This is a genomic window from Pseudomonas taiwanensis, from assembly GCF_013393345.1.
Classification (GTDB): Bacteria; Pseudomonadota; Gammaproteobacteria; order Pseudomonadales; family Pseudomonadaceae; genus Metapseudomonas; species Metapseudomonas resinovorans_C.
In genome coordinates, this window is record NZ_QJRF01000060.1 from 57250 (window position 1) to 112455 (window position 55206).

56 protein-coding genes (2 of these 56 cut by a window edge) are annotated in these 55206 nt (G+C 63.3%); 12 read left to right on the forward strand and 44 right to left on the reverse strand.

The window, feature by feature from the left end; genetic code table 11:
* The 6 genes from DM872_RS13415 to DM872_RS13440 all read right to left on the reverse strand — a co-directional run.
* Nucleotides 1–603, reverse strand: partial view of an alpha/beta fold hydrolase gene (locus DM872_RS13415; RefSeq protein ID WP_179059956.1) — the 5' portion only. Its footprint begins 201 nt before the window's first position; only the first 603 of its 804 coding nucleotides appear in the window; the start codon lies at nucleotides 601–603; its stop codon lies off the left edge, out of view.
* Nucleotides 604–816: 213 nt separating this feature from the next.
* Nucleotides 817–1263: a hotdog fold thioesterase gene (locus tag DM872_RS13420; protein ID WP_179059957.1), complete on the reverse strand. Its 447-nt coding sequence runs from the start codon at nucleotides 1261–1263 to the stop codon at nucleotides 817–819.
* A 49-nt stretch (nucleotides 1264–1312) separates the two neighbouring features.
* Nucleotides 1313–2980, reverse strand: coding sequence for an AMP-binding protein (locus tag DM872_RS13425; RefSeq protein ID WP_179059958.1), 1668 nt, complete (start codon nucleotides 2978–2980; stop codon nucleotides 1313–1315).
* Nucleotides 2981–3084: 104 nt separating this feature from the next.
* Nucleotides 3085–3549 (reverse strand): phosphohistidine phosphatase SixA, encoded by a 465-nt coding sequence (sixA, locus tag DM872_RS13430; protein WP_179059959.1) that lies wholly within the window; start codon nucleotides 3547–3549, stop codon nucleotides 3085–3087.
* The gene (locus tag DM872_RS13435) at nucleotides 3546–3893 is read right to left on the reverse strand and encodes a DUF4389 domain-containing protein (protein WP_179059960.1); all 348 of its coding nucleotides are present in this window, start codon (nucleotides 3891–3893) and stop codon (nucleotides 3546–3548) included. Before DM872_RS13435 ends, sixA begins: the two co-directional genes overlap by 4 nt.
* 37 nt (nucleotides 3894–3930) lie before the next feature.
* Nucleotides 3931–4953, reverse strand: a complete 1023-nt coding sequence (locus DM872_RS13440; RefSeq protein WP_179059961.1) for an NAD(P)H-dependent glycerol-3-phosphate dehydrogenase — start codon at nucleotides 4951–4953, stop codon at nucleotides 3931–3933.
* A 324-nt stretch (nucleotides 4954–5277) separates the two neighbouring features.
* On the opposite strand from DM872_RS13440, the gene DM872_RS13445 reads away from it, so the two are divergent.
* The 3 genes from DM872_RS13445 to fabB all read left to right on the forward strand — a co-directional run bounded on the left by DM872_RS13445 (nucleotide 5278) and on the right by fabB (nucleotide 9190).
* Complete coding sequence (locus tag DM872_RS13445) at nucleotides 5278–7185, forward strand: ATP-binding protein (protein WP_179059962.1); 1908 nt, start codon at nucleotides 5278–5280, stop codon at nucleotides 7183–7185.
* A gap of 260 nt (nucleotides 7186–7445) precedes the next feature.
* The gene (gene fabA / locus DM872_RS13450; RefSeq protein ID WP_077526340.1) at nucleotides 7446–7961 is read left to right on the forward strand and encodes a 3-hydroxyacyl-[acyl-carrier-protein] dehydratase FabA; all 516 of its coding nucleotides are present in this window, start codon (nucleotides 7446–7448) and stop codon (nucleotides 7959–7961) included.
* An 11-nt stretch (nucleotides 7962–7972) separates the two neighbouring features.
* A complete protein-coding gene (fabB, locus tag DM872_RS13455; protein WP_077526339.1) occupies nucleotides 7973–9190 on the forward strand; it encodes a beta-ketoacyl-ACP synthase I in 1218 nt (405 codons plus the stop codon).
* Between the two features lie 173 nt (nucleotides 9191–9363).
* Here fabB and mddA read toward each other — a convergent pair whose 3' ends face one another.
* From mddA to DM872_RS13480, 5 genes are all read right to left on the reverse strand, one after another.
* Complete coding sequence (gene mddA / locus DM872_RS13460) at nucleotides 9364–10137, reverse strand: methanethiol S-methyltransferase (RefSeq protein WP_179059963.1); 774 nt, start codon at nucleotides 10135–10137, stop codon at nucleotides 9364–9366.
* Between the two features lie 94 nt (nucleotides 10138–10231).
* Nucleotides 10232–13054, reverse strand: coding sequence for a PAS domain-containing hybrid sensor histidine kinase/response regulator (locus DM872_RS13465; RefSeq protein ID WP_179059964.1), 2823 nt, complete (start codon nucleotides 13052–13054; stop codon nucleotides 10232–10234).
* A 313-nt stretch (nucleotides 13055–13367) separates the two neighbouring features.
* Nucleotides 13368–14087: a response regulator gene (locus DM872_RS13470; RefSeq protein ID WP_077527869.1), complete on the reverse strand. Its 720-nt coding sequence runs from the start codon at nucleotides 14085–14087 to the stop codon at nucleotides 13368–13370.
* A 65-nt stretch (nucleotides 14088–14152) separates the two neighbouring features.
* Nucleotides 14153–14617, reverse strand: a complete 465-nt coding sequence (locus DM872_RS13475; protein WP_179059965.1) for a DUF3859 domain-containing protein — start codon at nucleotides 14615–14617, stop codon at nucleotides 14153–14155.
* A 63-nt stretch (nucleotides 14618–14680) separates the two neighbouring features.
* The gene (locus tag DM872_RS13480; protein WP_179059966.1) at nucleotides 14681–15703 is read right to left on the reverse strand and encodes an amidohydrolase family protein; all 1023 of its coding nucleotides are present in this window, start codon (nucleotides 15701–15703) and stop codon (nucleotides 14681–14683) included.
* A 140-nt stretch (nucleotides 15704–15843) separates the two neighbouring features.
* Between DM872_RS13480 and DM872_RS13485 the strand changes: the two genes are divergently transcribed.
* A complete protein-coding gene (locus DM872_RS13485; protein WP_179059967.1) occupies nucleotides 15844–16263 on the forward strand; it encodes an OsmC family protein in 420 nt (139 codons plus the stop codon).
* Nucleotides 16264–16283: 20 nt separating this feature from the next.
* On the forward strand, nucleotides 16284–17144 hold the full coding sequence (locus tag DM872_RS13490; RefSeq protein WP_179059968.1) for a pirin family protein: 861 nt from the start codon (nucleotides 16284–16286) through the stop codon (nucleotides 17142–17144).
* Nucleotides 17145–17380: 236 nt separating this feature from the next.
* Here DM872_RS13490 and DM872_RS13495 read toward each other — a convergent pair whose 3' ends face one another.
* From DM872_RS13495 to DM872_RS13520, 6 genes are all read right to left on the reverse strand, one after another.
* Nucleotides 17381–18106 (reverse strand): dienelactone hydrolase family protein, encoded by a 726-nt coding sequence (locus tag DM872_RS13495; RefSeq protein WP_179059969.1) that lies wholly within the window; start codon nucleotides 18104–18106, stop codon nucleotides 17381–17383.
* A gap of 3 nt (nucleotides 18107–18109) precedes the next feature.
* On the reverse strand, nucleotides 18110–18898 hold the full coding sequence (locus tag DM872_RS13500; RefSeq protein WP_179059970.1) for a dienelactone hydrolase family protein: 789 nt from the start codon (nucleotides 18896–18898) through the stop codon (nucleotides 18110–18112).
* Between the two features lie 284 nt (nucleotides 18899–19182).
* Nucleotides 19183–21081: a molecular chaperone HtpG gene (gene htpG, locus DM872_RS13505; protein WP_179059971.1), complete on the reverse strand. Its 1899-nt coding sequence runs from the start codon at nucleotides 21079–21081 to the stop codon at nucleotides 19183–19185.
* Between the two features lie 132 nt (nucleotides 21082–21213).
* Nucleotides 21214–22458, reverse strand: a complete 1245-nt coding sequence (locus DM872_RS13510) for an MFS transporter (protein ID WP_179059972.1) — start codon at nucleotides 22456–22458, stop codon at nucleotides 21214–21216.
* A 40-nt stretch (nucleotides 22459–22498) separates the two neighbouring features.
* The gene (locus DM872_RS13515) at nucleotides 22499–22942 is read right to left on the reverse strand and encodes a PaaI family thioesterase (protein WP_077525496.1); all 444 of its coding nucleotides are present in this window, start codon (nucleotides 22940–22942) and stop codon (nucleotides 22499–22501) included.
* A complete protein-coding gene (locus DM872_RS13520; protein ID WP_179059973.1) occupies nucleotides 22939–23394 on the reverse strand; it encodes a PaaI family thioesterase in 456 nt (151 codons plus the stop codon). Before DM872_RS13520 ends, DM872_RS13515 begins: the two co-directional genes overlap by 4 nt.
* 171 nt (nucleotides 23395–23565) lie before the next feature.
* On the opposite strand from DM872_RS13520, the gene DM872_RS13525 reads away from it, so the two are divergent.
* Nucleotides 23566–23787, forward strand: coding sequence for a hypothetical protein (locus DM872_RS13525; protein WP_179060131.1), 222 nt, complete (start codon nucleotides 23566–23568; stop codon nucleotides 23785–23787).
* 61 nt (nucleotides 23788–23848) lie between these two features.
* Here the strand turns inward: DM872_RS13525 and DM872_RS13530 are convergent, their stop codons facing one another.
* The 12 genes from DM872_RS13530 to sdhC all read right to left on the reverse strand — a co-directional run bounded on the left by DM872_RS13530 (nucleotide 23849) and on the right by sdhC (nucleotide 38123).
* Nucleotides 23849–24238 (reverse strand): MAPEG family protein, encoded by a 390-nt coding sequence (locus DM872_RS13530; RefSeq protein ID WP_179059974.1) that lies wholly within the window; start codon nucleotides 24236–24238, stop codon nucleotides 23849–23851.
* Nucleotides 24235–24969: a DUF599 domain-containing protein gene (locus tag DM872_RS13535; RefSeq protein ID WP_179059975.1), complete on the reverse strand. Its 735-nt coding sequence runs from the start codon at nucleotides 24967–24969 to the stop codon at nucleotides 24235–24237. Before DM872_RS13535 ends, DM872_RS13530 begins: the two co-directional genes overlap by 4 nt.
* Nucleotides 24970–25195: 226 nt before the next feature.
* On the reverse strand, nucleotides 25196–26509 hold the full coding sequence (brnQ, locus tag DM872_RS13540) for a branched-chain amino acid transport system II carrier protein (RefSeq protein ID WP_179059976.1): 1314 nt from the start codon (nucleotides 26507–26509) through the stop codon (nucleotides 25196–25198).
* Between the two features lie 308 nt (nucleotides 26510–26817).
* Nucleotides 26818–27705 (reverse strand): succinate--CoA ligase subunit alpha, encoded by an 888-nt coding sequence (gene sucD / locus DM872_RS13545; RefSeq protein ID WP_179059977.1) that lies wholly within the window; start codon nucleotides 27703–27705, stop codon nucleotides 26818–26820.
* Nucleotides 27705–28871, reverse strand: coding sequence for an ADP-forming succinate--CoA ligase subunit beta (sucC, locus tag DM872_RS13550; protein WP_077525308.1), 1167 nt, complete (start codon nucleotides 28869–28871; stop codon nucleotides 27705–27707). Before sucC ends, sucD begins: the two co-directional genes overlap by 1 nt.
* 157 nt (nucleotides 28872–29028) lie before the next feature.
* Entirely contained in the window at nucleotides 29029–30465 is a 1437-nt protein-coding gene (gene lpdA, locus DM872_RS13555) for a dihydrolipoyl dehydrogenase (RefSeq protein WP_077525309.1), read from the reverse strand.
* Nucleotides 30466–30534: 69 nt separating this feature from the next.
* The gene (odhB, locus tag DM872_RS13560) at nucleotides 30535–31761 is read right to left on the reverse strand and encodes a 2-oxoglutarate dehydrogenase complex dihydrolipoyllysine-residue succinyltransferase (RefSeq protein WP_179059978.1); all 1227 of its coding nucleotides are present in this window, start codon (nucleotides 31759–31761) and stop codon (nucleotides 30535–30537) included.
* A gap of 44 nt (nucleotides 31762–31805) precedes the next feature.
* Nucleotides 31806–34637, reverse strand: coding sequence for a 2-oxoglutarate dehydrogenase E1 component (locus DM872_RS13565; RefSeq protein ID WP_179059979.1), 2832 nt, complete (start codon nucleotides 34635–34637; stop codon nucleotides 31806–31808).
* A 245-nt stretch (nucleotides 34638–34882) separates the two neighbouring features.
* A complete protein-coding gene (locus DM872_RS13570; protein ID WP_179059980.1) occupies nucleotides 34883–35599 on the reverse strand; it encodes a succinate dehydrogenase iron-sulfur subunit in 717 nt (238 codons plus the stop codon).
* An 11-nt stretch (nucleotides 35600–35610) separates the two neighbouring features.
* Nucleotides 35611–37383, reverse strand: coding sequence for a succinate dehydrogenase flavoprotein subunit (gene sdhA, locus DM872_RS13575; RefSeq protein WP_179059981.1), 1773 nt, complete (start codon nucleotides 37381–37383; stop codon nucleotides 35611–35613).
* Between the two features lie 3 nt (nucleotides 37384–37386).
* The gene (sdhD, locus tag DM872_RS13580; protein ID WP_077525314.1) at nucleotides 37387–37755 is read right to left on the reverse strand and encodes a succinate dehydrogenase, hydrophobic membrane anchor protein; all 369 of its coding nucleotides are present in this window, start codon (nucleotides 37753–37755) and stop codon (nucleotides 37387–37389) included.
* The gene (gene sdhC / locus DM872_RS13585; protein WP_179059982.1) at nucleotides 37749–38123 is read right to left on the reverse strand and encodes a succinate dehydrogenase, cytochrome b556 subunit; all 375 of its coding nucleotides are present in this window, start codon (nucleotides 38121–38123) and stop codon (nucleotides 37749–37751) included. The genes sdhD and sdhC overlap by 7 nt, the downstream gene beginning before the upstream one ends.
* Nucleotides 38124–38486: 363 nt before the next feature.
* On the opposite strand from sdhC, the gene gltA reads away from it, so the two are divergent.
* Complete coding sequence (gltA, locus tag DM872_RS13590) at nucleotides 38487–39773, forward strand: citrate synthase (RefSeq protein ID WP_077525316.1); 1287 nt, start codon at nucleotides 38487–38489, stop codon at nucleotides 39771–39773.
* Nucleotides 39774–39839: 66 nt separating this feature from the next.
* Here the strand turns inward: gltA and DM872_RS13595 are convergent, their stop codons facing one another.
* Genes DM872_RS13595 through DM872_RS13605 form a run of 3 tightly spaced genes read right to left on the reverse strand, consistent with a single transcriptional unit; the run spans nucleotide 39840 to nucleotide 41626 of the window.
* Nucleotides 39840–40442, reverse strand: a complete 603-nt coding sequence (locus DM872_RS13595; RefSeq protein ID WP_179059983.1) for an START domain-containing protein — start codon at nucleotides 40440–40442, stop codon at nucleotides 39840–39842.
* 41 nt (nucleotides 40443–40483) lie between these two features.
* Entirely contained in the window at nucleotides 40484–40741 is a 258-nt protein-coding gene (locus DM872_RS13600) for a YkgJ family cysteine cluster protein (RefSeq protein WP_179059984.1), read from the reverse strand.
* Between the two features lie 45 nt (nucleotides 40742–40786).
* Nucleotides 40787–41626 carry a hypothetical protein gene (locus DM872_RS13605; protein WP_179059985.1) on the reverse strand — a complete coding sequence of 280 codons (840 nt, stop codon included), beginning with the start codon at nucleotides 41624–41626 and terminating at the stop codon, nucleotides 40787–40789.
* A gap of 71 nt (nucleotides 41627–41697) precedes the next feature.
* Here DM872_RS13605 and DM872_RS13610 point away from each other — a divergent pair, with 71 nt between their 5' ends.
* Nucleotides 41698–42039 (forward strand): DMT family protein, encoded by a 342-nt coding sequence (locus DM872_RS13610; protein WP_179059986.1) that lies wholly within the window; start codon nucleotides 41698–41700, stop codon nucleotides 42037–42039.
* Between the two features lie 125 nt (nucleotides 42040–42164).
* On the opposite strand, the gene DM872_RS13615 is transcribed toward DM872_RS13610, so the two are convergent.
* Nucleotides 42165–43037: an NAD(P)-dependent oxidoreductase gene (locus DM872_RS13615; RefSeq protein WP_179059987.1), complete on the reverse strand. Its 873-nt coding sequence runs from the start codon at nucleotides 43035–43037 to the stop codon at nucleotides 42165–42167.
* Between the two features lie 116 nt (nucleotides 43038–43153).
* On the opposite strand from DM872_RS13615, the gene DM872_RS13620 reads away from it, so the two are divergent.
* Both DM872_RS13620 and ppnP read left to right on the forward strand, forming a co-directional pair.
* On the forward strand, nucleotides 43154–43696 hold the full coding sequence (locus tag DM872_RS13620; protein ID WP_179059988.1) for an exonuclease domain-containing protein: 543 nt from the start codon (nucleotides 43154–43156) through the stop codon (nucleotides 43694–43696).
* A 78-nt stretch (nucleotides 43697–43774) separates the two neighbouring features.
* Nucleotides 43775–44056 carry a pyrimidine/purine nucleoside phosphorylase gene (gene ppnP, locus DM872_RS13625; RefSeq protein WP_077525323.1) on the forward strand — a complete coding sequence of 94 codons (282 nt, stop codon included), beginning with the start codon at nucleotides 43775–43777 and terminating at the stop codon, nucleotides 44054–44056.
* 76 nt (nucleotides 44057–44132) lie between these two features.
* Here the strand turns inward: ppnP and murB are convergent, their stop codons facing one another.
* The 8 genes from murB to DM872_RS13665 form a co-directional block, all read right to left on the reverse strand.
* Nucleotides 44133–45152, reverse strand: coding sequence for a UDP-N-acetylmuramate dehydrogenase (murB, locus tag DM872_RS13630; protein ID WP_179059989.1), 1020 nt, complete (start codon nucleotides 45150–45152; stop codon nucleotides 44133–44135).
* Nucleotides 45149–45613, reverse strand: a complete 465-nt coding sequence (locus DM872_RS13635) for a low molecular weight protein-tyrosine-phosphatase (RefSeq protein WP_179059990.1) — start codon at nucleotides 45611–45613, stop codon at nucleotides 45149–45151. The genes murB and DM872_RS13635 overlap by 4 nt, the downstream gene beginning before the upstream one ends.
* The gene (gene kdsB, locus DM872_RS13640; RefSeq protein WP_179059991.1) at nucleotides 45613–46377 is read right to left on the reverse strand and encodes a 3-deoxy-manno-octulosonate cytidylyltransferase; all 765 of its coding nucleotides are present in this window, start codon (nucleotides 46375–46377) and stop codon (nucleotides 45613–45615) included. Before kdsB ends, DM872_RS13635 begins: the two co-directional genes overlap by 1 nt.
* A complete protein-coding gene (locus tag DM872_RS13645; RefSeq protein ID WP_077525327.1) occupies nucleotides 46374–46559 on the reverse strand; it encodes a Trm112 family protein in 186 nt (61 codons plus the stop codon). Before DM872_RS13645 ends, kdsB begins: the two co-directional genes overlap by 4 nt.
* 39 nt (nucleotides 46560–46598) lie before the next feature.
* Complete coding sequence (lpxK, locus tag DM872_RS13650) at nucleotides 46599–47603, reverse strand: tetraacyldisaccharide 4'-kinase (protein WP_179059992.1); 1005 nt, start codon at nucleotides 47601–47603, stop codon at nucleotides 46599–46601.
* Entirely contained in the window at nucleotides 47603–48049 is a 447-nt protein-coding gene (locus DM872_RS13655) for an ExbD/TolR family protein (protein ID WP_077525329.1), read from the reverse strand. Before DM872_RS13655 ends, lpxK begins: the two co-directional genes overlap by 1 nt.
* Complete coding sequence (locus DM872_RS13660) at nucleotides 48046–48681, reverse strand: MotA/TolQ/ExbB proton channel family protein (RefSeq protein ID WP_179059993.1); 636 nt, start codon at nucleotides 48679–48681, stop codon at nucleotides 48046–48048. Before DM872_RS13660 ends, DM872_RS13655 begins: the two co-directional genes overlap by 4 nt.
* Before the next feature lie 72 nt (nucleotides 48682–48753).
* Nucleotides 48754–50979 (reverse strand): DNA internalization-related competence protein ComEC/Rec2, encoded by a 2226-nt coding sequence (locus DM872_RS13665; RefSeq protein WP_179059994.1) that lies wholly within the window; start codon nucleotides 50977–50979, stop codon nucleotides 48754–48756.
* A 173-nt stretch (nucleotides 50980–51152) separates the two neighbouring features.
* Here DM872_RS13665 and DM872_RS13670 point away from each other — a divergent pair, with 173 nt between their 5' ends.
* Nucleotides 51153–51680: a DUF2062 domain-containing protein gene (locus tag DM872_RS13670; protein WP_179059995.1), complete on the forward strand. Its 528-nt coding sequence runs from the start codon at nucleotides 51153–51155 to the stop codon at nucleotides 51678–51680.
* Between the two features lie 49 nt (nucleotides 51681–51729).
* Here the strand turns inward: DM872_RS13670 and DM872_RS13675 are convergent, their stop codons facing one another.
* From DM872_RS13675 to DM872_RS13685, 3 genes are read right to left on the reverse strand one after another with little or no spacing between them, the layout of a single operon-like run.
* On the reverse strand, nucleotides 51730–52974 hold the full coding sequence (locus DM872_RS13675) for a lipoprotein-releasing ABC transporter permease subunit (RefSeq protein ID WP_179059996.1): 1245 nt from the start codon (nucleotides 52972–52974) through the stop codon (nucleotides 51730–51732).
* Nucleotide 52975: 1 nt separating this feature from the next.
* On the reverse strand, nucleotides 52976–53659 hold the full coding sequence (gene lolD, locus DM872_RS13680; protein WP_179059997.1) for a lipoprotein-releasing ABC transporter ATP-binding protein LolD: 684 nt from the start codon (nucleotides 53657–53659) through the stop codon (nucleotides 52976–52978).
* Nucleotides 53652–54902, reverse strand: coding sequence for a lipoprotein-releasing ABC transporter permease subunit (locus DM872_RS13685; protein WP_179059998.1), 1251 nt, complete (start codon nucleotides 54900–54902; stop codon nucleotides 53652–53654). Before DM872_RS13685 ends, lolD begins: the two co-directional genes overlap by 8 nt.
* Before the next feature lie 166 nt (nucleotides 54903–55068).
* Here DM872_RS13685 and DM872_RS13690 point away from each other — a divergent pair, with 166 nt between their 5' ends.
* Nucleotides 55069–55206: the 5' portion of a PilZ domain-containing protein gene (locus DM872_RS13690; RefSeq protein ID WP_179060132.1), read on the forward strand. Its footprint extends 447 nt past the window's final position; only the first 138 of its 585 coding nucleotides appear in the window; it begins with the start codon at nucleotides 55069–55071; its stop codon lies off the right edge, out of view.

Consider the following 55206-nt stretch of genomic DNA (forward strand, 5'->3'; position numbering starts at 1 on the left):
CACCTGGAGCTGTTGCGGGCGACCGGGAGTGCGGTGGGGCACGCTGCGGTAGATGCTGATCTCGGTGGCGGCGTCGAACTTCAGCCGCAGCGACTCGCCCTGCCGCGCCAGACCGTGCTGGACGTAGGCATCCAGGCAATCCGGATCGAAGCGGCGGAACAGGGTCTTGCCGGCGAAGTAGTCGCGGGCCTCGCTGAAGTCACCGAACTCCTCGCGGCGACCGAGGGTGCGGCCCGCCGGCGTAATGCGGTCGATGAAGCCAAAGCGCTTGGCCGCGCGGATGACGATACGGTCGGCCAGGGTCAGCACGGGCGAGTCGAGCATCACCACGCCGCGATAGAGTTCCGGCCGGCGCAGGGCCGCGTGAAAGTGCAGCACACCGCCCAGGGAATGACCCAGGCCCCAGATCGGCTCGCCGCGCGCTTCCAGGTGGTGGATGAGTTCGTCCACCAGGTTTTCCCAGTTGTCGTTCACCGGGAAACGCGGGTCATGGCCGTGTTGTTCCAGGTGTTCGACCCGGAAATTCGGGGCCAGGGCGGCGAAGAGCTTGCCGTAGGTGGCCGAAGGAAAGCCGTTGGCATGGGCGAAGAAGATGGTCTGCATGGCATCCGGCTCGTCGGAGAATGCCGGGATTTTCCGGCAGCCCCGCTCGCACGGCAATGACTGTAACCGCCAGTGATGATGGCGCTATTGCCAAAGACCGGGTGGCGACAGCTGCCCATCACCGGCCCCGAGTCCGGTGGATCGATGAAGCGTGATCCACCCTACGCGGAGGCTGGGCCCTGTACGAGGAAAGTTCGCGAGCAGAGCTCGCTCCTACACTCGCTCGGGTGGCTCGGCGCCGAGGGGCACGATGGCCATGGTGAGGCGGGAAATGCAGCTGGGCTTGCCATCTTCGCCGGCAAGCCGAATATCCCAGACATGGGTGGTGCGGCCGAGGTGAACCGGCCGGGCGACTGCGGTGACGCGGCCGCTGCGCAGCCCACGCAGGTGGTTGGCGTTGACCTCCAGGCCGACGCAGTAGAAGCGGCTGCTGTCGATGCAGAGGAAGCTGGCCGTGGAGCCAAGGGTTTCCGCCAGCACTACTGACGCTCCGCCATGCAGGAGTCCATAAGGTTGGTGGGTGCGCTGATCGACCACCATGCTGGCGGTCAGGGATTCGTCGTCGAAGGACTCGAAACGGATGTCCAGGCCTTCGCCGATGGTGTTCGTCAGGGATTCGTTGAGGTGTGCAAGATCGGGGATTTGTCGCCACAGGCCCATCGGGTCGCTCCTTGTGGAAGGCCGGGAGGGGAATCCCGGCCAGGTTTGATCATTCGTGCCAGACCACCGCTTCCTGGCGTTCCAGCCATTCGGGGAAGCGCTTGCCATAAGCATCTTCAACGATGTTGCGCTTGATCTTCAGCGTCGGGGTCAGGAAACCGTTGTCCACTGCCCACACGTCCTTGACCAGCACCAACCCCTGCAGGCGCTCATGCTTGTCGAGGTCGCCGTTGACCTGTTCCAGCAGGCTGCGCAGGCTGAGTTCCAAGTCGGAACGGGCGCTGTTGGCCGCCTCCTGCCGTCCGACCTCGGACAGTACGCAAAGCGCCATGGGCTGGGGCAGGCCGTCGCCGACCACGCAGACCTGCTCGATACGCGGATGCACCGCCAGGCGATTCTCGATGGGGGCCGGCGCCACGTACTTGCCCTTGCTGGTCTTGAAGATTTCCTTGATGCGACCGGTCAGGCGCAGGTTGCCGTTGGCGTCTTGCTCGCCCTTGTCACCGGTGCGCAGGTAACCGTCCGCGGTGATGGTTTCGGCGGTTTTCGCCGGGTCCTTGTAATAGCCCTGCATGGTGGCGCCGCTGCGCACCTGCACTTCACCGTCCTCGTTGATGCGCACTTCCACGCCGGGGCTGTTGCGGCCGATCCAGCCAGGCATCACCTCGCCCTTGCGGCACAGGTGGGAGTAGCCGCAGTTCTCGGTCATGCCGTAGACCTCCAGCACTTCCAGGCCGAGGCGCTGGTACCAGTTCAGCAGCGCCCCGGGCACCGGTGCGGCGCCGCACAGGGCATTACGCACAGCATCCAGGCCGAGGCCGGCGAGCACCTTGCGTCCGACCATGCGGCCGATGACGGGCAGCCTGAGCAGGCGATCGAGTTTCTGCGCCGGCATTTTCGAATAGACGCCCATCTGGAACTTGGTCCAGATCCGTGGCACGCCGAAAATGGCGGTCGGCCGCGCGCGGCGCAGGTCCTCGAGGAAGGTTTCCAGGCTTTCGGCGAAGAACACCGTCTGCCCGGCGTAGAGCGAGCCCATCTCGACGAACATGCGCTCCGCCACATGACAGAGCGGCAGGTAGGACAGCAAGCGGTCTTCTTCGCCGGTCTCGAACATGTTCATTCCGTGGTTGGCGGCGAAGGCGAAGTTGCTGAAGTTGTGCATCACCCCCTTGGGCGTACCCGTGGTACCGGAGGTGTAGATGATGGTGGCGAGTTGGTCCGGCGCACCCTTGGGGCTGTCCTGGATCGGGTTGACGGCCTGCAGGTCGGTCCAGCTGAAATCGAAGGTGCCTTCAGGATGGATCGGCAGGGCGATGGTCGGGACACCCTCGGGCACACCGCCGGCCATGGCCGGCCAATCATCGAGCTTGCCAATGAAGGCCAGCGCCGATTCGGAGTGCTCCAGCACCTGGTGGACCGATTCGGCAGTGAGATTGGGGTAGAGGGGAACGGAAACGTGGCCAGCCATCCAGATGGCGTAGTCGGCGACGATCCAGTGGGCACAATTTTTGGAGATGATCGCGATTCGGCTGCCCTGGGGCAGGTCGCGTCCGCGAAGCCAACTGGCGGCCCGACGGGCTTGCTCACCCACTTCGGCCCAGGTCAGCTCTTCTATCTTGCCGCCACCCAGCGGCTGGACCAGATAGCGTTTGTTCGGGTGACGAGCTTCGCGTTCAAAAAACACTTCAAGCGGCAAACGGACTGCTTCAGCCACAGGGCCTCCTCCTTTGTTCTTTTTGTGGGGGACAACCAAGCACTTGCTTGGGCGAATATTCCACGCACCCGGAGGAGGCGCAAGTTAAGAAATGTTGCGAATCGTCAGTGACGGCGAACGTGGTGGATGCTGCGCAGGGACATCAGCCCGGGGATGAGGAGGTCACCTTCCAGCTCGGCCAGGGTGGCGGTTCCCATGGGCAAGGGTTCCTGGCGATGGCCGTGGATCAGGAGGCCCGCCAGGTCGCTGACAAAGGGGTTGTGGGTGACCAGCAGGAGGTCCTGTTCGCTGCGTTCGGCAAGGAAATTCAACGCCTCCCGCGGATCGCTCTCAGGCGTGCTCCAGGGCGCGGTGCCAACGGCACCGCGGAAGCCCAGCGCGTCACGAACCAGCTCCGCGGTTTGCTGGGCCCGCACATAGGGGCTAGCAAGAATCGCGCCCAGCGGCCGCCCGGCAAGCTGGGCGGCGCTGTGCAGCACGTCCTTGCGGCCGTGGCGGGTGAGTTCGCGCTCCGCATCGGTCCGGGCACGGGGCTCGGCCTCGCCGTGACGCAGTAGCCAGAGCCTCATAGCTTGGGCTCTTCGTCACGTACCGGATGGGCTGCAGGCGGTACCGCATGCGGCGCCTCGCCCTCGGGGGCACGGGCCTCGGGCCAGTCACCGAAGGGCCAGGGTTTTTCTTCGGTATTGAAGGTGCCGAAGCGGCCGATTTGCGCCACGTACTGGCTCAGGCTGTCGCCAAAGGACAGCAACCCTGCATTGGGCGCACCGTAGAAGGCACGGTAGCCGAGTTGCAGCAGGACCACGGCGCCCAGCACGATCTCGGCCAGTTGCCAGACGATAACGAAGATCAGCATCCACAGGACGCGCAGCAGGATGTGCTCACGCTGCAGGTCTTCGCGCTCTTCACTCATGGGGAATCTCCTTGTCCGAAAGGGTGATGGGTCCAGGCTAGAAGCCGGTGGTTGGGATGAAATCTACGTCCGTCTTGGGCTCGCCGCGCATCAGCAACTCGATCACCTGAGCCAGCGTACGCCCCTCGAAAAGAATGGCATGCAGGCCAGCGACCAGCGGCATGTAGACCTGCAGCTCTTCGGCACGGGTCTTGAGGACCTTGATCGTGTTGACGCCCTCGGCGACCTCACCCAGGCGTGCGACCGCGTCTTCCAGGGACAGGCCCTCGCCCAGGGCATAACCCACCTGGTAGTTGCGGCTCTTGGGCGATGAGCAGGTGACGATCAGGTCGCCGACGCCGGCAAGGCCGAGGAAGGTCATGGGATTGGCACCGAGCTTGACGGCGAAGCGGGTCATCTCCGCCAGGGCGCGGGTGATCAGCATGCTCTTGGTGTTCTCGCCCATGTCCAGGGCGGCGGCCATTCCAGCAATGATGGCGTAGACGTTCTTCAGGGCGCCGCCCAGCTCGACGCCGAAGCGATCCTGGCTGGCGTAGACGCGGAAGGTGCGGCCATGCAGCGCGGACTGCACGCGCTTGCAGAGTTCGGCGTCTTCACTGGCGACCACGGTGGCGGTGAGGGCATGGTCGGCGATTTCCTTGGCCAGGTTGGGGCCGGAAATCACACCGATGCGCGCGTCCGGGGCCACTTCCTCGAGAATCTGGCTCATCAGCTTGAAGCTCTGCGCTTCGATGCCCTTTGTGGTGCTCACCAGAAGCTTGCCCGAAAGCTGTCCCGCCACCGGCTCCAGCACCTTGCGCAAGGCGCTGGAGGGAAGCGCAACGAAGACCAGTTCGCAGTCGGCGAGGACAGCGGGCAGGTCGGTATCCGGCTCGACGCCGGGCAGGATCTTCACGCCCTTGAGATAGCGCGGGTTTTCGCGCAGGGTGCGGATCGCCTCAGCCTGCTCCGGGTCGCGCATCCAGTGGCGCACGCGCTGGCCATTCTCGGCCAGCAGATTGGCGATGGCGGTGCCGAAGCTGCCGCCGCCTAGCACCGCGACGGGTTGCTGTTCAGTCATAACGGGTCCATGTAGGCCATTGGAATGGCGAATTTGCGCATTATACGGAGGCGCCGCCGCCCAGCCAGCCTCTATCCAGAGCCATTGCGCTGGCAAAGCGACCTTCCTCGGTTAAGATGCCGCAGTTTTTTGGCGTCAAGAGTGCCCCATTCGTTCCCAGGCAATCTTCGGATATCGAAATTTCCCCCAGCATTGGGGCATATCGGGACTAGAGTTCCAGCATAGTTCCGCTTCACGGACGACCCCGCACCGAGGCAAAAGGAAGATGTGCCGACCCTCTCCCAGACTCCCGAACTCTCCTGCCGCCGAAGGAGCGTCGTGCCCATGACCTTGCGGCGACGCTGGGACATCCATACCCGCACCCAGTTGATCAGCCTCGGGCCGGCACTGCTGCTGACCCTGCTGCTCACCGGCTTCTTCACCTTCGCCCGCCTGCAGGACCTGCGCCAGGAGCTGAACCACACCGGCCAGCTGATCGCGAGCCAGCTCGCCCCGGCGGCGGAGTACGGTGTGGTCACCGGCAACCTCGAGGTGCTGGAAGGCCTGCTCCAGGCCAGTCTGAGCACGCCTCACGTGCGCTTCCTCGAAGTGCGCGACCGCGCCGACAACATCCTGGTCTATCTGGAACAGCAAGACAGCCTGGAAAAGACCGGTGCGCAGGTGGAAGTGTTCCACGCGCCCATCCTCCAGCAACAGATGCACCTTCAGGCCCGGCGCACGCTGGCCAGCGCCGACGGCCGCAGCAACGACAACAACTACCTGGGCCGTGTCGTCGTCGGCATGTCCAACGACGCCTTCAGCAGCCGTCAGCAGGAAATCCTCCTCAAGGCGACGGTGCTGGCCCTGATCGCCCTCCTGCTCACCTTCCTCCTCGCCCGTCGCCTGGCCACGCGCCTGTCGCAACCCATCAGCGCCATGGGTGAAGCGGTAAAGGCCATTCAGGAAGGCAACTACGCCGCCAGCCTTCCAGTGGTGGATGACAGCGAGTTGGGCGACCTCAGCCGGCATATCAACAACCTGGCCAGCGGCCTCGAAAAGGCCAGCCAGGAACAGCAACAGGCGATGGGTCAGCTGATCAAGGCCCATGAAGAAGCGGAAATGGCGAACCGTGCCAAGTCCGACTTCCTGGCAATGATGAGCCACGAACTGCGCACGCCCATGAATGGTGTGCTGGGCATGCTGCAGTTGCTGGAAACCACCGAGATGACCGAGGAACAGACCGAGTACGCGGCCTTGGCCACGGAGTCCACGGAGCACCTGCTGAAGGTGATCAACGACATCCTCGATTTCTCCCGCATCGAGCGCGGCGCCCTGGAACTGGAGCGCATCCCGTTCAACCTGCTGGACCTGGTCCTGGGATCGGTGCAGGTGTTCCAGCACAGCGCGCAGCAACGCGGGCTATCCCTTACGCTCGACACCCAGGACGGCCTGGAGCGGGTCGAAGCCCACGGCGACCCGACGCGGCTGCGGCAGATTCTCGTCAACCTGGTGGGTAATGCCCTCAAGTTCACGGAAGAAGGCGGCATCAAGGTGGAAACCCGCTGGCAAGCACTGGACAGCGAGGTGCTCTGGCTCACCTGCGCCGTCCATGACAGCGGTATCGGCATCCCGCCGGATCGCCTGGAACACATGTTCGACGCCTTCCAGCAAGCCGATCATTCGATCTCCCGCCGCTATGGCGGCACCGGGCTTGGCCTGCCCATCGCCCGCACCCTTGCCGAACGGATGGGCGGAACCCTGCGGGCCGAGAGCCACGAGGGTTCGGGGTCGACCTTCACCCTGGAAATACCCCTGCCCTTCCGGCCCCAGGGCGCGGAAGCACTGGTCAACCAGTCGCAGGAGCACGGCGACGGCACTGGCCAGCACGTTCTGCTGGTAGAGGACAACCCGGTGAACCAGACGGTGATCGAGGCCATGCTGCGCAGTCTCGGCTTTCAGGTCAGCCTGGTTGGCGATGGCGCCCAGGCAGTGCACCAGGCTTCGCGTCATCACTATTCGGCGATTCTCATGGACTGCCGCCTGCCGGTGCTCGACGGCTACGAAGCTACACGCCAGATTCGCCAGATGAATGGCGGCGCAACGCTGCCGATTATCGCCCTCACCGCCAACGCCCTGCAGGGCGACCGTGAAGCCTGCCTGGCGGCTGGCATGAACGACTACCTGGCCAAGCCCTTCAAGCGCGCCGATCTGCTGCGCGTGATGCAGCGCTGGCTGAGCAGGCCGTCGGACTGAAACGAATGGTGCCGTTTCCAGACATTCGTCGAGTGTTCCGGGATGTTAAAGTGCTCCACGATTTGCGAGCGGGATGTCCCTGGCACGCCCCCTGAGGCGAGCCTTTGTCACTCAGGTGCACGACTGTGCTCGCCACTCTGTGACTTTCACCGCAACGCAACAGTCTATGACTAGTCTGCCGACTGAGGCCCCGAAAAACGGCCACGGCAGACGGATGAATGCAAAGCCCTGTGCCAGACGGGGACCATTGAGGAGCTCGCATGACCAAACAAAACGCCTATACCCGGGAAGACCTGCTGCGCTGCAGTCGCGGCGAGCTGTTCGGCCCTGGTAATGCGCAACTGCCCGCCCCCAACATGCTGATGATCGATCGCATCGTGCATATCAGCGAAACCGGCGGGAAGTACGGCAAAGGCGAGATCGTCGCCGAGCTCGATATCAATCCTGACCTGTGGTTCTTCGCCTGCCACTTCGAAGGCGACCCGGTCATGCCCGGCTGCCTCGGCCTCGACGCCATGTGGCAGCTGGTCGGCTTCTACCTCGGCTGGCAAGGCAATCCCGGCCGTGGCCGCGCCCTGGGCTCCGGCGAAGTCAAGTTCTTCGGCCAGGTGCTGCCGACCGCGAAAAAGATCACCTACAACATTCACATCAAGCGCACTATTAATCGTTCGCTGATCCTCGGCATCGCCGATGGCACCGTGGCCGTCGACGGCCGCGAGATCTACAGCGCCGAAGGCCTGCGCGTAGGCCTGTTCACCTCTACCGACAGCTTCTGAAGGACATCCGCATGCGTCGCGTCGTGATCACTGGCCTGGGCATCGTCTCCTGCCTGGGCAATGACAAAGCCACCGTTTCCGCCAACCTGCGCGCCGGCAACGCCGGTATCCGCCACAACCCCTCCTATGCGGAGATGGGTCTGCGCAGCCAGGTGTCCGGTTCGGTCAACCTGAACCTGGAAGAGCTGATCGATCGCAAGCTCTTCCGTTTCATGGGCGATGCCGCTGCCTACGCCTACCTGGCGATGCAGCAGGCCATCGAAGACGCCGGCCTGACCGCCGAACAGATCTCCAACCCGCGCGTGGGCCTGATCGCCGGCTCCGGCGGCGCTTCCACCGTCAACCAGATGGAAGCCATCGACACCCTGCGCGAAAAAGGCGTCAAGCGCATTGGCCCATACCGTGTGACCCGCACCATGGGCAGCACCGTTTCCGCCTGCCTGGCCACCCCCTTCCAGATCAAGGGTGTGAACTTCTCCATCTCCTCGGCCTGCGCCACCAGCGCGCACTGCATCGGCCAGGCCATGGAGCAGATCCAGCTGGGCAAGCAGGACATGGTCTTCGCCGGCGGCGGTGAAGAAGAGCATTGGAGCCAGAGCTGCCTGTTCGACGCCATGGGCGCCCTGTCCACCCAGTACAACGAAACCCCTGAGCGCGCCTCCCGCGCGTACGACGCCAAGCGTGACGGTTTCGTCATCGCCGGCGGCGGTGGCATGGTGGTTGTCGAAGAGCTGGAACACGCCCTCAAGCGTGGCGCCAAGATCTACGCGGAAATCGTCGGCTACGGCGCGACCTCCGACGGCTACGACATGGTTGCCCCGAGTGGCGAAGGCGCCATCCGCTGCATGCAGCTGGCACTGTCCACCGTCGACACCCCGATCGACTACCTGAACACCCACGGCACTTCCACTCCAGTGGGCGACGTGGCGGAAATCCGTGGCGTACGCGCCGTGTTTGGCGACAAGGCCCCGGCCATCAGCTCCACCAAGAGCCTCTCCGGCCACTCGCTGGGTGCAGCCGGTGTGCAGGAAGCCATCTACTGCCTGCTGATGATGGAAGGCAAGTTCATGGCCGGCTCCGCCAACATCGACGAGCTCGACCCTGAAGTGGCCGACCTGCCGATCCTGCGCGAGACCCGCGAGAACGCCCAGATCGACACCGTCATGTCCAACAGCTTCGGCTTCGGCGGCACCAACGCCACCCTGGTACTGCGCCGCTTCAACGGCTGACGGTTCCTGTGGTAACGATAAGGCCCGTATCCCTGGATACGGGCCTTGTCGTTTCTGCCTGTCGATCACCTGAGAGAGGCTACTGAAGGGTAGGAGCGAGCTTGCTCGCGAACAGCTTTCCCACGTTCAAACAAAAAAGGGCGCCACAAGGCGCCCTTCTCTTTCCCCGGTGATCAGGCCGCTTCGCGACCGTCGCTCGCTTTGTCGCGGCTACCAACGCGTGGCAGCAACATGGGCACCTTCTGCCGGTAGTCTGCGTACTCGGGATGCTCGCGCAGCAGGTCGCGTTCTTCCAGCTGGATGGCGGCCAGGATGTAGATACTGGTCAGCACCGCGAACAGCAGGTGGGTGGCGGTCATGGTCGGCGTCGCCCAGAAGCACAGGAACCAGCCCAGGTACAGGGGATGCCGCACCAGCTTGTAGGCACCCGGCATCTTGAACTCCAGTGCCGTATAGGGTTTGCCCAGCAGGTTCAGCCACACCTGGCGCAGCCCGAACAGGTCGAAGTGGTTGATCAGCAACGTGGCGTAGAACACCAGCGCCCAGCCGAAACCGAACGTGGCACCCAGCACCAGGCGGCCGGAGCGGTTCTCGATGTTCCAGATCTCACCACCCAGGGGCTGCCAGTAGCTGTACAGCAGGATCAGCGCCAGGCTGGAAAACAGCACGTAGGTGCTGCGCTCGGCTGCAGGCGGGATCCACTGGGTCCACCACGCCTTGAAGGCTGGACGGGCCATCAGGCTGTGCTGGACGGCGAAGATGGCCAGCAGCAGCACGTCGACTCCGAGGGCGGCCCAGAACGGCAGGCGCGGTTCACCATCCAGGGTACGCGGCGCAAATGGCAGGTTGGCGACGAAGCCAATGGAGTAGACGAAGGTGGCGAAGAAGATCAGGTAACTGATCAGGCCGTAGAAGAAGATCGAAACGCGTTTGAAGTAGGTGAACATGATGCGCTCCTGCCTGGGGTTCTGGTCGGCGGCATCTCTCCGCCTTGGACACCAGATTGGCCCCGGCCTGTATCAGCCCTATGGCTGGCAGCGCTCAGTTTGTTTCCGCTTTGTATCCGCTCCGCGGGCCCTCCAGCCAGGCCTGCAACAGTTGATGCAGGCGTTGCTGGTTCAGGGGCTTGGTCAGCAGCGCCTTGACGCCCTGCTGCTGCACTTCACTCTCCAGCAGCGAGTCGCTGAAACCCGTGTAGAGCACAATGGGCAGGTCCGCGCGGGATGCCAGCAGACGCCTGGCGACCTGAAGGCCGGAAAGGCGCGGCATGCTCTGGTCGAGGATGACGAAATCCCAGGCGTAGGGATCGGCGCAGAGCAGCTGGCTGGCCTGCTCGGCGTCGCAGAAGATGCCGGGCTCCAGCCCCCATCCCTCCAGCAGCTCGCCCATGAACTCAGCTACGGTGGCGTCATCGTCCACCACCGCCACGCGTCCACTCAGGGCCGAGCGCAGCAGCGGGCGCTCGGCCGTCGGCGCACTCGTCGCTTCCGCAGCAGCCGCCGGCCCGTGGGCCGGCATCAGTACGCGGAAGGTGGCGCCTTGCCCCGGCGCGCTGTCCAGGTGGATATGGCCGCCGTACTCATGGACGATGCCATGCACCATGGACAAGCCCATGCCACTGCCCTGCCCACTCGCCTTGGTCGAGAAGAACGGCTCGAAAATCTGCGTGCGCAAGGTCGGGTCGATTCCCGGGCCGCTGTCGCTCACGGTCAACGCAACATAGGTGCCCTTGATTCGCTGCTGGCAGGACGCGCATACGCCCTCCAGCTCCTGCTGGCAAAGGCTCACCCGCAACTGGCCGACGCTGCCCATGGCATCGCGGGCGTTGATGCAGAGGTTCATCAGCACCTGCTCCAGTTGCACCGGGTCTGCCAGCACCTGCGGCAAGTCGTGGTCCAGCTGTACCTCCAGTTCGACGGTCGCCGGCAAGGTCGACTCCACCAGGCGGATGAAATCCCCCAGCAGCAGGTCCAGCGCCACCACCTGCGGTTTGCCACGGCTGCCGCGACTGAAGGTGAGCATCTGCTGGATCAGGTCGCGGGCCTTTTCCGCCGAGCGCTGCACCCGCGAGAGGTACTTGCCGAGTCGCTCGTCACCGCCCTGCTCCGCCAGCTCCTGGGCCATCACGGTGTAGCCGAGCATGCTGGTCAGCAAATTGTTGAAGTCGTGGGCAATGCCGCCCGTGAGGTGCCCGATGGCCTCCATGCGCTGGGCCTGGCGCAGCTGCTGTTCCAGGCGGGCGCGCTCTTCTTCGGCCTGAGTGCGCTCGGTGATGTCGCGCAGGTAGCAGATGAAGCGCGGTCCCTCGTCTCCCGGCACCTGGGTCAGGGCCAGTTCCGCGGCGAATTCACGACCATCGGCTCGCTGGGCCACCACTTCCATGCGCTTGCCGAGGAACGCACCGTGCCCGGTCTGTGCGTAGTGCTCCAGCGCGTGTTCGTAGGCGTCACGAAAGCGTGGCGGGATGATCAGTTTCAGCAGCGAGTGGCCCAGCGCCTGTTCGCGACTGATACCGAAGCACTGCTCGGCCGCCGGGTTGAAGGCCAGTACTCGGCCGGATTCGTCCATGCTGATGAAGCAGTCCAGGGCCGTATTGGTAATAGCGCGGTACTGCGTTTCACTGGCACGTAGCGCCTGTTCGGCCTCCTTGCGCTGGGTGATCTCGCGGGTGATACCGAGAATGCGGTCGATACCACCAATCGCCACGCGCTTGAGCAGCACTTCATCCCAGTGCAGGCTGCCGTCGCGATTGCGCCGGTGCCATTCGAAACGCTGCACCTGGCCGGCAGCGGCGCGCGACAGGAAGCCAGCCGCTTCCTTGCCGGTATAGGGCGAGTAGCCGGCACTGAACGCGTCGATCTCCAGCTTGAGCATTTCCTCGTAGCTATAGCCATAGGCAAGGCAGGCCTTGGGATTGACGTCGACCAGGGCCCCACTTTCGATGTCGTGGACGAAGATGGCATCTTCCGAGGTGTTGAAGATCGCCCGGTAACTGGCCTCGGCTTCCAGCCGCTCTATCTCCGCCGCAGCCCGGACCGAGAAGATGCGCAGCACGGACTCCACCTTGTCGCGGTCGCTCATCGGACCCAACCGGCCGGCGGCGATCAACCCCAAGGGCCGACCATCGCTGGCAAAAAGCGGGAAGCCGGCGTAACTGTCGACACCAAAGGACGCCAGGACCTCATCACCGGGGTACGAACTGCGCAGGTCGCGGGGCACGAAATGGAAACTGCGGCCGAACACCTCGGCGCAAGGTGTGCCTTTCAGGTCGTAGGTGGCGTTCTGGTGCAGCTTGCCCTCGTAGTAGAGCGCGAGGGTGGTGAGACGTTGCGGGCCCTCGTCGCTGATACGGCTGACGAAGGCGAAGTCGGCATTCAGCGAGCGCACCATGTAGCGCGCGATGGCTTCGAACACCTCGTTGCCGGTCGCGGCGGACACGCCCAGGGCGACGAAGCGCAGGACTTCTTCCAGGCTCTTGCGCGAACTGATGTCGGTGGAGATGCCGCAGACGGCGCTGACACGCCCTTCGCTATCGAACAACGGAAACTTGTTCGACAGGTAGGTGCGGATACCGCCGCCCATGGGCACCTGCTCCTCGAACTCCAGTTCATGTCCGAGCTGGATCACCCGCAGGTCATTGGCCCGCAGCACGTCGGCGATTTCCCGGGGGAAGAACTCGTGATCGGTATGCCCCAACACCCGCTCGGCGCGTACCTTGAACAGGCGCTCGAAAGCGCGGTTGACCAGCGCCAGGCGGCCGTCCAGGTCCTTCACGTAGATCACCGCACTGCTGTTATCGACGATCTGCCGCAGGCGATGCTCTTCGGCACTGATGGTGAAGTGGCGGGTCAATGGCTGGCTCACCGGCGGGCCCTCCGGGGGTAGCGGACTGCCTGAGTATAGAGACAGCCCGCCCCACTCCGGGAAGCGCCCGGCGCTATTGAAACAATTGAAACAATGACCTGATGTGGGGGGTGATTTAGTTCGGTCTGGACCGTAGGGTGCGCTGTGCGCACCGACTTCAGGTTCAGCTTCGACATCCCGTCAAACCGCCGGTGCGCACGGCGCACCCTACCGGATCCGCTTCATCCTGCTAGCCCGGGGATTCGAACCGTCACAGGCAGTGCCGGTGACTCATGACCGCGTTCAAATGAATGCCCCAGCAGCTTCTTGCGGTTCAGCCCGGCACGAACATGTAGCCGACGCCACGCACGGTGCGAATGATCTGCGGCTTGTCCGGGTCCGCTTCCAGCTTGCGGCGCAGGCGCGCTATGCGGATGTCGATGGAGCGGTCGAAGGGATTCCAGTCACGATGCTGCGTCAGGTTCAGCAACTGGTCGCGGGACAGCGGCCGGTTGGGGCGCTGGGCGAAGGCCTGGAGCAGGTCGAACTCCATGGCTGTCAGCGGGATCTCCTCGCCCGCCGCATCGAACAGCTGGCGACTCTGCAGGTCGAGACGGCAAAGGCCGAGCTGCAGGCAGGGATTGTCGCTTTCCGTGGCGGCCACGGCCGTTGGTGACGGGGCTCGGCGATAACGCCGCAGCACGGTCTTCAGTCGCGCCAGCAGCTCCCTGGGATCGAAGGGCTTGGCAATGTAATCGTCAGCCCCCACCTCCAGGCCGATGATGCGATCCAGCGGCGTGCCGGCGCCAGACACCATGATCACCGGCAAGTCGTGATGCTCGCGCAGGTAGCGCGCCAGGCTGAGGCCGTCCTCGCCCGGTAGCCCGACATCCAGCAGCACCAGGTCGGGCAACGCTTCGGCCAGCCGTGCCCGCATCTGGCGGCTATCGGCCACCGCGTGGACCTGGTAGCCCTGGCCGCCGAGGTAATCCAGCAATAACTCGCGGATCGCCTCGTCGTCGTCCACCACCAGGATGCTGATCTGTTCGGCCATGGGCCCGCGCCTCGCGCCTGCTTCAGACCCAGCGACTATAGCGCGCCATGGCGACGCGCGCGGAATCAGCGGACGGTGAAGTTCTGTTCGGCCAACAGGCGATCGCCCTGGAAGACCATGAAACGCCACTCACCCGGCACCACTTCGTAGTGCTCGGTGAACTCGAAGGCCATCACGTCGGTGGGAGCGCCAGGCGCCATCTTCTGCTCCACCACAAACTTGTCGTGGCGCTTGCCATCCGGGGTGACCACGCCTGGGGTGAGGTAGAGCAAGGTCAACGGCGCGTCTTTTTCCTGCTTGCCGAGCAAGGTGTAGCGCATGCCGAACTTGGTACCGAGCTTGGCTGGAATTTCGTCAGTCTGTTCGATGGTCTGGTTGCTGCGGGTCAGCACACGCTCGCCCGGCTGGTAATCCTGGTACTGGGATTCGAAGATGCCGTACTCCACCGGGCCATCCACTCGCACATCAGCCAGGGCAACGCCGGAAGCCAGGCCGAGGGCCACGAGTGCTGTCATTCGAAAGGGGATCATGTCGCGCTCCTTGTTTGCGGTGGCGCGAGGTTATGACGTGCCCATGACATCCTTGTGACAGAGTTACTGCGCGCCCTCTCGCTGGTGCTTGCGGGGCAGCACGGCAAGGAAGTTGTCCCGCGCCACCTTGCGCGCCACCGACGCTGGCAAGGCGTCGAGGAACGGATCGTAGGCCGTCAGGTAGTCACCCAGCCCGTCAAAGCGCCCCACCACATCCGAGCCCAGCATGAAGCGGTCCGGATACCGTTCCACCAGCTTCAGCCAACGGCGGTCCGGCTTGCCGTCGGCGTCCAGCAGATAGGGTTCGAGCACGCTCCATGACAGGTCGATAAAGAGGTTGGGATAGGCCTCGAGCATTCGCGTCAGCGTCGGCAGAAGGAAATCCATCTTCGTCTGGTGACGGTGGATTTCCATGCTGGCGCCGGCATGGGCCCAAATGAAGCGCACATGGGGATGGTTGCGCAGGGGCTCCTCCACTTCTTGCAAGTAGAGCGGATTGCGCTCGCGCTGGGAGGTGATGTTCGAGTGCAGCAGCACCGGCAGGTCGTACTCGGCCGCCAGGTGATAGACGCGGGTCATGGCCTCGTTGTTGGCCCGTGGTGTGTCGCCATCGATCAGGGCGGTGAGGTTGTCGTGACGGGTGAACACTTCCCCGATGCCCTGCCAGAGGTCGGGGTCCAGCTCGAGCATTCGGCGAATGTGCGCGTCGGAATTCTTGTCGTTGGGGTTGAAGCCGCTCAGGAATGGATGGAAGCGCTTGCGCTGCGCGGGCGGCAATTGCTTCACCGCAGCGGCCACCTGCACGTCGGTGGCGCTGTACCAGTAAGCGGCGGCATCGTCCCCGGCGTAGTAGCGCGGCCGCTTGGGCTCGTCCTCGTGCCATTTCTTGGCCACCGGAATGCCGGAAATCATCACATGGTCGATGTTTCCCTCGTCCATCGCCTTCAGCAGGGCCTTCATTCCATCGCTTTCCTGGAAGAAGTCCACGTAATGCAGATGGGCGTCGCTATAGCGGTACTCACTCGCTTCAGCCGTCAGGGTGGCCGCCAACAGCAGCGCGGCAAGACTGGTCCTCAGTCGATACAAGACAGTTCCTCCGGAAAAGCTGAGCGACTGTAGACCGAAATCCGCCGGCGTGCGTTCAACGCACGCGCCCTGCTGCTGGCCGTCGCCCTTTGCGTTAGCCTAGCCGGGACTCGATCCGCTCATTGGCCAGGAGGCCCTCCATGACAATCCGTCTCACCCGTGATTCCGCCAACGGTACCCGCCAGCGCATCGAACTGGACGGCAAGGCACCGCTGTTCACCGACCTGCCGACAGAGCTGGGTGGCGCAGGTGCAGACCCCGAGCCCCATGATTACTTCGATGCGGCCCTCGGCAGCTGCAAGGCGCTGACCGTCACCTATTACGCGCAGAAGAATGGCATCCCGCTGACGGGGGTGGACGTCGACGTAACCCGCGACGACAGCGAGGAACGCAAGGGGCATTACCGCCTGGACGTGAAGCTGACGCTGCGCGGTGCCCTCACCGATGAGCAGCGCGCCACCCTGCTGCGCATCGCCGACAAGTGTCCGGTACACAAGTTGATGACCCAGGTTGAAGTGAGCATCGAAACCCGCCTTGCCGAAGGCGACTTCAGTCAGTGACCCATGCAGGAATCCAGAGCATGAGCATCCTCACCATCCGGCCCCGCGCCGAAGAAGTCGCCGGGCAGCCGATCCTCCGCCCGCTGCCCTCGGCCCAGTGCCGTAGCGTCGGCCCCTTCGTGTTCTTCGATCACATGCTGGAGGCGGACTATCCGCCAGGAAACGGCATGGACGTGCGGCAGCATCCGCATATCGGCCTGTCCACCCTCACCTACCTGTTCGAAGGCGAGCTGCAACACAAGGACAGCCTGGGCTCGGACCAGTTGGTGAAGCCGGGCGATGTCAGCTGGATGACTGCCGGCCGTGGCGTTGCCCATGTCGAGCGCACGCCGGCGAACCTGCTGGCCAGCGGCTCGCGCGCCCACGGCCTGCAAGTCTGGCTGGCCCTGCCCAAGGCCTTTGAGGACTGCGAACCCAGCTACAGCCATCACCCGGCAGCCAGCCTGCCGGAGCAGGATGCACTCGGCGTACGCATCCGCCTGATCGCCGGAACCGGCTTCTGCCTGGAATCCCCCGTACCGGTGCTCTCCCCTACCCTCTACGCCGACCTGCAACTGGAAGCCGGCGCCACGCTGACCATCCCCTGCGAGCATCCCCAGCGCGCCCTGTACTTGCTGGATGGCGAAGCCTCGCTCGACGACGAGCCGCTGGAACCGCGCAGCCTGGTGGTTTTGCCCGAAGGCGTGGAGTTCGTGCTTTCAGCATGCAGCAGCTGCCAACTGGTGATGATCGGCGGTGCTCCGCTGGACGGCCCGCGACGGATGAACTGGAACTTCGTGTCCAGCAGCCCCGAATTGATCGAAAACGCGCGCAGCCGTTGGGCGGCAGGTGATTGGCCGACCGTGCCAGGCGAGACCAGCCGGATCGAGCTGCCGCGCTGAGTTGATTGCCGCCTCTGGCCCTTGTAGGAGCGAGCTTGCTCGCGAAGGATCGTGCTCCAACTTTTCGCGAGCAAGCTCGCTCCTACAGAAAGGCTGGCTTGATACGCTCCGAGCAGGACTGTGCGGAGGTAGGTCGAGAGTCACCCCTCTCCTCTTCAGGGAGAGGGGCCGGGGGAGAGGGCTGTCATCGACTGACACGGCGCCTTGCCATTTCGCGAATGAATTCGCTCCCACACTCAGGCGAAGACTTCATCCAGCAGGGCGTACATCGCGGCAAAAGCGCGCTTGGAGACCTTGGCGTTGTATTGCGCGGTGCCTGGATTGTTCGCGGCCGGGTCGGTGAACGAATGCACCGCCCCGCCATAGCTCAGCAACTGCCAATCCACGCCTGCCTCGCCCATCTCTTTGGCAAACGCCGGCAATTGTTCGCGGGGCACCAGCGGGTCCAGGGCGCCATCCAGCACCAGCACGGCTCCCTGGATATTGCGGGCGTCAGTGGGGTTGGGTGTATCCAGGGCGCCGTGGAATGAAACGGCAGCCTTGAGCGGGGCTCCGGCCCTGGCCAGCTCCAGCGCACAGGTGCCACCGAAGCAGAAACCGAAAGCCGCCAGGCACGCTGCCTCCATCGGCGCAACGTCCTGATCGCGCAAGGCGTCGAGGGCCACCAGCAGGCGACGGCGCAGCAGCGCGCGATCCTGTTTGAGCGGCAGCATGGCGGCGCTCGCCTCGGCCGCATTGCCCGGTCGCACGGTCGTGCCATAGAGGTCGACCAGCAGTACGCGATAACCCCGGCCGGCCACCTGGCCCGCCAGTTCGAGCGCGCCGTCACTGACCCCGAACCAGTTGGGCGCCATCAACAAGCCGGGACGCGGGGCCAAGTCGGCAGCATCGAACAGCAGGCGACCTTCGAATGCCAGGCCATCGACGGTATAGCCAACGGTCTGGGTCTGGAGTTGCGTCATGGATTACCTCGCTCCGGTGAAGACTTCATCGAACAGGTCGTTCATGGCCTGGTAGGCCCGCGCGGCGACCTTGGGATTGTATTCATTGCGCCCCGGCACGTTGGCCCCGCGCTCGGTGAACGAATGCACCGCGCCGCCGTAACTGACCAATTGCCAGTCGGCCTTGGACGCAGCCATTTCGGCGGTGAAGGCATCCACCTGGGCCTTGGGCACAGCCGGGTCGTCCGCACCATGCAGCACCAGCACCGGCGCGCGAATGTTGCGGGCATCAGCGGGATTGGGCGTATCGAGGTTGCCATGGAAGGACACGAACCCCTTCAGCGGCGCCCCTGAGCGCGCCAGCTCCAGCACGCTGCCGCCCCCGAAGCAGAAGCCGATTGCGCCGAGGCTGGCCAGGTCCAGCGGCACTTTCTCACCCTGCTTGCGGAGCACTTCCACGCCGGCGAGGGCACGCTTGCGCATCAGCGGACGGTCGCCTCGCACAGCGGTGGCGGCAGCCTTCGCCTCCTCCGGATTGCTCGGACGGAGGTCCTTGCCGTACATGTCGGCGATGAAGATCACGTAGCGCTCCCCCGCGATCTCCTTGGCCTGTTCAGCTGCGGCCGGGGTCACGCCGAGCCAGTTGGGCACCATCATCAGTCCGGGCCGCGGCGTCTTCACCGCATCGTCGTAGACCAACGTGCCCTCGAAGGGCTTGCCGTCGATCTCGTAGGGAACGGCCTGGGTGACCATGGCCGCCCAAGCGGGGCCGGTGAATGCAAACAGCAGCGAAGGCAGCAGCAAACGGTTCATGGAGCGCTCTCCTGTCCCGGGAATGACCAAGGTTAGACCGTCCGGCGGCGAAAACCGTCCTACTCCTTTTATTGCTTCGATTTTCAGCCCTGTAGGGGCGAATTCATTCGCCATGGGCGGCGCAGTTGCCCATGAACCGCATCGCCAGCGAATGGCCCCTTTCGCTAGCAAGCTAGCTCCTACAAGGCACCGACGGTCGGATTCGACCCCACGAAGAGCCTGCCAAGATCCACAACAAAGAAAAAGGCCCGCATCAGCGGGCCTTTCTTCGCACTTTTCGGCTATCAGGCGGAGAGCTCCACCAGCAGCTTGTTCAGGCGACGCACATAGGCGGCCGGGTCCTTCAGGCTGTCGCCTGCGGCCAGGGCAGCCTGGTCGAAGAGGATATGCGACAGCTCGCCGAAGCGGTCCTCGTCCTGCTCGCCGTCGAGTTTCTCGATCAGCGGATGGGCCGGATTGATCTCGAAGATCGGCTTGGAGTCCGGCACTTTCTGGCCGCTGGCTTCGAGGATCTGGCGCATTTGCAGGCCGAGGTCCTGTTCGCCGATGGCGAGGATCGCCGGAGAGTCGGTCAGGCGGTGCGACACGCGCACTTCCGAAACTTCCTCACCCAGGGCGGACTTGAGGCGTTCGATCAGTCCTTCCTTGGTCTTGGCAACTTCTTCCTGGGCCTTCTTGTCCTCTTCCGAGTCCAGCTGGCCGAGGTCGAGATTGCCGCGGGCGACATCGACGAAGCCCTTGCCATCGAAGTCGGAGAGGTAGCTCATCAGCCACTCGTCGATGCGGTCGGTGAGCAGCAGCACTTCGATGCCTTTCTTGCGGAAGACTTCCAGGTGCGGGCTGCTCTTCACCTGCGAATAGCTCTCGCCGGTGAGGTAGTAGATCTTGTCCTGGCCTTCTTTCATGCGACCGATGTAGTCGGCCAGGGAAACGCTTTGCTCGCCCGATTCGTCGCTGGTGGCCGCGAAGCGCAGCAGGCCGGCGATCTTCTCCTTGTTGGCGAAGTCCTCGGCCGGACCTTCCTTCAGCACCTGGCCGAAGTTCTTCCAGAAGCCCTTGTATTGCTCGGGCTCGTTCTTCGCCAGTTTCTCCAGCATGTCCAGAACGCGCTTGGTCAGCGCCGACTTCATGGACTCGATCACCGGACCGGACTGCAGGATTTCGCGGGAGACGTTCAGCGACAGGTCATTGGAGTCCACCACGCCCTTGATGAAGCGCAGGTAGAGCGGCAGGAACTGGTCAGCCTGGTCCATGATGAACACGCGCTGCACGTAGAGCTTCAGGCCGCGCGGTGCCTCACGGTGATAGAGGTCGAAGGGTGCACGGGCCGGGACGTAGAGCAGCGAGGTGTACTCCAGCTTGCCTTCGACCTTGTTGTGGCTCCAGGACAGCGGGTTCTCGAAGTCGTGGGCGACGTGCTTGTAGAACTCCTGGTACTCCTCGTCCTTCACCTCGGTGCGCGGACGGGTCCAGAGCGCACTGGCGCGGTTGACGGTTTCCCACTCCGGCTCGGCCGGTGCCTCTTCGCCGTGTTGCTCCTTCGGCAGCTCGATAGGCAGGGCGATGTGGTCCGAGTACTTCTTGATGACGTTGCGCAGGCGCCAGCCGTCGGCGAACTCTTCTTCGCCGCTCTTCAGGTGCAGGACGATGCGGGTACCGCGTTCGGCCTTGTCGATAGTGGCGATGTCGAACTCGCCCTCGCCTTGCGACGACCAGTGAACGCCCTCGGCGGCCGCCAGGCCGGCGCGGCGGGTGAACACATCGACCTTGTCGGCGACGATGAACGCGGAATAGAAGCCCACACCGAACTGGCCGATCAGGTGGGAATCCTTCTTCTGGTCGCCAGAGAGATTCTTCAGGAAGTCGGCGGTGCCGGACTTGGCGATGGTGCCCAGGTGCGCGATCACCTCGTCACGGCTCATGCCGATGCCGTTGTCCTCGAGGGTGACGGTGCGAGCATCCTTGTCGAAGCTGACACGGATCTTAAGCTCGGCGCCCCCTTCCAGCAGCGCAGGCGTTGCCAGCGCTTCGAAGCGCAGCTTGTCGGCGGCGTCGGAGGCGTTGGAAATCAGCTCGCGGAGGAAGATTTCCTTGTTGGAATACAGCGAATGGATCATCAGGTGAAGCAGCTGCTTCACCTCGGTCTGGAAGCCCAGGGTTTCTTTTTGAGTTTCCACACTCATGGTCGTCTGACTCCACGTGGATGGCTTGGGCCGCTTACAGCGGCGGATCACATCCAGATGGGGCCTTCGACAAGGATTTCAAGTGCTTAGCGAAAGCGGGAAGAACCTGGCTTTCACCAGGGCTCCCCGGCTTCAGGGTTCGAGCAGTTCGACGTCGGAAACCTCGTCGAGGTCGAAGCTGAAACTGGCGGCCCCTGCCCCACCGAGGTTGCGACGAATCAGAACACGGCCTTCACGATCCAACCCGGCGAAGCGGCCTTCGGCGGTGCTACCGCGTACCGTGTACACACGCATGCTGAGTTCCTGGTACTGCGCGGGATTGCTAAGCAGGCGCTGCAGGGAGAAGCGCAGGCGGCGATCTACCGCATGGGCGCTATCCGCTGGTGATACGGGCTCCTCTGCCTCGCTCGGCGCCGGGGCCACGCTGGAGACTGCCAACGGCGGGAAGCTGTCGCGACTTACGCGCCACCCCCGGCTCTCATTCTTTATCAACTGCAGCGGCAAACGCTGGGGCTGGCCGCCGATGCGGGCCTCGACCTCCACCTCCAGTTCGCGTGCCGGCAGGCTGACGGCCGGCAGCGGGGCCAGCTCGACATCACGGGTGGCAAAGCGGCGTTGCAGGTAGTCGCGGATGACATGGGCCAGCGTGTCACGGGAGTCGTAACGCGTGTCTACCTGGCCGTCACGGTAGCGCAGACGATCAGTGAAGACCTCCAGATGGCCGGATAGCGTGGTCGCGAACTTCGGTGGCAGTACCAGGTGGAAGTCGCCGGCCAGGCGATTCGGGGCGACCGGCTGAAGGTCCAGGTGCAGTGTGTAGCCACGGGGGATGCGCCGGGCTTCGGGCAGCTCCTGCTCCGGGAGCAGCCAGCTGATTTCGATTTCCGGTTTCGGGCCGGCATCCTCGGGCAATACATCCAGGCGCAGGGCTCCCTGCGGCTGACTGCCGACCCGGATGGTGAGCTCGCGACGGGCATAGAAGTCCTGGCCCTCGCGCAGGCTGAGAATGCCATCCACCAGTTCGGCTTGAAGCGGAGCGAAGCGCTGCCCGTTGAGTTCGCCATTGAGGCGGATGTCCAGTTCGGAAGCTGTCTGCTGCTCGTCGCCCAGCCAGCGCAGGCTCAGGATCGCCTGAAGGCGCTCCGGGTCCTGCGCGGCGAGCATGGTCAGGCCCACCACCAGCGGTATGAACCCCATGGCTCCAAAGGCCACGGCCTTGCGCGCGGTTCGCCAATGGTAGAGCACATAGGCCAGCGTCACCGGCGGCAGCAGGCTGCCGAAGCCCCAGAGCAGGCTGGTGCCGAACGCGCGCATCACCAGCCAGACGAGGCCGGTGACGATCAGCAGCAGGCCACCGAGTATGAGTAACGCAACCATCGGGCTTTCCTTGTGAGCGACCGGACGCGCCTGACGCGCCTCAGGATTCGTCGACCTTGAAGTGGGCGCGCGCGGTGGCGATGGGCTCGGTCTGGGTGGTCTGCCAGGCGGTAATGGCGACGTTGGCGACACGGCGGCCTTGTCGCCAGACCTGGCATTGGACGTAGGTGTCACGATAGTGCCCGGCGCGCAGGTAATCTATCGAGAAGTCGATGATTTTGGGCATATGTGGCGTGCCCATGAACATCAGCAAGTGGAGCATCGCCGCGTGCTCCATGAAGCCGGCGATCACGCCGCCGTGGATGGCTGGCAGGGTCGGATTGCCGATGTTGTCCTTGTTCGCCGGCAGGCGGAACACCATGTCATCCCCGAGGCGCAGGCATTCCATGCCGATCAGCTTGGCGTAGGGGATCAGGCAGACCAGCGAGTCGTAATCGTTCTTCTCGTGGGCTTCGCGCACCACGGCGCTGAGGTCGAGGCTCATGCCGCACCTCCCTGCTTCAGCTGCCCGGGCTTGCCCATGCGCATGAACGCGCCCACCACATGGGCGATGGGCTGTGCCGGGTCGTCCTGGTAGGCATAGCCACGGGTGAAGATGATATTGGGGGTAACCCGGTAGCACTCGGCAAAACCGAAGACATCCTGGTGTGGCTCGGCCGGGTGCATGTAGTCGATGCGCAGGTCCAGGGTCGGGCAGATCTCGAACTCCGGGAGCACGCAGACCGTGGAAATGCCGCAGGTGGTATCCATCAGAGTGGTAATGGCACCACCGTGGATCACACCGGTTTCCGGATTGCCGATGATCTGCGTGCTGTACGGCAGGCGCAGGGTCAGGCCTTGGGAAGTGGCGTCGTGCACGCTGAGGCCGAGCACCTGGCAATGACGCAGCACGGAAAGAAAGCGCTGCGCCCGTTCGATGAGGATGTTGTCCGTCATGACTGCAACCTTGGCGGAAGTTGGGCAAAGAGGCGAATCATACCCTGCCCCACCCGCTTGCGCCGTGGGAGACCGCGCAGTCATGCTTTTTGCAATTGGCGCGGAACTTAGAAACGGATCACAAACTCCAACGGCTATCGATGAGGAAAAGCCACACATGGAGGCTCAATGATGAAGAAAACCCTGTCTCTCGCCCTGCTCCTGGCCGCAAGCCTTGGTCTCGCCGCCTGCGACAAGAAGGAAGAGGCTCAGGCACCGGCTGCACCGGCTACCGAAACCCAGCCGAGCACCCCGGCCACCCCACCGACTCCGGCGCCGGAAACCGCCCCGGCACCGACCGAGCCCGCCCCGGCAGCGCCTGATACCGCGCCGTCCGAGGAGCAAAGCCAGTAAGCCTCCAGCTCGCTGGAACGACAAGGCCCGCATAATGCGGGCCTTGTTGTTTCCGGGTTAGTCAGAGTGCTGGGCTGAGCATCAATAGCAGGCAGCAGATCAGGCCGACGCCCCAGATCAGGCTGCGCAGGCTCGCTTTGTCATTCCAGTAGAGGAACAGATACAAGACCCGCGAAACGATGAAGATGATCGCCAGCAGGTCGACGAACCAGCCCTGGGTCTGTGTGGTATGCGCCATGAGCACGCCCGCGGCGAACAGCGGGAACATCTCGATGCTGTTCTGATGCGCCGCCACCGCTCGCGCGCCCACACCGGTCAGCCGTGCCTGTTGCGCGCGCGGGTGATGATTGTCATAGCCGCGCCCCTCCTCCCGCATGGCCTTGACCACTGGGATCTTGGCCAGATAGATGAGCAGAGCGGCAAAGAACAGGCACCAGAACGGAATACTCATTCGACTTTCTCCTTGGGCGCTTCCAGCGCCTGGGTCGGGGTGTAGACCATTACATCCAGCACATCGGAATGGAATTCGCGCCGATACAGCACCAGCACTACGCCGCTGGTGACGATCATGAAGAACCAGGGGTTGATGAACCAGGCCAGCATCGCCATGCCGAAGTAGTAGCTGCGCAGGCCGAAGTTGAACTGGTTGGCCGCCAGGGAGATCACCCGCGCCGTACGTTCGGCGAAGGCCTTGCGCTCCAGCTCACTGACGTGCCGCTCGCCGATCATCGGTGCCGAGCCCACCAGGATGGCGGCGAAGTTGTACTGGCGCATGCACCAGCTGAAGGTGAAGAAGGCATAGACGAAGACCACCGCCAGGGCCAGCAGCTTCAGCTCGGAGACGCCCGTACTGGCGGGCTGCACGAATGGCAGGTCCTCCAGCACCGATACCGCGCGGTCGGTGGAGCCGAGCACGGTGAGGATGCCGGCCAGGATGATCAGGGTGCTGGAGGCGAAGAACGAGGCGTTGCGCTCCAGGTTGCCGATCACGCTGGCGTCGGCGATGCGGTTGTCGCGCAGCAGCAGGCGGCGCATCCAGTCTTCGCGGTAGAGGTGCAGGACCGAGGCCAGGCAGGCGGTGTCCCTGCCCTTCCAGATGGCGTAGCGGGTGTAGCCCAACCAGCAGCCGATGAACCAGATGATTGCCAGCAGATGCGGCCAGTTGCGCAGAATGATCGACATGCAGATTCCTTGTAATAACGCCGCGGATTATAGCGGCAGGCACTTACCGGTGCTGTGTTCAGGCATTGACGTAGCCCGGATGAAATCCGGGAATCGCCACACATCCGTCCCCGGATTGCATCCGGGCTATGGCCCTGTAGGAGCGAATTCATTCGCGAAGAAATCTGCTCGACAGACCAATGAAAAAGGCCGCCCGAAGGCGGCCTTTTCTGGGGGAACTCCGGACTCAGGCAGCCACTTCCACCGGCTTGCCCAGGAGGCGGTCGTAGAGGCTGGCCAACGCCAGGGCAGCGACAGCAGGCAGCAGCCAGGCAAGGCCCTGCTCCGACAGTGGCAGATGGGAAAGCCACTGCGGCATCCAACCGGCCAGTTCGGCGCCCTTGAGCGCGTCAATCAGGCCGAACAGCAGCGATACCAACATCACCGGTGCCACCACGCGACCCGGCGAGTGCCACAGGCCCCAGCAGAAGCTGAGCGCTACGAGCACGATGCACGGCGGATAGATCGCGGTGAGCACCGGCACTGAAACCTGGATCAACTTGGTCAGGCCGAGGTTCGACACCAGCAGGCTGAAGACGGCCAGGATGATCACCAGGCTGCGGTAGGAAAGCGGCAGGAGCCGGCTGAAGTATTCCGCGCAAGCACAGGTCAGGCCGACAGCCGTTACCAGGCACGCCAGGGAAATCAGCAGCGCAAGGAAGGTGCTGCCGAGGTTGCCGAAGGTGTGTTGCACATACGCATGCAACACCGCTGCACCGTTGGCAGCCTCACCGGCGATGCCGTGGCTGTTGGCGCCCAGGCGGAACAGGCTGATGTAGACCAGCGCCAGGCCGACACCGGCGATCAGGCCGGCGATGACGGCATAACGGGTGATCAGGCGCGGCGATTCGACGCCACGGGAGCGAATGGCATTGACGATGACGATGCCGAACACCAGGGCACCCAGGGTATCCATGGTCAGGTAGCCATTGATGAAGCCTTGGGAGAACGGTGCGGCCTGGTAGGCCGGAGTGGCATCGCCGATTTCACCCATCGGCAGCATGAAGGCGGCAATACCGAGGATCGCCAGGGCGACGATCTTCATCGGCGCAAGCACGCGACCCACGGTGTCCAGCAGGCGACCCGGATAGAGGGAAACCGCAAGGACCACCAGGAAATACACCAGGCTGTAGGCGAACAGGGCCACCGGCGTTTCGCCAGTGAGGGGCGCCAGGCCCACTTCGAAGGAAACGGTCGCGGTACGGGGCGTCGCGAACAGCGGACCCACGGAGAGGTAGCAGACAGCCGCCAGCAGAACGCCGGCCGTCCTGCCGATGGGACTGCTGAGGGAATCCATGGCACCGCCGACCTTGGCCAGTGCGATCACGGTCACGACCGGAAGCCCGACCGCGGTGATCAGGAAGCCCAGAGCCGCCATCCAGACATGGGGTCCGGACTGCAAGCCGACGATGGGCGGGAAGATGATATTGCCGGCCCCGACGAACAGGGCAAATGTCATAAAGCCAAGCGCCAGGATGTCCTGGCCTTTCAAGGATTTCATTGGGGAATTACCACATCGCTGAAACAGGGTTTACCGAAGGGGTTTCCCGATTGGGTCGGGGGAAACGTCATCCATCCGTTTGGGATTGATCGCTAGTGCCCGACCTTCGCCCTTGTGGGGCATGGTGAGCGCGTGGTTGCAACCCTACCGATTTTACCGGGGGAAGCGCCTGACGTGGATCAGGCTGTCGGAGTAGCAACCGTTTCTGTCGCTTGCCCGACAGGCGGTTGCACATTTCACAGAAAAGGTTGCACCCAGAACGACAAAGGCCACCCGAAGGTGGCCTTTGTTGGGGGAATCAAGGCGCCTTAGGCGTTCTTGACTTCCCAGCCGGTCAGCTCGGCCAGGGCCTTGCCGATGTCGGCCAGGGAACGCACGGTTTTCACACCAGCGTCCTGCAGGGCGGCGAACTTCTCGTCTGCAGTGCCCTTGCCACCGGAGATGATGGCGCCTGCGTGGCCCATGCGCTTGCCGGGCGGTGCAGTCACACCAGCGATGTAGGACACCACCGGCTTGGTCACGTTGGCCTTGATGAAGGCAGCAGCTTCTTCTTCAGCGGAACCGCCGATTTCGCCGATCATGACGATGGCTTCGGTCTGCGGGTCTTCCTGGAACAGCTTCAGGATGTCGATGAAGTTGGAGCCCGGGATCGGGTCACCACCGATGCCCACGCAGGTGGACTGGCCGAAGCCGGCGTCGGTGGTCTGCTTCACGGCTTCATAGGTCAGGGTGCCGGAACGCGACACGATGCCTACCTTGCCCGGCAGGTGGATGTGACCCGGCATGATGCCGATCTTGCACTCGCCGGGAGTGATCACGCCCGGGCAGTTCGGGCCGATCAGGCGTACGCCCAGCTCGTCGCACTTGACCTTGGCGTCCAGCATGTCGAGGGTCGGGATGCCTTCGGTGATGCAAACGATCAGCTTGATGCCGCCGTAGGCCGCTTCCAGGATGGAGTCCTTGCAGAAGGGAGCCGGAACGTAGATGACCGAAGCTTCGGCGCCGGTCGCTTCAACGGCTTCCTTGACGGTGTTGAACACCGGCAGGCCCAGGTGGGTGGTGCCGCCCTTGCCGGGGGTCACGCCGCCAACCATCTTGGTGCCGTAGGCGATGGCTTGTTCGGAGTGGAAAGTACCCTGGCTACCGGTGAAGCCCTGGCAGATGACTTTGGTGTCTTTGTTGATCAGGACGCTCATTACTTGCCCTCCGCGGCCTTGACGACTTGCTGTGCAGCGTCGGTCAGGCTGGTCGCCGCGATGATGTTCAGACCGCTCTCGGCCAGCACCTTGGCGCCGAGGTCAGCGTTGTTGCCTTCCAGACGGACGACCACCGGGATCTTCACGCCAACTTCTTTCACCGCGCCGATGATGCCTTCGGCAATCATGTCGCAACGAACGATGCCGCCGAAGATGTTCACCAGTACGGCAGCGACGTTGCTGTCGGACAGGATGATCTTGAACGCTTCGGTCACGCGCTCCTTGGTTGCACCGCCGCCAACGTCGAGGAAGTTGGCCGGCTTGCCGCCGTGGAGGTTGACGATGTCCATGGTACCCATGGCCAGGCCGGCACCGTTGACCATGCAGCCAATGTTGCCTTCCAGGGCCACGTAGTTCAGTTCCCACTTCTGCGCATGGGCTTCACGAGCGTCGTCCTGGGACGGGTCGTGCATGGCGCGCAGCTTGGGCTGACGGTACATGGCGTTGCTGTCGATGTTGATCTTGGCGTCCAGGCAGTGCAGGTTGCCGTCTGCCTTGATGACCAGCGGGTTCACTTCCAGCAGAGCCAGGTCGTAGTCCTGGAACAGCTTGGCCAGGCCAACGAAGATGTGGGTGAACTGCTTGATCTGATCACCTTCCAGGCCCAGCTGGAAAGCCAGCTCGCGACCCTGGTACGGCTGAGCGCCGACCAGCGGATCGACGGTGGCCTTGAGGATCTTCTCGGGGGTCTCGTGAGCTACTTTCTCGATGTCCACGCCACCTTCGGTGGAAGCCATGAACACGATACGGCGGCTGGAACGATCTACCACGGCGCCCAGGTACAGTTCCTTGGCGATGTCGGTGCAGGATTCAACCAGGATTTTGCTGACCGGCTGACCATTGGCGTCAGTCTGATAGGTCACCAGGCGCTTGCCCAGCCAGTTGGCGGCGAAGGCCTTGGCATCTTCCTTGCTCTTGACCAGCTTCACGCCGCCCGCTTTACCGCGGCCGCCAGCGTGGACCTGAGCTTTGACAACCCATTCGCTGCCACCGATTTTTTCGCAGGCTGCTGCGGCTTCTTCCGGGGTGTCTACGGCAAAGCCCTTGGATACGGGCAGGCCGTATTCAGCGAACAGCTGCTTACCCTGATACTCGTGGAGATTCATGCTTGTCTACCGTCTTCGTTTAGGTATTGCGCATTCGGCGCTGCATTCGTGGTGCCGCGCCACCTGTGACTGCAGTTGAAGGCAGTCCGGCGGGCTTTCCGCGGTGAGCCCCAGAGGGCTCACGGCACGGGCAGTCCGCCGTGGTTCTTCTTTGCTCTTAGCGCTTCTTGCGGTTGGCGATGTGGATGGCGTGGCCATTCACAGCAAGGGCCGCTTCATGCAGCGCTTCGGACAGGGTCGGGTGCGAGAAGACCATCATGCCCAGGTCTTCGGCACTGGTGCCGAATTCCATGCCGATGGCACCCTGCTGGACCAGTTCGGCAGCGCTTGGGCCAATCACGTGAACGCCCAGCACGCGGTCGGTCTTGGCATCGGCGATGACCTTGACGAAACCGGCGGTGTCGTTGGCAGCCATGGCACGGCCGCTGGCGGCGAACGGGAAGGTGCCGACGTTGACTTCAACGCCTTCGGCCTTCAGGGTCTGCTCGGTCTTGCCGACCCACGCGATTTCCGGGTGGGTATAGATGACCGACGGAATCAGGTCGTAGTTCATCTGGGCTTTGTGGCCGGCGATGCGCTCGGCGACCATGATGCCCTCTTCCGAAGCCTTGTGGGCCAGCATCGCGCCACGTACCACGTCACCGATGGCGAACACGCCGGGAACGCTGGTCGCGCAATGGTCATCGACGAAGATGAAGCCGCGCTCGTCCAGGGTCACGCCGCTGTCGGCGGCCAGCAGGTCGGTAGTGACCGGGCGACGGCCCACGGCCACGATCAGCTTGTCGAAGGTTTCCTTCTGCTCGCCGTTGGCGTCGGTGAAGCTGACAGTAACCTGCTTCTTCTTCACTTCGGAGCCGGTCACGCGGGCGCCCAGACGAATCTTCAGACCCTGCTTGGTCAGGACCTTCATGGCTTCCTTGGAAACCTGCTCGTCGGCGGCCGGGAGGAACTTGTCCAGGGCTTCCAGTACGGTGACTTCCGCGCCCAGGCGGGCCCAGACGGAACCCAGCTCGAGGCCGATCACGCCAGCGCCGATAACGCCCAGCTTCTTCGGCACGGCCTGGAAGTCCAGGGCGCCGGTGGAGTCGACGATCACGTCCTGGTCAACCGGAGCCGGCGGGATGTCCACGGGCTTGGAGCCGGAAGCGAGGATCACATTCACAGCTTCGACGACTTGCACTTTGCCGTCGGAACCGGTGACTTCAACTTGCTTGTTGGCCAGCAGCTTGCCGTGGCCTTCCAGCAGGGTCACACCGTTGGCCTTGAACAGGGTGGCAACGCCGCCAGTCAGGTTCTTCACGATGGTGTTCTTGCGACCAACCATGGCAGGCACGTCGATGGTGACGCCCTTGGCTTCGATGCCATGGATTTTGAAGCCCTCGTGGGCCTCATGGTACTTGTAGGAGCTGTCCAGCAGCGCCTTCGACGGAATGCAGCCGACGTTCAGGCAGGTGCCGCCCAGAGCGGTCTTGCCTTCCTTGTCCTGGTACTTCTCGATGCAGGCGGTTTTCAGGCCGAGCTGAGCTGCCTTGATAGCGGCAACGTAGCCGCCGGGGCCCGCACCAATCACTACCACGTCGAATTTCTGGGTCATAACTCATTCCTTCTCGTATGAAACCGGACGGCCCCTGTAAGGGGGGCCGCCGTAAAGAGAGACCGCCGATCAGATGTCCAGCAGCAGACGAGCCGGGTCTTCCAGCAGGTTCTTGATGGTCACCAGGAAGCTCACAGCTTCCTTGCCATCGATCAGGCGGTGGTCGTAGGACAGAGCCAGGTACATCATCGGGCGGATAACGACCTGACCGTTGATGGCCATCGGGCGCTGGATGATGTTGTGCATGCCGAGAATGGCGGCCTGCGGCGGGTTGACGATCGGGGTCGACATCATCGAACCGAAGGTGCCGCCGTTGGTGATGGTGAAGGTGCCACCAGTCATCTCGTCGATGGACAGCTTGCCTTCACGGGCCTTCTTGCCGAAGGTCGCAATGCCGCTCTCGACTTCTGCCAGGCTCATCAGCTCAGCGTTGCGCAGAACCGGAACCACCAGACCACGGTCGCTGGAAACGGCTACGCCGATGTCCTGGTAGCCGTGGTACACGATGTCGTTGCCGTCGATGGAAGCGTTGACGGCCGGGAAGCGCTTCAGCGCCTCGACGGAAGCCTTGACGAAGAAGGACATGAAGCCCAGGCGTACGCCGTTGTGGGTCTTCTCGAACAGGTCCTTGTACTTCGAACGCAGCGCCATGACTTCAGTCATGTCGACTTCGTTGAAGGTGGTCAGCATGGCCATGGTGGACTGGGCTTCGACCAGACGCTCGGCAACCTTGGCACGCAGGCGGGTCATCGGTACGCGCTTCTCAACGCGATCGCCAGCGGCGAAGACCGGAGCCTCGGCAGCCGGGGCAGCGGGCTTGGCTGCCGGAGCAGCCGGAGCGGATTTCTTCGCTTCGACGGCGGCAACCACGTCTTCCTTGGTCACGCGACCGCCTTTGCCAGTGCCGGCGATGCTGTTCGGATCGATGCCGTTCTCTTCGGCCAGCTTGCGGGCGGCCGGGGAGAGGATGGCGTCGTCGCCAGCGGCAGCGGCCGGAGCGGCAGCCTGGGCAGCGGGAGCGGCGGCCGGGGCAGCAGCAGCCGGAGCAGCGGCAGCTGCGCCAGCATTCAGTTTGCCGAGCAGTTCGCCGCTGAGGACGGTGTCGCCCTCGTTCTTGACGATTTCAGCCAGGACGCCGTCGGCTTCCGCCAGGACTTCCATGACCACTTTGTCAGTTTCGATGTCGACGATCAGCTCATCGCGCTTGACCGCATCGCCCGGCTTCTTGTGCCAGGTAGCCACGGTGCCATCGGCAACCGATTCCGGGAAAGTGGGGGCTTTGATCTCGATAGCCATTATTCAGGGTTCCTATCTAATTCGGTTTCTTCTGCGCGAAGGCGTTAAACAGTAAAGGCGTCTTGCAGCAGTTTTTCCTGCTGCTCAGCGTGCATGGAGGCGTAGCCGCAAGCCGGAGCTGCAGAGCCTTCACGACCGGCGTACTCGAGGAACAGCCCTTTCTTGTGGGCGGCCGCGACGCGACGCATGTGGTGCTGGCTGCAGTACCAGGCGCCCTGGTTCATCGGCTCTTCCTGGCACCAGACGATGTGCTTGAGGTTCTTGTACGGAGCCAGAACCTCGGCCAGGTCGTCCTCGGGGAACGGATACAGCTGCTCGATACGCACGATGGCGATATCTTCGCGGCCTTCGGCACGACGCTTCTCCAGCAGGTCGTAGTAGACCTTGCCGCTGCACAGGATCATGCGGTCTACCTTCTTCGGCTCGATCGCATCGATCTCGCCAATGACGGTCTGGAAGGAACCTTCGGCGAGGTCTTCCAGGGTCGAGATGGCCAGCTTGTGACGCAGCAGCGACTTCGGAGTCAGGGCTACCAGCGGCTTGCGCAGCGGGCGGATCACCTGACGACGCAGCATGTGGTAGACCTGCGCCGGGGTGGTCGGTACGCAAACCTGGATGTTGTGCTCGGCGCACAGCTGCAGGTAGCGCTCCAGACGTGCGGAGGAGTGCTCCGGACCCTGGCCTTCGTAGCCATGCGGCAGCAGCATGGTCAGGCCGCACAGGCGACCCCACTTGTGCTCGCCACTGGTGATGAACTGGTCAACCACGACCTGGGCACCGTTGGCGAAGTCACCGAACTGGGCTTCCCAGATCACCAGCGCGTTCGGCGTGGTGGTGGAGTAGCCGTATTCGAATGCCAGCACGGCCTCTTCCGACAGGTAGGAGTCGTACAGATCGAACTTCGGCTGGTCGGCGAACAGGTGTTGCAGCGGCAGGTGGGTGCTGGCGTCCTTCTGGCTGTGCAGCGCCGCGTGGCGGTGCGAGAAGGTGCCACGGCCCACGTCCTGGCCGGTGATACGCACCGGGTGGCCTTCGAACAGCAAGGTGGCGTAGGCCATGGTCTCGGCGTAGCCCCAGTTGATCGGCATCGCACCGGCGCCCATCTTCTGGCGGTCTTCGAGGATCTTGGCGACCTGACGCTGAACCACGAAGCCTTCCGGGAATTCCAGCAGCTTGCTGGAGAGTTCCTGCAGGGTCTTCAGGTCGAAGCGGGTGTCGTGACGCGCGGTCCAGGCATGACCCAGGTACGGACGCCAATCAACGAAGAGCTCCTTGTTGGGCTCCTTGACCAGGCTCTTCACCACGTGCTGGCCGTTGTCCAGAGCGGTACGGTACTCGTCGACCTTGGCCTGGATGGCGGCGGTGTCGAGCACGCGGGACGAGCTCAGGGCGTCGGCATACAGCTCACGGGTGGTGCGCTGCTTGCTGATCTGCTGGTACATCAGCGGCTGGGTGCCGTTCGGCTCGTCGGCCTCGTTGTGACCGCGACGGCGGTAGCAGACCAGGTCGATGACCACGTCACGCTTGAACTGCATGCGGTAATCGACGGCCAGTTGGGTGACGAACAGTACGGCTTCCGGATCATCGCCGTTCACGTGCAGGATCGGCGCCTGGATCATCTTGGCGACGTCGGTGCAGTACTCGGTGGAGCGCGAGTCTTCCGGACGGCTGGTGGTGAAACCAACCTGGTTGTTGATCACGATGTGGATGGTGCCGCCCGTCTTGTAGCCACGGGTCTGCGACATCTGGAAGGTTTCCATGACCACGCCCTGGCCGGCGAATGCTGCGTCGCCGTGGAGGGAGATCGGCAGAACCTTGTCACCGGTCTTGTCCTGGCGACGATCCTGACGGGCACGTACGGAACCCTCGACCACCGGGGAAACGATCTCCAGGTGGGACGGGTTGAACGCCAGGGCCAGGTGGACTTCGCCGCCCGGGGTCATGACGTTGGAGGAGAAGCCCTGGTGGTACTTCACGTCACCGGAGGACAGGCCTTCGGTCTTCTTGCCTTCGAACTCGTCGAACAGGTCGCGCGGGTTCTTGCCGAAGGTGTTGACCAGAACGTTCAGACGGCCACGGTGGGCCATGCCGATGACGATTTCCTTCAGGCCGTAGGAACCAGAGCGCTGGATGATCTCGTCCAGCAGCGGGATCAGGCTTTCGCCGCCCTCCAGGCCGAAGCGCTTGGTGCCCGGGTACTTGGTGCCCAGGTACTTCTCCAGACCCTCGGCAGCGGTCAGGCGCTCGAGCAGGTGGCTCTGGACTTCAGGCGAGAACGCCGGACGGCCGCGCACGCTTTCCAGACGCTGCTGGAACCACTTGCGCTGCTCGGAATCGACGATGTGGGTGAACTCGGCACCGATGGTGCGGCAATACGTCTCGTTGAGGGTCTGCTGAATCTCACGCAGAGTAGCCTCTTCTTTGCCGATGTAGAGCTCACCAGTACGGAAGGTGGTATCGAGGTCGGCATCGGTCAGTCCGTAGTGACGGATCGACAGGTCAGCCGGAGCCGGACGCTGCCACAGACCAAGCGGATCGAGCTTGGATGCCTGGTGGCCGCGCATGCGGAATGCCTGGATCAAACGCAGGACTTCTACCTGCTTCTTCTCGTGCTCACTGCTTACAGCGCCAGCGGAAACCGGCTGAGCACGGCGCTGGTTCTTGGCGAGCAGGACGAAATGATCGCGGACGGTGGAGTGCGAAACGTCGGTGGCAAGATTGCCGTCGGTCGGCAGCTTCTGGAAGTAGGTGCGCCACTCTTCGGGCACAGCGTTGGGATCGTGCAGGTAGAGCTCATAGAGCTCCTCCACATATGCAGCGTTACCACCGGATAGGTGGGCACTGTTCCACATGCGCTGCATTTCGCTTTCTTGCATGCTTTGTCACCCTCGATAAGGGGACACCATCGGCATGGACACCACTAGGGCTTAAAAGTCCTGGCACAGCGACTTCGGTAAAGCCACCAAGGATCCCGCAGATAGTCCGGGCACCAGCCCGGTTGCCCCTGCTGGTCATCTATATATTTTTCAAATAAGGAGCACGGCTTTGTGGGCTGCGCTCCTGGTTTTACTGCGGCACCAGCCAGGCCGGCGCCGCAGGTGTTACGGGTACAGCAAACGAATCAGGTACCGCTTTGCAGCAGCATGTTGCGTACGTGACCGATTGCCCTGGTGGGGTTCAGACCCTTCGGGCAGACGCTCACGCAGTTCATGATGCTGCGGCAACGGAATACGCTGAACGGGTCGTCCAACGCAGCCAGTCGCTCTTCGGTCTTGTTGTCACGGCTGTCAGCCAGGAAGCGATAGGCTTGCAGCAGTGCGGCGGGACCGAGGAACTTGTCGGGGTTCCACCAGAAGGACGGGCAGGAGGTCGAGCAGCAAGCGCACAGGATGCACTCGTACAGACCGTCGAGCTTCTCGCGCTCTTCCGGGGATTGCAGACGTTCGATGGCCGGAGCCGGAGTATCGTTCTGCAGGAACGGTTTCACCTTCTCGTACTGCTTGTAGAAGATGCTCATATCGACGACCAGGTCACGGATGACCGGCAGGCCCGGCAGCGGGCGGATCACCAGCTTGCCGCCCTTCAGGCCAGCGGCGGACAGCGGCGTGATGCACGCCAGGCCGTTCTTGCCGTTGATGTTCATGCCGTCGGAGCCGCAGACGCCTTCACGGCAGGAGCGACGGTAGGAGAAACCCTCGTCCTGTTCCTTGATCAGCGCCAGTACGTCGAGGACCATCACGTCCTTGCCGTCGGTGTCGATCTGGAAATCCTGCATGGTCGGAGCGCTGTCGCTCTCCGGGTTGTAGCGATAAACGCTGACAGTAAGAGTCTTGGACATGTCGGCCACCCTTAATAAGTACGTACTTTGGGTTCGAACGCCGGAACGGTCTTCGGCGCGAAGTTGACGGCGCGCTTGGTAACGCGCTTATCACCCGGGAAGTACAGGGTGTGGCACAGCCAGTTATCGTCGTCGCGGTCTTCGAAGTCTTCGCGGGCATGGGCACCACGGGACTCTTTGCGGACTTCCGCGGCAATCGCGGTCGCTTCGGCGACTTCCAGCAGGTTCTGCAGCTCCAGCGCTTCGATACGCGCGGTATTGAAGGCCTGGGACTTGTCGTTGATCTTGACGTTGGCGATACGCTCACGCAGGTCAGCCAGCTGGGCAATGCCCTTCTGCATGTATTCGCCGGTACGGAATACACCGAAGTAGTTCTGCATGCAGCTTTGCAGCTCGCGTTTCAGCGGGGCAACTTCTTCGCCGCTGGTGCGCTCGTTGACGCCGGACAGACGCTTGAGGGACAGCTCGAGGTCGGTCTCGCTGGCGCCGCGCGCCTCGATACCTTCTTTGAGCGCCTTCTCCAGGTGCAGGCCAGCGGCACGACCGAACACAACCAGGTCGAGCAGGGAGTTGCCGCCCAGACGGTTGGCACCGTGTACCGATACGCAAGCCACTTCGCCCACTGCGAACAGGCCTTCGACGATGGTGTCGTTGCCGTTGGCGTCCTGGGTAATGGCCTGGCCGTGAATGTTGGTGGCAACGCCGCCCATCATGTAGTGGCAGGTCGGGATAACCGGGATCGGCGCGACGACCGGGTCAACGTGCGCGAAGGTCTTGGACAGTTCGCAGATGCCAGGCAGGCGGCTGTGCAGAACTTCCTCGCCCAGGTGGTCGAGCTTCAGCAGTACGTGGTCCTTGTTCGGGCCCACGCCGTTGCCGGCGATTACTTCCTTCACCATGGAACGGGCGACCACGTCGCGGCCGGCCAGGTCCTTGGCGTTCGGAGCGTAACGCTCCATGAAGCGCTCGCCATGGGCGTTGATCAGGTAACCACCCTCGCCGCGGCAACCTTCGGTCACCAGCACGCCGGCACCGGCGATACCGGTCGGGTGGAACTGCCACATTTCGATGTCCTGGACCGGCACACCAGCACGCAGGGCCATGCCCACGCCGTCACCGGTGTTGATCAGGGCGTTGGTGGTGGAGGCGTAGATACGACCAGCACCGCCAGTGGCCAGAACCACGGCCTTGGAACGGATGTAAACGGTTTCGCCGGTTTCGATGCAGATGGCGATGATGCCAACCACGGCGCCGTCCTGGTTCTTCACCAGGTCAACAGCGTACCACTCGTTGAGGAACGAGGTGCCGCTCTTCAGGTTCGCCTGGTACAGGGTGTGCAGCAGGGCGTGACCGGTACGGTCGGCCGCGGCGCAGGTACGGGCGGCCTGGCCACCCTTGCCGAAGTCCTTGGACTGGCCACCGAACGGACGCTGGTAGATGCGGCCTTGTTCGGTACGGGAGAACGGCAGGCCCATGTGTTCCAGCTCGAACACGGCTTCCGGACCTACGGAGCACATGTATTCGATAGCGTCCTGGTCACCGATGTAGTCGGAACCCTTGACGGTGTCGTACATGTGCCAGCGCCAATCGTCGTTCGGGTCTGCCGAAGCGATGGCGCAGGTGATGCCGCCTTGAGCGGATACGGTGTGGGAGCGGGTCGGGAAGACCTTGGTCACCACAGCGGTCTTGTGGCCACCCTGGGCCAGTTGCAGCGCAGCACGCATGCCGGCGCCGCCGCCACCTACGATGATGGCGTCGAAAGAAAGAGTACGAATGCTAGCCATGGATCACACACCCCAGAGAATCTGCACGCCCCAGACGAAGAACGCGAACATTGCCATGCCGCATACCGCCTGGAACAGGAAACGCACGACCGTCGCCGCCTTGCCCAGCGCCATCGGCGTCAGGTAATCGGTGGAGATGGTCCACATGCCGACCCAGGCGTGGACGCTCAGGGCGACCAGGGCGAGCAAGCTGAAGATGCGCATCGCGGTGTGGGAGAACAGACCATGCCACTCGGCGTAGGTCAGACCCGGATTGAACAGCAGGTAGCCCAGCAGGAACAGGAAATAAGCCGCGAGAACGACCGCAGAAACGCGCTGGGCCATCCAGTCATAAAGGCCCGAACGCGAGAAGTTCGTAACGTTGGTTACCATATCCACACCCCCAGCAGCACGATCAGCACCGCAGAAATCACGATGACGATTTTCGAGCCCAGCTTGCCGCCCTCGAGCGTCTCGCCGACGCCCGCATCCATTACCAGATGGCGCACACCGGCGACCAAGTGGTAAAGCAGTGCGGACAGGAGGCCCCAAACCACCAGCTTGGCCAGCGGACTGGTCAGGCACGCCTTGACCTGCTCGAAGCCTTCCTCGGAGCTCAGCGACTTGTCGAGTGCGAACAGCAGCACGGCAATGCCGAAGAAGAGGATGACGCCAGAGATACGATGCAGGATGGACGTGTAAGCAGTGACGGGGAGTTTGATGGTCCTGAGATCTAGGTTTACAGGTCGTTGGCTATTCACGGCTTTTTTTTCACACTGAGGCCCCTAACAAACAGGGCAAGTTGTCGGGAAGTGCACTGATCAGGTACCCCTCACCAAAGGGAGTGCCGACCACCAGAAATATGGGCGCAGGGCCCCTGGCGATCGGGCGCTGAGTATAGACAGTTAGCTGACTAATGACAATGCAAACGCCTGCCCCTAACGGCGGATTGCACTGCCTATATAAAAGGCGTAAATAGCGCCACCTTTTGCACCGAAAAACCCACGCAAACCCCAGTGGCGCATGGGTTTCTTCAAATTGACATTCGAATTTATACCTCTATAGTGTCCCGGGCCCTGCGTGGGGGGCTGTCTGATGATTTCAAGCATAACTAGGAGGCCGCTATGGCTGACAAAAAAGCGCAGTTGATCATCGAGGGCGCAGCCCCCGTAGAGCTGCCCGTTCTGTCCGGAACCATGGGACCCGATGTAGTCGATGTGCGGGGCCTGACCTCCACGGGCTGCTTCACCTTTGATCCTGGCTTTATGTCGACCGCCTCTTGCGAGTCGAAGATCACCTACATCGACGGCGACAAGGGCGTATTGCTGCACCGCGGCTATCCGATCGAGCAGCTGGCAGAGAAATCCGACTATCTGGAGACCTGCTACCTGCTGCTGAACGGCGAGCTGCCGAACGCGGAAGAGAAAGCCAAATTCGTTGGCACCATCAAGAACCACACCATGGTTCATGAGCAGCTGAAGAGCTTCTTCAACGGCTTCCGCCGCGACGCTCACCCGATGGCGATCATGTGTGGCGTGGTCGGTGCCCTCTCCGCCTTCTACCACGACTCCCTGGACATCAATAACCCGCAGCACCGCGAAGTTTCTGCGATGCGCCTGGTCGCCAAGATGCCGACCATTGCGGCGATGGCCTACAAGTACTCCATGGGCCAGCCCATGATGTACCCGCGTAACGACCTGAATTACGCGGAAAACTTCCTGCACATGATGTTCAACACCCCGGCCGAGATCAAACCGATCAGCCCGGTGCTGGCCCGCGCCATGGACCGCATCTTCATCCTGCATGCGGACCACGAACAGAACGCCTCCACTTCGACCGTTCGCCTGGCTGGCTCCTCTGGCGCCAACCCCTTCGCCTGTATCGCAGCTGGCATCGCGGCTCTCTGGGGCCCGGCTCACGGCGGCGCGAACGAAGCCGTGCTGAGCATGCTGGACGAGATCGGCGATGTGTCGAACATCGACAAGTTCATCGCCAAGGCGAAGGACAAGAACGATCCGTTCAAGCTGATGGGCTTCGGCCACCGCGTCTACAAGAACTTCGACCCGCGCGCCAAGGTCATGAAACAGACCTGCGACGAGGTTCTGGCCGAGCTGGGTATCAACGACCCGCAGCTGGAACTGGCGATGAAGCTCGACGAGATCGCGCGTAACGATCCTTACTTCAAGGAGCGCAACCTCTACCCGAACGTAGACTTCTACTCGGGCATCATCTTGAAGGCCATTGGCATTCCGACCAGCATGTTCACCGTGATCTTCGCCCTGGCTCGTACCGTCGGCTGGATCTCGCACTGGAAGGAAATGCTCTCCAGCCCGTACAAGATTGGCCGTCCGCGCCAGCTGTACACCGGCTACGAGCAGCGTGACTTCGTCTCGCTGGACGGCCGCAAGTAAGGCTGACCGCACAATGAAAAAGGCTGCCGATCGGCAGCCTTTTTTATTTCGACTTCGTCTAGCCTTTCAGCGTTTTTCCGCCCGCTGGCGCATCGCCTTGAGGGTATTGAACGGCGCATCGACCACAAAGCTGTTGGCCAACCAGGAAGGTACGCTGCCCCCCGGCTCGGTATGCACTTGATAGGTCACCTCCACCTCCCCCGCCGCTTTCGGCACCAGCTTCCAGAAGCCATCAACCTGGCTCACCCGTACATAGCCCTCTGTGTCAGGCAGGTACTTGGGCACCCCTTCCAGCAACCGCGTGACACTACCGTCCGCCCCCAGCTCCGAAGTGACGTGGATGACCGAATCCCGCGGAGTGACTGGCCAGGGCGTATTGAAGCGGGTGTAGGTCCAGCTCTGCGCACCGTCGCTCTTGAGCAACTTCTGCTCCTTGCACTCATGAATCCAGGCACAGGACCCGGAGACATCCTCCTGCAATGCACGCAAGGTGGCGATATCCGTCTTCATGATGGCGACACCGCGATAGGCCTTGTACTTGGAGCCAGGCACCTCGCTCAGAAAAACCTTGATGCCATCCTCGTCCTTGGCCAGTTTCCAGTCGCCGGCATGCGCGCCGGACACCGCGAGGAGTCCCAGGGCGCAGAACGCCACAGCCTTGAATCTCATGATCTCTCCTTGCCCAGGCCGGCGATGGACCGGCCGAATGATTAAGCGGCCGAGGTTGCCTGTTCCAGCCAACCGAGCAGGCGAATCGCCTCATCGCGACTATCACCGCAGACTTCCGGGTCCGCATCGAAGGCACCACAGACAGCAGGCCTGCGCGGGTCGCCGAACAACTGGCAGAGATTCTCTACGGACAGATGCAGGCAACGCTCACCCGCCGGCTTTCCAGAAGGCATGCCGGGTATCGGAGAGCTGATGGATGGGGCAATGCAGCAGGCACCGCAACCTGGGCGACAGAGCATGGCGAACGACCTCGGGTGACAGGAGTGCTCGGACGAAAGCGCATTCTACTTGGGCGCCGTCTGCGTGGACATTACCCCAATCACTGACGCCTGGTGCGCGCGCAGCTCTTGTGGACTTTCGCCCTTGTAGATACGCGCAGTCAGACGACCCTCATGTACTTCAAGCCCTATGCGGCGGGGATCTCGCAGGTCGAACACCTGATAGGCCGTAGATTGGCTATGGAAAGCCCGCATGCCGGAGGTCAGATAAAAGGCCTGGGTCGCAGCGATGCTTCGCCCCCCCTGCCCCGCAGCCGAAGCGTCGCCCAGCGCAACCATCACGCGTCGACCCGACATGTCGTATGCACCGGAAAGCTCGCCAAACCCGTAAACGCGTTCTCCTGCGTCCCGTCGCCAGCGGAGATAAATCCGGTCCAGTTCCGAATCACCCAGCGTCACAGTCAGCAGCACCCCCCGCTCGCCGTCGTCTTCGAAGGACAGGACATAACCACTCAGACGGCCGTCGGCACAGCGCAGATGCCCCTTCAACAGCAGCCTGGCCCCGAGGCGCTCGATCGATTCCAGGCTCTGGTCGCGACACAGCAGCTTGCGCTCCGAAAGCAGCGGCAACGGGTTGGGGCGCGCTACGCCCGCCGCAAGGAAGCCGCCCTCGGCTGACCAGAGGATTTTTTCCGGCCGGTTTTGCGCGTAGACGCCGAATGCCGTGCCCCGCCAGGAAAGCCGATAGCGCCCGAAATCGAAGTCACGCGCCACGGTGAAGGCCGGCGGCAGATGCAGCTCCGCGAAAACCGGCTGCGTGCGCCAAGCGTCGGCGCCACGCAGAAGTCCAATTGCCGCTGCAAGCAGCAACAGTGCGACAAATCCCAATCCACGCCAGTGCCCCATGGCCGGCCCCTTTCCTTGAAAATCAGCACCCATTAGGCTTGCAGGCCTCCAACGACACAGAGCCCAAGACCATGCCGGTATGGATGCAGACCGCAGCCCTGCTCACCCTGTCCAACGTCTTCATGACCTTCGCTTGGTACGGCCATTTGAAGACGCTCAATACCAAGCCCTGGATAATTGCAGCCCTGATCAGCTGGGGAATTGCGTTGTTCGAGTACCTGATCATGGTGCCGGCCAACCGCATCGGTTACACCGAACTCTCGGTCGGCCAGCTGAAGATCATGCAGGAAGTGATCACCCTGGCGATCTTCGTGCCATTCAGCGTGCTCTACATGCAGCAGCCGCTGAAGCTGGACTATCTGTGGGCGGGAGTGTGCCTACTAGGCGCCGTCTACTTCATTTTCCGCAGCTAGGCGCCCTGATCGTCGACCAGGCGTTTTTGGAAATCGGCTCGAAATGCTCATTGACGGTCGTCAACTCCGCTTTCTCCCCGATTTCCGCCTAGCCTGGCCTTAGCTCAGGACGCCTGCCTCACTCGCTATGCCGGCTTTTTCAGCCTCGCGATCAGGCTGGATGTATCCCAACGCCCGCCACCCATGGCCTGGACCTCGGCGTAGAACTGGTCGACCAATGCCGTAACCGGCAGCTGCGCGCCGTTATGCGCGGCTTCATCGAGGATGATGGACAGGTCCTTGCGCATCCAGTCCACGGCGAACCCGAAATCGAAATTGCCGTCCAGCATGGTCTGATGGCGGTGCTCCTGTTGCCAGGACTGCGCCGCTCCCTTGCTGATCACCTCCATGGCGCCCTGCGCGTCCAGCCCGGCGCACTGGGCGAAGTGCAGCGCCTCGGCGAGCCCTTGCAGCAGGCCGCCGACACAGATCTGGTTGACCATCTTGGTCAATTGCCCGCTGCCAACGGGGCCCATGCGTCGAATCATCTTGGCGTAGCTGTCGATCACCGGTTCGGCTCGGTCATAGAACGCCTGCTCACCACCCACCATCACCGACAACATGCCAGCTTCGGCACCGGCCTGACCGCCGGAAACCGGGGCATCGAGGAAGCCCAGCTCGCGCTCGGCAGCCAGGGTTGCCATTTCGCGCGCCACATCTGCCGACGCGGTGGTGTGGTCCACCAGGATCGAACCGGGTGCCATGCCTGCGAAAGCACCATCCGCACCGAGCAGGACAGCGCGCAGATCTTCGTCGTTACCGACGCAGACCATCACGAACTCCGCACCTTCTGCCGCCTCGCGCGGCGTGGCGAAGGCATCGCCGCCGAATTCATCGCACCACAGCTCGGTCCTGCCCGGCGAGCGATTGTAGACCCGCACCGAATGCCCTTCGCAGGCCAGGTGCCCGGCCATGTTGAAACCCATGACCCCCAAACCGATGAACGCTACTTCAGCCATTGTTCTTCTCCTTCGTCGACCTGCGGAAAAGCCTAACACGCAGTTTGCCGGCCCGCGAAAGCGCCACCATACTCGCTGCAGGCTGGCCCCGGCCGCCCCTTGCCAAGGAGAACCCCATGCCGCATTGGCTGGTAATCGATCTGGAAGCCACCACCGAAGAAGGTGGATGGCCCCTGGAAGAAATGGAAATCATCGAGATCGGTGCGACCGTCGTCCGCGCCGACGGGCACGAGGTCGACCATTTTCAGCGCTTCGTTCGACCGGCACGCCGCCCCTGCCTGACCGGCTTCTGCCGCCAGCTTACCCACATCAGCCAGGCCGACGTGGACGGCGCCGCCAGCCTGCCGCAGGTCTGGGAGACTTTCGAGCGCTGGCTCGGCCATCACCGCCCGCGCCTGGTGGGTTGGGTCAGCTGGGGCGACTATGATCGACACCAACTGGAGAAGGAATGGCAACTGCATGGACTGGACAGCCTGCTGGCCGCAGTACCCCACCTGAACCTGAAGCAGCGTTTTGCCGAAGTGCGCCAGCTCAAGCGCGTGGTGGGTCTGCACACGGCCCTGCAACTGGCTGGGCTGCACTTCCAGGGCCAGCAGCATCGCGCCCTCGAAGACGCCCGCAACACCGCGCGCCTGCTTCCGCTCGTGCTGCCTGCCTGAATGCACCCGACCTAGTGACGCTGAAACCCTCGTTGGGCATACTGTCGGGCCCTTTCAGACCCCATCCAGGAGCCCAGCATGTTCAAGGTCAACGAATACTTCGACGGCACCGTCAAATCCATCGCCTTCGGCATGACCGAAGGCCCGGCCACCATCGGTGTGATGGCCGCCGGCGAGTACGAGTTCGGCACCAGCCAGCTGGAAGTGATGCATGTCATCGCCGGCGCACTGACCGTGAAACTGCCGGGTAGCGACACCTGGGAAACCTTCGCTGCCGGCAGCCAGTTCACCGTACCGGCCAACAGCAAATTCCAGCTGAAAGTGGCCCAGGATACCGCCTACCTCTGCGAGTACCGCTAAGGCGAAGCCTCGCTCCCGAGGCTCGAAAGAAAAAACCGGCCAACTGGCCGGTTTTTTTATTCAAGGCAGCAGAACCTCATATCAGGTTCGGCTCCATCTCCAGCGCTACACCAAACCTGGTCGCCACATCCGCCTGGATGCGCTGAGCCAGTCCATGAAGCTGATGGCCGGTGGCGGCGCCGTAGTTCACCAGCACCAGCGCCTGAAGCCGGTGCACGCCGGCATCGCCTTCGCGGAACCCCTTCCAGCCAGCCCGTTCAATCAGCCAGCCAGCGGCCAGCTTCACCTGCCCATCGCCCTGCGGATAGGCCACAAGGTCCGGATATTCGCCCCGCAGGCGCTGGGCCAACTCGGTACTGACCAGCGGATTCTTGAAGAAGCTGCCGGCATTCCCCAGCACGGCGGGATCAGGCAGTTTCTCGCTGCGAATGGCGCAGATGGCGCGACTGACATCACTGGGGGACGGCGCGTTGATGCCTTCGTCTTGCAGGCGCTGACGCACCGGGCCGTAATCGAGATGCAGCAAGGGCGCGCGACTGAGCTTGAAACGGACACGCAGGATCAGCCAACGTCCCGCCTCGCGCTTGAACAGGCTGTCGCGATAGGCGAACTGACATTCATCCAGGCCGAACTCTCGCAACGCGCCGGTTTGCCGATCCAAGGCGGTCAGGCCCGCGAACACGTCTTTCAGCTCGACGCCATAGGCACCGATGTTCTGCATGGGAGCAGCGCCCACCGTGCCGGGAATCAGACTGAGATTTTCCAGCCCTCCCAGACCTTGTTCCAGGGTCCAGAGCACCAGCGGGTGCCAAGGCTCGCCCGCCTCGGCCTCCAGCAGCACCGTCGAGCCGTCATCGGCCAGGAGGCGAATGCCGCGACTGGCCATGCGCAGCACCAGCGCTTCCACATCACGAGTCAGCAACAGATTGCTGCCACCACCGATCACCAGCAGTGGCAGGCCGCGACGAGCGGCCAGATCGATGGCCTCACGCACTTCAGCATCATCGTGCGCCTCGACGAAGAGCCGGGCTTTCACATCGACGCCAAAGGTGTTGTAGGGCTTAAGGGACAGATTTTCGTGCAGGACCAGGCTCACAGGCGCCCCTTGATTTCAACGATCAGCGCCTCACAGGCCCGCTCTACCAGGTCAAGCACCTGCTCGAAGCCCTCTGCCCCTCCGTAGTAGGGGTCCGGCACCTCATCCAGTTCCAGCTGGTAGCGGCGCAGGAACAGGTCCAACTCGCTGGCGGAATCGCCGGGACGCAGGCGGCGCAGATTGGCGAGGTTGTTTTCGTCCATGGCCAGGATCAGGTCAAAGTCAGCGAAATCTCCCCGGGCGACCTGGCGTGCACGCTGCTGCGAAAGATCGTAGCCGCGGCGCTGTGCGGCAACGCGGGTACGAGCGTCCGGCGCCTTGCCCACATGCCAGTCGCCGGTGCCAGCGGAGTCCACCTGCACGCGCTCGGCGAGCCCGGCCTCACGCAGCTTGTGGCGCAGCACGCCTTCAGCGGTGGGCGATCGGCAGATATTACCGAGGCAGACGAAGAGAACGCGCATCAGGCCCCCAGCAAGCGCCGAACGCGCTCGAGGTCTTCTGGCGTGTCGACGCCGGCGGGAGGCGCTTCCAGGGCATCAGCGACGTGGATGCGCACGCCGTGCCAGAGCGCCCGCAGCTGCTCCAGGCACTCTGTGTTCTCGAGCCAGCACGGGCCCCAGGCGACGAAGTCATGGAGAAAGCCTGCGCGGTAGGCATAGATGCCGATATGGCGGCGATACGGCACCCCGGCCGGCAGCTGGTCGCGGCTGTCAGCGAAGGAATCACGGGCCCAGGGCAAAGGAGCGCGACTGAAAGTCAGCGCCAGGCCGTTGAGGTCGGCGGACACCTTCACGACATTGGGATTGAATAGCGCCTGCACATCCTGGATGGGCTCAGCCAGGGTTGCGATGCCGGCTTCCGCATGGGCGGCCAGGTTGGCAGCCACCTGGTCGATGATGGCCGGCGGAATCAACGGCTCGTCACCTTGCACGTTCACCACGATGGCATCGTTGGCCAGGCCAAGCTGGCTGGCCACTTCGGCCAGGCGATCCGTGCCGGAATTGTGATCCGCACGGGTCAGCAGTACATCAGCACCGAAAGCCTGGCAGGCTTCGACGATACGCGCGTCGTCAGTGGCTACCACCACACGCTGCGCCGCGCTGCGCCGGGCCTGCTCCCAGACGTGCTGGATCATCGGCTTGCCGGCGATGTCCTGCAGCGGTTTCCCAGGCAGGCGTGTCGAGGCGAAGCGCGCGGGAATGACGACAGTAAAGGCCTGGGTCATTTGTCCAGACGCTCATCGACATTGAGGGTACGGGCCTCGCCTTCCAGCATCACCGGGATGCCGTCGCGAACCGGGAAGGCCAGGGCGTCGGCCTTGCAGATGAGCTCGCTCTTGTCATCGGCCAGCTTCAGCGGGCCCTTGCACAGGGGGCAGGCGAGGATATCGAGGAGTTTCGGGTCCATGAGTGAATCCTTGAGACGGCAGCCCAAGGGCTACCTGGGTTAAAAGCGATTAGGCAGGAGGCGGGCCAATTGTTCGTCGAACCAGGCGACGAAAGCCTGCGAAGGCGCCGCATCGACCGCCAGATACCACCAGTCGGCGGCGGCGAAGGCCCGGCACTTCACCGCATCCTTCTCGGTCATCAGCAGCGGCAGCGATGGCGTGAAGGCCAGGGCTTGCGCGCTATAGACAGCATGATCAGCGAAGGGGTGCGGGATCGGGCGCCAGTTTAGCGCCTCCAGGGTCCTGAAGAAACGCTGCGGGTTGCCGATGCCGGCCACCGCATGCACGGCCTGTCCGGATGGGAAATGGTCCAGCCCGACGCGCTCGCCGGTCTTCAGATTGACCAGTTCGCTCGGCTGCAGTTTGAAGGCGAAGCCTTCGGCGGAATCGGCCTCGGCGCCATTGCGCAGTACCGCATCCACGGATTCCAGGCGCTCGGGCGGCTCACGCAGGGGGCCGGCGGGAAGGCAACGGCGGTTGCCGAGCCCACGGGCTGCGTCAATCAGCACCAGTTCCAGATCGCGCGCCAGGCGGTAGTGCTGAAGGCCATCGTCGCTGAGGATCAGGTCCAGGTCTTCTTGCTCCAGCAGCGCCTGCACAGCGCGGGAACGGTCCGGGTCGATCATCAGCGGCACGCCGCTGCGCTGGACGATCAGCAGCGGTTCGTCGCCGGCCAGATCGGCGCCCTGTCCCGCCTGCACCCGCCAGGGCAGCTGTGGGGGCTTGGCCCCATAGCCACGACTGACCACACCGACGCGCAATCCGCGCGCCCGGCAGTGCTCGATCAGCCAGAGGATCATCGGGGTCTTGCCGGTGCCGCCAACGGTGATGTTGCCGACGACGATCAACGGCACAGGCGGTCGGTAACTGCTGTCCTGCCCCGCCAGGTAGGCGGCACGCTTGCCGTTCGCCACCCGGCGATAAAGCCACTCCAGCGGGCTCAGCAGGCCAAGCGCCGGATGGCCCCGGTACCAGGCGTCCAGCAGGCGGTCGGAGAAGGCCATCAGGGCTTCTTGGCCGCGTCGGCCTCGATGGTGGTCATGCGCAACTGGCTGAAGCCCAGCTTGCCGGCGGCATCCATGGCAGTGACCACCGACTGGTGAGTGGTGCGTGCATCAGCGGTAATGACCAGCGGCAGGCTGTTGTCGCCTTCCGATTCACGCCCCAGTGCTGCGATCAGTGTCGCCAGGTCACTCTTCACGAGGTTCTGGCCATTGAGCGAATACTGGCCGTCCGCAGCGATGCTCAGCTCCAGTGTCTTCAGCTCGGTTTCCTGGGGCGGCGTTCCGCTCACGGCTTCGGGCAACTCGATCTTCAACTGGTTGGGTTTGCTGAAGGTGGTGGTCACCACGAAGAACAGCAACAACACGAAGATCACGTCGATCAACGAAGTGAGGTTGAGGAACACCTCTTCGCGGGCGACATTGCCCGCCCGGCGGCGGAACTTCACGCTTTGGCTTCCTCTGCGAAGTCGACTTCGCGATCGCCCTGGACCACTTCCACCAGCTTGATCGCTTCCTGCTCCATGGCCACAACCAGCTCGTCAACGCGACGCAGCAGGTAGCGGTGGAAGAACACCGCCGGAATGGCGACGATCAGGCCCGCGGCAGTGGTCACCAGCGCCTTGGCGATACCGCCGGCCAGCACGGGCGCATTGGCCATGCCGTTCTCCATGAAGCCGCCGAAAATGTCGATCATGCCGAACACGGTACCCAGCAGGCCGAGCAACGGCGCCATCGCGGCGATGGTGCCAAGGGCGTTGAGGTAGCGCTCCAGTTCATGGATGACCCGGCTTGCGGCTTCCTCGATGCACTCCTTCATGATCTCGCGGCCATGTTTGGAGTTGGCCAGGCCCGCGGCCAGCACTTCACCCAGCGGCGAAGAGGCGCGCAGCTCCTTGAGTTTCTGGCCGTTCAGCTGCTTGTCCTTGATCTGGCGCCATACCTGCCCCAGCAGATGCGGCGGCGACACGCGGCTGATACGCAGTGTCCACAGGCGTTCGGCAACGATCGCGGTGGCGGCAATGGAACACAGAATGATCGGCAGCATCATCCAGCCGCCGGCTTTGACCAACTCCCACACGGTAGGAAATCCCCTTCGGAAAAGTGGCGCCACTCTAGCATAGGGTCGGCCCCCCGCCGACCGTCGCTGTTCTCATTTTTCCCTCCAGAACACGGACTTTTCGCGCTCGCTTTCCGGCTCGACTCCAGCCCCCAGGCGCAGCAGCAGATGCCCCTGCTCGGCCGTGTCATGGATCTCGGCGGGCAGCGCCCGAATTCGCGAAACGACCAACGGATGGGGATGGCCGTAAGGATTCAGGTGGCCTCGGGAAATCAGCACTTTCTCAGGCGCCACGGCACGCAAGAAGGGGCCGCTGGAGGAGGTCCGACTGCCATGGTGGCCCGCCACCAGCCAGCGCGCTTCGAGTGGCTGGCCACTGGCGATCCAGGCGGCTTCACCCCGCGCGCCCAGGTCGCCACTCAGCAGGAGGCGCTCACCAGCAGCCTCGACCGCCAATACGCACGAGCCGTCATTGCTGTCGCCAGTCAGCGGTGACTGCCAGATACGGAAGTCCACGCCATCCCAGGACCACGCCTGGTCAGGCGGACAGGCTTCGGCGCCCAGCTCAGGCGGCAGCCGTTCCAGCTCGCCGGTCAGCACGCGTTCCACCGCCAACCCCCGGCTTACGGCCAGGGCTCCACCGGCGTGATCGGAGTCCGCGTGACTGATCAGCATCAGGTCCAGCCGCGACAGCCCCAGGCCACGCAACGTCGGGACTACCACGCGCCCGCCGATATCGAAGTCACCCCGGCGTGGTCCCGCGTCGTAGAGCAGCGCATGTCCACGGGTGCGCACCAGCACGGAGAGCCCCTGCCCGACATCCAGCACCCGGACCTCCGCCTGCCCCGGCGCCAGGGGCTCCTGCGGCGGGAACAACATGGGCACCAGCAGTGCCAGCCCTAGCGCACGCAGTGGCACGCCAGCAGGGGCAATCAGCAGCAGAACCCCCATTGTTCCCAAGAGCCAACCCCAGAGCGGGACCTGCGCGGGAATCCAGGCGGGTACCTGCGTCGCGGTCCACCCCAGTATCAGGAACAGCAGCTCCAGCGCACCGCCCGCCAACCAGAGCAGCGCTTCCCCCAGTGGGGGAATGCCCAGTAGCAAGGTGCCCAGCAATGCCAGCGGCAACACCACCAGGCTGATCCAGGGCACTGCCAGCAGGTTCGCCAGCGGGCCGCTGAGGCTGACGGGCAAGGCCAAGGCCAGCAACAACGGCGCCAACCCCAACCCCATGACCCACTGGGCCCGCCACCAGGTCGTCCACCAGCGCCATACCCCCAGGCGCCCGGCAAAGGCCAGCACCAGCAGGACTACAGCCCCGAAAGACAGCCAGAAGCCCGGCTGCAACACCACCAGCGGTTCCGCCAGCAGGACGACGCACAGAGCCGCCAGCAAAGGTGTGAGGACCCCCAGATGACGAAAACGCAAGCGCCAGAGCAGGACGACCGCAAGCATCACGCAGGCGCGCTGCACGGGCACATCGAACCCGGCCAGCACGCCATATCCGATTCCGCCGGCAAGGGCCATGGCGCACGCCGGGGGTAGCCAGGGCAACCACCGAGGCCAGAATCCGTTTCGAGCGAGCAGCACCACCAGGCCATAGAGCACGCCCGCGAACAGCGTGATGTGCTGACCGGAAATCACCATCAGGTGTGTGGTCCCCGTATCCTGCAGCAGGCGCCAGTCCCGGTCCTGCAAGCCGGAGCCATCGCCCAGCACAAGGGCTGCGAGCCCACCGGCCCGTCCCCAGGCATCCACCTGCAACACGCGCTGGCGCAGGGAGTCGCGCCAGGCGACAGTCCCGCTGGCCACCTCCAGGCGCTCCCCCGTTTTCACCGAACCGGTTGCGCCTATGCGCCGCGCCAGCAGCCAGGCTTCGTAATCGAAGGTCGCTGGATTCACCAGTCCCCGAGGACGCTTGAGACGAACAGCCAGCCGCCAGCGTTCGCCCGCGAGCACACGCGGACCACCGTGCCAGGAAAGACGCAGCCGGCGGGGCAATTGCGCCCGCGAAGACCAAGGGTCCTCCAGCTCGAAACGCACCACGCCATCGGCCGTACTAGGCAGGCCAACCACCTTCCCTTCCAGCCAGCGCACCTGGCCGTCCAAATGCGGCGCCAGGCGATCGTCCAGCGCCCACTGGGCACTCAGGCAGGCCCAGCCGAGGCCAAGGAGGACCAGCCCGCAGCGCCAGGCACGCGACGTCAGCAGCGCGAAGCCGAGAACCAGCTGGACCTGGAGCCACCAGACAGGCGGCAAGGCAGGCATCCAGCGTAATAGAAGGAGGCCGACGGCAAGCGTGGCCAATCCCGAAATCATGGGCATCCGATTCCCTTTCCCTGGGATGGAGATCGCGGCAACATCCCGTACCGCCCTGCGTCCTTCGATCCAACCGGCGCAGTTCCGTTTAAACTTGCCGACACAAACTGACCCGGCGATGTCATTTCCGGGTGTGCATAATACCCGGCGCTTCCGTCGGCCAGAGACCGCCCATGCCGCGTCGTATCTTCAAACGCTACATGCCGAATCCGGACACCATCAGGGAACACAAGTCCCTGCGTTTTCTCGGCACCCTGATTCATGATCCGAACCTCTGGCACCTCAATCGCCATTCGGTCGCCCGCGCCATGGCCATGGGCCTGTTCGCCGCGTTCATTCCCATTCCCATGCAGATGCTGCTGGCTGCCGGGCTGGCCATCATGGTCCGCGCGAACCTGCCGATTTCGGTCGGCCTCGTGTGGCTGACCAACCCCATCACCATGCCGCCGGTTTTCTACTGCACCTACAAGATGGGGGCGTGGATCATGCAGATTTCTCCGCGCGCCCTACCGGATGAACTGACCTGGGAATGGATCACGCAGGAGCTTTCCACGCTCTGGCAGCCGTTTCTCCTAGGATCGGTGGTGTGCGGCATCCTCCTCGGCGCTGCGGCGTACATGCTGACGATGCTTTATTGGCGCTGGTGGGTCGGGCACAGTTGGCGCAAGCGCCAGAAGGCCCGGCGGGAAAACAGCCGCTGAAATGAAAACGCCGCATTGAATGCGGCGTTTTTTATTGCAGGTACATCCCTTATTCGTAGCGCAAGGCCTCGGCGGGCTGGGTCTGGGCTGCGCGCCAAGCCGGATAGAGGGTTGCCAGGAAGCTCAGGACCAGGGCAGCGGTGCAGATCAGCGCGACATCTCCCAGTTGCAGCTCGGAGGGCAGATAACTGACGAAGTAGACGTCCGAGCTGAAAATCTGCCGGCCGCTGGCGCGCTCCAGCGCAGCGATCCACTGGCTGACGTTGAGCGCCGTGATGATACCCAGCACGGTGCCGATCAGCGTGCCGATAACACCGATCACACTGCCCTGAACCATGAACACCGCCATGATCTGCCGCGGCGTCGCACCCAGCGTGCGAAGGATGGCGATGTCCGCACGCTTGTCGGCGACCACCATGATCAGCGTGGCGATGATGTTGAATGCCGCCACGGCCACGATCAGCAGCAGGAGCAGACCGATCATGGTCTTTTCCATCTTCATGGCGCTGAACAGGCTGCCCTGCGTATGGGTCCAGTCGTCAGCGCGATAGCCCTGCCCCAGTTCGGCGGCGATCTGCTTCGACACCTCAGGCGCGAGGAACAGATCCTTCAGGGCGAGGCGCACGCTTTGCACCTGGCCTTCCGGCAGCCGCTGGATGGTGGAGGCATCAGCGATGTTGATCAGTGCCAGTGAGCTGTCCAGCTCGGCACCCACCTTGAACACGCCCACCACATTGAGGCGCTGCATGCGCGGCGTGATGCCGCCTGGCGCGCTGCTGACCTCGGGGACGATCAGGGTCAGCTTGTCGCCGACATTGAGACGGAAACGCCGCGCCGTGATTTCGCCGATGACGATGCCGGATTCACCCGGTTTCAGGGCATCGAGATCACCCTGCACCATGTGCTTGCCAATGATCGAAACCTTGGTCTCTTCCTGCGGGTCGACACCGTTGATCTGCACCGGCTGCATCATGCCTTTAAAGGAAAGCATGCCTTCCAGTTCGGCGAAGGGAACCGCGCCCACGACTTCCGGGTGCTTCATCGCGGCATCGGACACCCGGCGCCAATCCGCCAGGGGCTGATCGGCACTCAGAGTGGCGTGGGAAACCATGCCGAGGATGCGCGAGCGCATTTCCTTCTGGAAGCCGTTCATCACCGAGAGCACCACGATCATGGCCAGCACGCCCAGCGCCAGGCCGATCATCGAAGTCAGCGAGATGAAGGAAATGAAGTGGTTACGACGCTTGGCACGCGTATAGCGCGTACCGATGAAGATCGGGAGAGGTCTGAACATCTCAGGCAGCCACCAGTCGGCCTTCTTCGAGGCGCAGCACCCGGTCCATCTGGCGGGCCAGCTGCAGGTCATGGGTCACCACCAGGAAGGCGGTCTGCGAGGAGCGGCTCAGCTCCAGCATCAGCTCCTGGATGCCGTGCGCGGTGTGTTGGTCGAGGTTGCCGGTAGGCTCATCGAGCAACACCAGGCCCGGGTTGTTGACCAGGGCGCGAGCGATGGCCACGCGTTGACGCTCACCACCAGAAAGCTCAGCCGGCTTGTGCGACAGGCGATGCCCCAGCCCGACTCGCTCCAGCAGCGCCGTGGCGCGCTTGCGCGCCTCGGCGATTGCGGTGCGGCCAATCAGCAGCGGCATGCAGACGTTCTCCAGTGCGGTGAATTCCGGCAGCAGGTGGTGGAACTGGTAGACGAAGCCGAGCGCGCGATTTCGCAGCAGGCCGCGCGCGGTCTCACTGAGGGCGGACAGTTCCTCGCCCGCCAGCCAGACACTGCCCTTGCTCGGCGTATCCAGCCCGCCCAGCATGTTCAGCAGCGTGCTCTTGCCGGAGCCGGAGCTGCCCACGATGGCCACGCGCTCACCCGGATGCAGCTCCAGCTCGACGCCCGACAGTACCTCGACGGACTGCGGGCCCTCGTCGTAGCTCTTGCCCAGGTTGCGGCAACTCAGGACTGCCTTGTTACTCATAGCGCAAAGCCTCTGCTGGCTGGGTGCGCGAGGCACGCCAGGCGGGATAAAGGGTGGCGAGGAAGCTCAGGACCAGCGCGGCCGAGCAGACCAGCACCACGTCCTCGGCCATCAGCTGGGATGGCAGGTAATCGATGAAGTACACCTCGGCGCTGAGGAACTTGTGCCCCAGGAGGCGTTCCAGCAGGGAGATGGCGCCACTCACGTTGAGCGCGGCGAGGATGCCCAACACTCCGCCGATAAGGGTGCCGACAACCCCGATCACAGTGCCCTGGACCATGAAGATGCCCATGATCTGCCTGGGCGTGGCGCCCAATGTGCGGAGAATCGCGATGTCGCCACGCTTGTCGGTCACCACCATCACCAGGGTGGAAATGATATTGAAGGCGGCGACAGCGACGATCAGCAACAACAGCAAGCCGATCATGGCCTTCTCCATCTTGATCGCCTGGTAGAGGTTACCGTGCGTACGGGTCCAGTCGCGGGCGTAGAAGTCCTCGCCCTTCAGTTCGCCGGCGATCTGCCAGGCCACTTGTGGCGCCTGGAACAGGTCGTTGAGCTTCAGACGCAGACCCTGGACCTGGTCCGGCTGCCAACGCTTGAGACGCGCGACGTCGGACAGGTTGGCGATGGCCAGGAAACCATCCAGCTCGCCGGCACCCACATGGAAGATGCCGACCACGGTGAAGCGTTTCATCCGCGGGAAGACGCCCGCCGGCGTCACTGCGACCTCCGGAAGCACGAAGGTGACCTTGTCACCCATGCCGACGCCCAGCTTGCTGGCGGCACGATCACCGATGACGATGCCGAATTCGCCTGGCTTCAGAGCGCCGAGGCTACCTTCCCGGAAGAAGTCACCGATGATGGAAACCTTGGGCTCTTCCTGTGGGTCGACGGCGTTGACCAGCACCTTCTGCACCTTGCCGTCGGCAGTGAGCAGGCCCTGGACCTGGGTGTAAGGTGCAACGGCCTTCACTTCGGAATGCCGGGCCACGCCTTCGGCCAGCTTGCGCCAATCTTTGATCGGCACCGCGGATTCCACCGTGGCGTGGGGCACCATGCCCAGCACGCGGGTGCGCATCTCGTGGTCGAAGCCATTCATCACCGACAACACCAGGATCATCACCAGCACGCCGAGTGCCAAGCCGATCATCGAAGTCAGGGAAATGAAGGAGACGAAGTAGTTGCGGCGCTTGGCGCGCGTGTAGCGTGCGCCTATGTACAGGGACAGCGGTCTGAACATGGAAGTGGAGTTCGCTGGCGAAAGAAGGGACGTCCTTGTGGCGGGGCTTGGCGAGCAGCGTTTACACTCAAATTCTGTTCGTGGTCTGTCGCGGCGCTCCGAGCGACGCAAACGGACTTGCATAACGGAACAGCTCTTCGACCACCACCGCTGCCATGGGTTCGCCATGTCGACACGAGACGCGGATGACCGCCGCGAATACTACCGCATCGAAGATACGATCGCACTGGAATTTCGCCCGCTGAAACAGGGCGAAACAGCTGATGAAAGCGGCGCGGACAGTGGCTCCCAACTGTTCGGACTG

Bases quoted from the DNA above. Each gene is read 5' to 3' on its own strand.
- DM872_RS13420 (WP_179059957.1), bottom strand. From the start codon at position 1,263: ATGGGCCTGTGGCGACAAATCCCCGATCTTGCACACCTCAACGAATCC.
- sixA (WP_179059959.1), bottom strand. From the start codon at position 3,549: ATGAGGCTCTGGCTACTGCGTCACGGCGAGGCCGAGCCCCGTGCCCGG.
- DM872_RS13435 (WP_179059960.1), bottom strand. From the start codon at position 3,893: ATGAGTGAAGAGCGCGAAGACCTGCAGCGTGAGCACATCCTGCTGCGC.
- DM872_RS13440 (WP_179059961.1), bottom strand. From the start codon at position 4,953: ATGACTGAACAGCAACCCGTCGCGGTGCTAGGCGGCGGCAGCTTCGGC.
- DM872_RS13445 (WP_179059962.1), top strand. From the start codon at position 5,278: ATGACCTTGCGGCGACGCTGGGACATCCATACCCGCACCCAGTTGATC.
- fabA (WP_077526340.1), top strand. From the start codon at position 7,446: ATGACCAAACAAAACGCCTATACCCGGGAAGACCTGCTGCGCTGCAGT.
- fabB (WP_077526339.1), top strand. From the start codon at position 7,973: ATGCGTCGCGTCGTGATCACTGGCCTGGGCATCGTCTCCTGCCTGGGC.
- mddA (WP_179059963.1), bottom strand. From the start codon at position 10,137: ATGTTCACCTACTTCAAACGCGTTTCGATCTTCTTCTACGGCCTGATC.
- DM872_RS13470 (WP_077527869.1), bottom strand. From the start codon at position 14,087: ATGGCCGAACAGATCAGCATCCTGGTGGTGGACGACGACGAGGCGATC.
- DM872_RS13475 (WP_179059965.1), bottom strand. From the start codon at position 14,617: ATGATCCCCTTTCGAATGACAGCACTCGTGGCCCTCGGCCTGGCTTCC.
- DM872_RS13485 (WP_179059967.1), top strand. From the start codon at position 15,844: ATGACAATCCGTCTCACCCGTGATTCCGCCAACGGTACCCGCCAGCGC.
- DM872_RS13490 (WP_179059968.1), top strand. From the start codon at position 16,284: ATGAGCATCCTCACCATCCGGCCCCGCGCCGAAGAAGTCGCCGGGCAG.
- DM872_RS13495 (WP_179059969.1), bottom strand. From the start codon at position 18,106: ATGACGCAACTCCAGACCCAGACCGTTGGCTATACCGTCGATGGCCTG.
- DM872_RS13500 (WP_179059970.1), bottom strand. From the start codon at position 18,898: ATGAACCGTTTGCTGCTGCCTTCGCTGCTGTTTGCATTCACCGGCCCC.
- htpG (WP_179059971.1), bottom strand. From the start codon at position 21,081: ATGAGTGTGGAAACTCAAAAAGAAACCCTGGGCTTCCAGACCGAGGTG.
- DM872_RS13510 (WP_179059972.1), bottom strand. From the start codon at position 22,458: ATGGTTGCGTTACTCATACTCGGTGGCCTGCTGCTGATCGTCACCGGC.
- DM872_RS13515 (WP_077525496.1), bottom strand. From the start codon at position 22,942: ATGAGCCTCGACCTCAGCGCCGTGGTGCGCGAAGCCCACGAGAAGAAC.
- DM872_RS13520 (WP_179059973.1), bottom strand. From the start codon at position 23,394: ATGACGGACAACATCCTCATCGAACGGGCGCAGCGCTTTCTTTCCGTG.
- DM872_RS13525 (WP_179060131.1), top strand. From the start codon at position 23,566: ATGAAGAAAACCCTGTCTCTCGCCCTGCTCCTGGCCGCAAGCCTTGGT.
- DM872_RS13530 (WP_179059974.1), bottom strand. From the start codon at position 24,238: ATGAGTATTCCGTTCTGGTGCCTGTTCTTTGCCGCTCTGCTCATCTAT.
- DM872_RS13535 (WP_179059975.1), bottom strand. From the start codon at position 24,969: ATGTCGATCATTCTGCGCAACTGGCCGCATCTGCTGGCAATCATCTGG.
- brnQ (WP_179059976.1), bottom strand. From the start codon at position 26,509: ATGAAATCCTTGAAAGGCCAGGACATCCTGGCGCTTGGCTTTATGACA.
- sucD (WP_179059977.1), bottom strand. From the start codon at position 27,705: ATGAGCGTCCTGATCAACAAAGACACCAAAGTCATCTGCCAGGGCTTC.
- sucC (WP_077525308.1), bottom strand. From the start codon at position 28,871: ATGAATCTCCACGAGTATCAGGGTAAGCAGCTGTTCGCTGAATACGGC.
- lpdA (WP_077525309.1), bottom strand. From the start codon at position 30,465: ATGACCCAGAAATTCGACGTGGTAGTGATTGGTGCGGGCCCCGGCGGC.
- odhB (WP_179059978.1), bottom strand. From the start codon at position 31,761: ATGGCTATCGAGATCAAAGCCCCCACTTTCCCGGAATCGGTTGCCGAT.
- DM872_RS13565 (WP_179059979.1), bottom strand. From the start codon at position 34,637: ATGCAAGAAAGCGAAATGCAGCGCATGTGGAACAGTGCCCACCTATCC.
- DM872_RS13570 (WP_179059980.1), bottom strand. From the start codon at position 35,599: ATGTCCAAGACTCTTACTGTCAGCGTTTATCGCTACAACCCGGAGAGC.
- sdhA (WP_179059981.1), bottom strand. From the start codon at position 37,383: ATGGCTAGCATTCGTACTCTTTCTTTCGACGCCATCATCGTAGGTGGC.
- sdhD (WP_077525314.1), bottom strand. From the start codon at position 37,755: ATGGTAACCAACGTTACGAACTTCTCGCGTTCGGGCCTTTATGACTGG.
- gltA (WP_077525316.1), top strand. From the start codon at position 38,487: ATGGCTGACAAAAAAGCGCAGTTGATCATCGAGGGCGCAGCCCCCGTA.
- DM872_RS13595 (WP_179059983.1), bottom strand. From the start codon at position 40,442: ATGAGATTCAAGGCTGTGGCGTTCTGCGCCCTGGGACTCCTCGCGGTG.
- DM872_RS13600 (WP_179059984.1), bottom strand. From the start codon at position 40,741: ATGCTCTGTCGCCCAGGTTGCGGTGCCTGCTGCATTGCCCCATCCATC.
- DM872_RS13605 (WP_179059985.1), bottom strand. From the start codon at position 41,626: ATGGGGCACTGGCGTGGATTGGGATTTGTCGCACTGTTGCTGCTTGCA.
- DM872_RS13610 (WP_179059986.1), top strand. From the start codon at position 41,698: ATGCCGGTATGGATGCAGACCGCAGCCCTGCTCACCCTGTCCAACGTC.
- DM872_RS13615 (WP_179059987.1), bottom strand. From the start codon at position 43,037: ATGGCTGAAGTAGCGTTCATCGGTTTGGGGGTCATGGGTTTCAACATG.
- DM872_RS13620 (WP_179059988.1), top strand. From the start codon at position 43,154: ATGCCGCATTGGCTGGTAATCGATCTGGAAGCCACCACCGAAGAAGGT.
- ppnP (WP_077525323.1), top strand. From the start codon at position 43,775: ATGTTCAAGGTCAACGAATACTTCGACGGCACCGTCAAATCCATCGCC.
- DM872_RS13635 (WP_179059990.1), bottom strand. From the start codon at position 45,613: ATGCGCGTTCTCTTCGTCTGCCTCGGTAATATCTGCCGATCGCCCACC.
- kdsB (WP_179059991.1), bottom strand. From the start codon at position 46,377: ATGACCCAGGCCTTTACTGTCGTCATTCCCGCGCGCTTCGCCTCGACA.
- DM872_RS13645 (WP_077525327.1), bottom strand. From the start codon at position 46,559: ATGGACCCGAAACTCCTCGATATCCTCGCCTGCCCCCTGTGCAAGGGC.
- lpxK (WP_179059992.1), bottom strand. From the start codon at position 47,603: ATGGCCTTCTCCGACCGCCTGCTGGACGCCTGGTACCGGGGCCATCCG.
- DM872_RS13665 (WP_179059994.1), bottom strand. From the start codon at position 50,979: ATGATTTCGGGATTGGCCACGCTTGCCGTCGGCCTCCTTCTATTACGC.
- DM872_RS13670 (WP_179059995.1), top strand. From the start codon at position 51,153: ATGCCGCGTCGTATCTTCAAACGCTACATGCCGAATCCGGACACCATC.
- DM872_RS13675 (WP_179059996.1), bottom strand. From the start codon at position 52,974: ATGTTCAGACCTCTCCCGATCTTCATCGGTACGCGCTATACGCGTGCC.
- lolD (WP_179059997.1), bottom strand. From the start codon at position 53,659: ATGAGTAACAAGGCAGTCCTGAGTTGCCGCAACCTGGGCAAGAGCTAC.
- DM872_RS13685 (WP_179059998.1), bottom strand. From the start codon at position 54,902: ATGTTCAGACCGCTGTCCCTGTACATAGGCGCACGCTACACGCGCGCC.